The sequence below is a fragment of the Mycobacterium syngnathidarum genome, from assembly GCF_001942625.1.
In the GTDB taxonomy this organism is placed as follows: domain Bacteria; phylum Actinomycetota; class Actinomycetes; order Mycobacteriales; family Mycobacteriaceae; genus Mycobacterium; species Mycobacterium syngnathidarum.
Window position 1 is genome coordinate 1 of record NZ_MLCL01000083.1, and the last position, 50,333, is coordinate 50,333.

Sequence of the window (50,333 nt, forward strand, 5' to 3'; positions counted from 1 at the left end):
GAGGCCGAACGCGCCGGAACCTACCAGCACTGGCTGCATCACTACAATCACCACCGACCCCACACCGGCATCGGCGGAATGACACCAATCGAGCGCCTACGCGTTCACAACCTACCCGTGAAGAACACCTAGGGCTTCGGGCTGACTTCCACGCTCGGCGGCAACGGTGACGGCTCGGGCTGGGTGGAGCGTCGCACGATCGAGAACGTCACGGCCCCACCGGCCAGGACGGCCGCGGCGATCCCGGCGATCACCAGCCGGCGGCGCCGGCGGTTGGGCTGTGGCGCTGCGGCTGCCTCCTGCAGTACCTCGGGCAGCGCCGCCACGGTCTGGGCGGCTGCGGCAAGCTGGCGGCGCAGCTTGCCCGACTCGTAGCGCTTGCGCAGTCCGGCCGCTGCGGCGGACACGGTGTTGGCGCTGATGCCCACCACGCCCCGGGTCACGTCGACCGGGCCGACGGTGCTGTATTTCAAACCGCGGGCTAGGCGCTGACGGGGGGCCAACCGGGTTTGGACGTTCGCGGTCATCTGGCACCTTTCTGGGCACGGGCGGCGGGGGTGAGCTGTGGCCGGGGTTTGTCGGCTGAGATCCACATTGCCATCTCCGCGGGAGTCTGGGGGCGTTGGTGGGGTATCTGACCGTCGGCGGCGGCCGGGATGGCAGACTGAGTAGCCGTGACGAGCCCCATTCAGACCGCGACGGCGACATTGCACACCAACCGCGGCGACATCAAGATCGCACTGTTCGGAAACCACGCTCCCAAGACCGTGGCCAACTTCGTCGGCTTGGCGCAGGGCACCAAGGACTACAGCACCGAGAATGCCTCGGGTGGGACGTCCGGTCCGTTCTATGACGGCGTCATCTTCCACCGGGTGATCGACGGCTTCATGATCCAGGGCGGCGACCCGACCGGCACCGGCCGCGGCGGCCCGGGCTTCCAGTTCGCCGACGAGTTCCACCCCGAGCTGCAGTTCGACAAGCCCTACCTGCTGGCGATGGCCAACGCGGGCCCGGGCACCAACGGCTCCCAGTTCTTCATCACGGTCGGCCAGACCCCGCACCTCAACCGTCGCCACACGATCTTCGGCGAGGTTGTGGATCCGGAGTCCCAGAAGGTCGTCGACGCGATCGCGTCCACCCCGACCGATCGTTCGGACCGGCCGACTGATCCGGTCGTCGTCGAATCGGTCACCGTGTCATAACGGGCCCAACCCCGCACCTACAGATGCGCGACGCCCCCGAATCCGGGGGCGTCGCGTGTTGTGTGGGGCCCGATCATCCCGGGGCTGCGTAACCGGCCTCGGTGAGCGCGTCCAGGACGTCGAGCGGGTCGGTTCCGAGATCCCACCGCGTGAGGACCACCAGGTGGTCGTCGACGGTGTCGATCTCCAGCAGGCGGACCTTCCGGGCGATCCGGCGGAACTCCGTGATGCGGATTTTCCGGATCTCATTGCGGCGATATGTTCGGTTGCTCCACCAGCCGGCGACCGTGAGACCGTCTTGGTTAATTGCCAGTTTGGGTCGTGCCCGCCACGACAATGTTGCGAACGTGAGCAATCCCACCCCAGCTATGCCGGCAAGAACACGTCCGGGTGGGTCTGTGATCAGGGTCACAGCTGCGATAGCCATCATAAGTCCGCCTATGCCGCAACCTGCGACTCCGGCGGCCGGTGGCCCCCAATGAGTTTGCTGCACGGGTTCGTCACACCCTCTTACCGCGGGTAATGGAGTTATCCACAGGTGCTATCCCCAATGGGGATGAATCACAACGATGTGATTGAGCATCCGCGACGTTGCTGAACGGGTAACGCTGAAAACGTAAGATGAATTCATTATGAAGCCAGCTCGGGTCAACGCCAGCGCATCGTGAGCAACAGCCCACTGATCATGAAGGCAAAGGCGATCGCGTAGTTCCACGGACCCAGGTCAGCCATCCACTGAAGGAAAGACGGGGTGTCCACCGGGTTGGTCGCGGCGAGCTGGAAAACCAGCAGCCACAACAGGCCGAACAGCATGAGGCCGATGAACAGCGCGACGAACCACACACTCGACGGCCCGGCTTTCACCTTGACCGGGGTCCGGCTCACCGACTTGATGGTGAAATCGTTCTTCTTACGGACTTTGGACTTGGGCATGGGTACCTTCGCGGACAGTCGGCGTCACACGGTGCGACGATGAGGCAGGATGCCTCACGAGCCTAACGTAGCTGCACGTCCAGGAGAGACTGCGATGGACCAACCGGATCGATCCCCGTGGCGTTTCGGCGTCCCGGTCGTCTGCCTGGCCGCAGGCTTGCTCCTGGCCGCTACCCACGGGGTCTCCGGCGGTGACGAGATCCGCCGCAGCGATGCGCCCCGCCTGGTCGACCTGGTGCGTGAGGCTCAACAGTCGGTCGACCGGCTCACCGCCCAGCGCGATTCGCTGTCGACCGAGATCGACAGCCACCACGGCGGCTCCCCCGCATCACATGCGGCCCTCGGGGCGATCACCCGGCGCTCCGCGGAACTGGCCGTCGACGCGGGCACGGTCCCGATGCGCGGACCCGGACTGGTTGTCACACTCAACGACGCCCAGCGCGACGCTCAGGGCCGCTTTCCCCGCGACGCCTCCCCAGACGACCTGGTGGTGCACCAGCAGGACATCCAGGCCGTCTTGAACGCACTGTGGAGTGCCGGCGCCGAAGGCATCCAGATGCAGGACCAGCGCATCATCGCCACGTCGGCGCCGCGCTGCGTCGGCAACACCCTGCTGCTCAACGGCCGTACCTACAGCCCGCCCTACGTGATCACCGCGATCGGTGACGCGTCCGCCATGCAGGCCGCCCTGGCCGCCGCCCCCAACGTCACCCTCTACAAGCAATACGTGGTGCGGTTCGGCCTGGGCTATCTCGAAGAACCCCGCGCCGAGGTTCAGCTGACCGGGCACACCGAACCGTTGCGGATGCGCTACGCCAAGCCCGCGGGCCCTGTCGGCTATTAACGGTGGTTTTCGCGGCCGGTAGCCTGAGTCGATGCAGGTTCTGGTCGTCGACAACTATGACAGCTTCGTGTTCAACCTGGTCCAGTATCTGGGCCAGCTCGGGGTCGACGCGCAGGTGTGGCGTAACGACGACGACCGGCTGGCCACCGAAGCCGACCTCGCCAAGGTGGCCGCCGACTTCGACGGCGTCCTGCTGAGCCCCGGCCCGGGCACACCGGAACGGGCCGGCGCCACGATCCCGCTGGTGCGCGCGTGCGCCGCGGCCGGCACTCCCCTGCTCGGCGTCTGCCTCGGGCACCAGGCCATCGGGGTGGCGTTCGGCGGCACCGTCGACCGGGCACCCGAACTGCTGCACGGCAAGACCAGCGTCGTGCACCATGCCGATACCGGTGTGCTCAAGGGCCTGCCTGATCCGTTCACCGCGACCCGCTACCACTCCCTGACGATCCTCCCCGAGACCACGCCCGATGTGCTCGAGGTGATCGGGCAGACCGACGGCGGCGTGATCATGGCCGTGCGTCACCGGGAGCTGCCGATTCACGGCGTGCAGTTCCACCCGGAGTCGATCCTCACCGAGGGTGGGCACCGCATGCTGGCCAACTGGCTGGGCGTATGCGGTGCCGCCCCCGAGGAACATCTGGTGGCTGCCCTCGAAGCCGAGGTGGCTCGCGCCGTAGCGGCGGCTACGACGCGAAGCTCAGCGTGATATTCGCCCCGAAGTTCACCCCGGTGCCTGCCGGCGGGCTCTGGGTGACCACGGCGTTGGTGCGCTGACCGCTGTCGCGCACATCCGGGCCCTTGTCCAAGATTCCGGTCCAGCCCAGCGCGCTCAACCGCTGGTAGGCGTCATCCCAGAACTGGCCGACCAGGTTGGGCATCACGAACTGGTTGCCCTTCGAGATGTGGATCTGTACCGGGGTGTCCTTGGGTACCGACGTGCCCGAGGTCGGCTCGGTATCTACCACCTGGCCGGCGGGTGCGGTGTGGTCGACATCGATGACCACCGTGTTGGTGAACCCGGACGCGGTCAGGATCTCCTTACACACATCGGCGCTCTGGCCCTTGCAGTCGGGAACCGAGGTGTTCTCCGGGCCCGAGCCGACCACGAGCGTGACCTCGTAGATGATTCCCGCGGTCTGATTGGCCGGCGGGTTCGTGGCGAGCACGCGACCCTTCTGTTCGGGTGTCGACGGGCTCGCGCTCTCCTTGACCTTCTCGAACCCGGCGTCCTTGAGCTTCTGCCGGGCCTGTGACGGGGTCAGGCCGGCGACGTCGGGGATCTGGGCCTGTTCGGGCCCTTGGGAGACGTTCACGGTGATCTCGTCACCGGCGGCCACCATGCTGTTGGCCGCCGGATCGGTGCCGATCACGACACCCGGGGCCACCTTGTTGTCGGTCTTGGTGTCCGTGCGCGTCTTGAATCCCCGATTCTGCAGGGCGGCAACGGCATCGGCCGAACGCTGGCCGCTGACGTCCGGCACCTGCACGTCGCGGGGATTGCCGCCGAACATGTTGATCGCCACCGTGACCACCACGGTCAGCACCGCCAGCACCGCGACGGCGATCAGCCACCGGGCCACCGAGGTATTACGGTCGGCCGGCCGCGGCACCACCATGTTCTGGGTGGGCGCGCCGCCCCCCTGCGCCAGCATCGGGCCGGAGTTCATCATCGACGTCCGCTCGGCGTCGGTGAGCACCTTGGGCGCCTCCGGTGCCTCACCGCTGTGCACCCGGATCAGATCGGTGCGCATCTCGGCGGCTGTCTGGTAGCGATTGTCCGGGTTCTTGGCCAGGGCCTTGAGCACCACGGCGTCGAGCTCCGGGGAGATGCCGGTATGCCGGTGCGACGGCGGGATCGGATCCTCGCGGACATGCTGATAGGCCACCGCGACGGGGGAATCGCCGATGAAAGGTGGTTCCCCCGTGAGGATTTCGTAAAGCACACAGCCCAGCGAGTACACGTCGGAGCGGGCGTCGACGGTCTCACCGCGAGCCTGCTCGGGCGACAGGTACTGCGCGGTGCCGATCACCGCGGCGGTCTGGGTCACGCTGTTGCCGGTGTCGGCCAGGGCGCGCGCGATACCGAAGTCCATCACCTTCACAGCGTTGTTCTTGCTGATCATGATGTTGGCCGGCTTGACGTCGCGGTGCACGATGCCGTGCTGATGGCTGAAGTTCAGCGCCTGGCAGGCGTCGGCGATGATCTCGATGGCGCGCCGCGGCGGGATCGGACCCTCGCCGTGCACGATGTCGCGCAGCGTCACACCGTCGACGTACTCCATCACGATGTAGGGCAGTGGCCCGTTGGGCGTCTCGGCCTCGCCGGTGTCGTACACCGCCACGATGGCCGGATGGTTCAGCGCCGCCGCATTTTGCGCTTCGCGGCGGAAACGCAGGTAGAAGCTGGGGTCGCGGGCCAGATCGGCGCGCAGCACCTTGACCGCGACGTCACGGTGCAGCCGTGTGTCCCGTGCCAGATGGACTTCGGACATGCCACCGAAGCCGAGGATTTCACCGAGTTCGTATCGGTCAGAGAGATGCTGTGGCGTCGTCATCGCAGTATCTGTTCCGGTGCCCCTGATATGGCCGGAGCGTCACTTCCGGCTTCTCTGGGCATGATCACGTGGAGTGCCAGGTTCGGCAACGCTGCCGGGGTCTGGTAGGGCGTCGTCTGGGTCACCGTGTCGGTGACCGTGGGCGGTGGTGACTGCTGCTGATCCTTGCGGTCCTGCGCATTGAGCACGATCAGGATGGCGATCACGATGGCCAGCGCTCCGAGTACCCCGGCAGCCCACAGCAGGGCCCGCTGACCCGACGAGAACGTGCGCCGGGCGGGCGGGGCCGGACGATGGGCGGCGGCCGCGGTGGGCCGGGCCCGGGTCGCGGTCACCGGTGTGCGACCCGAGAGGTCCGCTGCGGCACGGGCCTGAGCGGCTGACGGTACCGCGGCCGGGGCGGCTCGACCCAGTGTCGGGGCCTGATTGGGACGCGGTGGACGGCGGCCGGAGCGCACCGCGGCGACCGCATCGGCGAACGGACCGCCTGACTTGTAGCGCATCCCCGGGTTCTTCACCAGGGTGATCTCGATCAGCTCGCGCACATTGGGCGGCAGATCCGCCGGCAGTGGCGGCGGTGTTTCCTTGATGTGCTTCATCGCCACCGTCAGCGCACCGTCGCCGGTGAACGGGCGCTTGCCCGAAACCGATTCGTAGCCAACGACTCCCAGTGAATAGACATCGCTGGCCGCGGTGGCGTCGTGGCCCAGGGCCTGCTCGGGCGCGATGTACTGGGCGGTGCCCATCACCATGCCGGTCTGGGTGACCGGGGCAGCGTCGACCGCCTTGGCGATACCGAAGTCGGTCAGCTTCACCTGGCCGGTCGGGGTGATCAGGATGTTGCCCGGTTTGACGTCACGGTGCACCAGGCCTGCGGTGTGGGCCACCTGCAGCGCCCGCCCGGTCTGCTCGAGCATGTCCAGCGCATGGCGCAGCGACAGCCGGCCGGTGCGCTTGAGCACCGAGTTCAACGGCTCGCCGTTGATCAGCTCCATCACCAGGTACGCGGTCCGGCCCTCACCGTCCAGCTCGGTCTCGCCGTAGTCGTACACGCTGGCGATACCAGGGTGGTTGAGCATGGCCACGGTGCGGGCCTCGGCGCGGAACCGCTCGACGAACTCGGCATCGGTGGAGAACTCGGCCTTGAGCACCTTGACCGCGACGCGCCGGCCCAGCCGTGAGTCGACGGCCTCCCAGACCTGACCCATGCCGCCGGTGGCGATCAGTCGCTGCAGCCGGTACCGCCCGGACAGCGTGACTCCAACGCGAGGGCTCACGGCTCGACTCCCAGTCGCTCCGGTCCTCGCTCGTCCCTCGCTGCGAGGGCCACGGTCCGTTTCCTCAACGCCACTCGTCCCTCGTGTTGCATCGTCAGCGGACGCCTCACTCCGGGTCGCCTTCGCGGACTCATGAATCCTCCCGTAGCGCCGCGGCAATCGTGGCGCGTCCGATCGGGGCGGCAAGTGCGCCGCCGGTGGCCGACAACCGGTCCCCGCCGTCCTCGATCAACACCGAGACCGCGACCTTCGGGTCCGAGGCCGGTGCGAATGCGATGTACCAGGCATGCGGCGGAGTGTTACGGGGATCCGTCCCGTGCTCTGCCGTACCGGTCTTCGAAGCGATCTGCACGCCGGCGATGGCTCCCTTCTGCTGAGTCACCTGCTCGGCGGCGACCATCAAGTCCGTAAGTGTAGCTGCGACCTGGGGTGACACCGCCCGGCGCTCTTCGGCGGGCGCGGTGGTGGCGATGGTGGTCAGGTCGGGTCCTTTTAGGCTATCCACAAGATACGGGCGCATGGCGATGCCGTCATTAGCGATGGTCGCGGCCACCTGCGCGTTCTGCAGTGGCGTCAGCGCGACATCGCGCTGCCCGATGCTGGACATGCCCAGGGCGGCCCCGTCGGCGATCGGGCCGGTGGTGGATTCGGCCACCTGCAGCGGGATGGTCGGCGGCGGCGAGTCCAGACCGAAGGCCTGGGCGGTGGACTTGAGCTTGTCGGCCCCGGTCTTGATCCCCAGCTGGACGAAAGCGGTGTTGCACGATTTGGCGAACGCCTCGCGCAACGTGGCCGTGGGACCGGGACCGCACGAGGCTCCTCCGAAATTCTCCAGCGTGGCGGTGCTGTCGGGCAGGGGGATCCGGGGTGCTGCGGTCAGCTCGGTGTCGGGGGTACTGCCGGACTGCAGCGCCGCGGCGGTGGTGATCACCTTGAACGTCGAGCCCGGCGGGTAGGTCTCGGCGATGGCCCGGTTCAGCAGCGGGGACTGTGCGTCGTCGCGCAGCTGCTGCCAGGCCTCGCTCTGGGCGTTCAGATCGTGGGTGGCGAGTCGGTTGGGGTCGTACGACGGGGACGACGCCATGGCCAGGATCTTGCCCGTCGACGGTTCCAGGGCCACCACCGATCCCTTGCAGGGGCCGTCACAACCGTGCTGCAGGGCGTTCCAGGCAGCCTGCTGGACCGGTGGCTTCAGCGTGGTGTCGACGTTGCCGCCGCGCGGGTCACGGCCGGTGAAGAAATCGGCCAGCCGGCGGCCGAACAGGCGTTCGTCGGAGCCGTTGAGGATCTGGTCCTCGGCGCGCTCCAACCCGGTGCTGGAGTACCCGAGCGAGTAGAAGCCGGTCACCGGGGCGTAGACCTCGGGATCGGGGTAGGTACGCAGGAACCGGAACCGGCCTTCGGTGGCCTCTGAATAGGCCAGCAGCTGACCGCCCGCGGTGATCTGGCCTCGCTGGCGCGAATACTCGTCGAGCAGGACCCGCTGGTTGCGCGGATCGGCGCGCAACCCGTCGGCGGTGAAGACCTGGGTGATCGTGGCGTTGGCCAACAACAGCACGATCAGCACCATGATCGTGACTGCAACCCGGCGCAGGGAGGTGTTCATACCTTCTCGATCACCTCGGTGCTGGCCGCGGCGATGGGAGTGGGGTTGGGGCCGGGGGTGGTGGTGATCGGCCGCCGTGCGGCGTGCGAGATGCGCACCAGGATGGCCAGCAGGATGTAGTTGGCCAGCAGCGAGGAACCGCCGTAGGACATCCACGGGGTGGTCAGGCCGGTCAGCGGGATCAGTTTGGTGACGCCGCCGACCACGATGAACAGCTGGATGGCCAGCGTCGAGGCCAGCCCGGCGGCCAGGAGCTTGCCGAAGCTGTCGCGCACGGCGATCGCGGTGCGCATGCCGCGGATGATCAGGATCGTGTAGAGCATGAGAACGCCTGCCAGGCCGACCAATCCGAGCTCTTCGCCGATCGCGGCGACGATGAAATCGGTGGCGGCGGCGGGCACGGTACCGGGCTGCCCGTTGCCCAGGCCGGTACCGAAGATGCCTCCGGTGGCGAAGCTGAACAGCGATTGCACCATCTGGTAGCCGGCGCCGTCAGGGTCGGCGAACGGGTCCAGCCAGGTTTCGACGCGGACCCGGACATGGCCGAAAACCTGATACGCCACAATGCTTCCCGCGGCGAACAGGGCCAGCCCGATGACCACCCAGCTGAGCCGCTCGGTGGCCACGTAGACCAGCACCAGAAACGACGAGTACAGCAGAAGTGAAGTGCCCAAATCTTTTTCGAAGACCATCACGCCCACCGAGGCGGCCCAGGCCAACAGCAGCGGAGCCAGGTCGCGCGGCCGCGGCAGGTCGAGGCCGAGGAAATGCTTACCCGCGCTGGTGAACAGGTCACGCTTGGCCACCAGCACCGCGGCGAAGAAGATGAGCAGCAGAATCTTGGAGAACTCGGCGGGCTGGATCGAGAAGCCGGGGAACTGGATCCAGATCTTGGCGCCGTACTGCTCGGAGTACTTCCTCGGCAACAACGCCGGAATGACAAGCAGCACAAGGCCGGTCAGCGCACAGATGTATCCGTATCGGGCGAGCATGCGGTGGTCGGTCAACAGGGCCACCACCACGGAGAACCCGATGACACCCACCAGCGTCCACATCATCTGCTGGTTGGCGGTGCCGCCGAGCCCATCGGAGGCCGTCTCGCCCTTGGCCAGGTCCAGCCGGTGGATCATCACCAGGCCCAGCCCGTTGAGCAGCGCGGCGACCGGCAGCAGCAAGGGGTCGGCGTAGGGGGCGAACCGGCGCACAGCCAGGTGCGCGGCGCCCATCAGGACGATGAACGCGACGACGTAGCGGATCAGGTCCCAGCTCAGTCCCTGTTCCTGATTGGCCTCCACGATCAGCAGCGCGACCGTGGTGATGAAGGCCGCAAACCCCAGAAGCAGCAGTTCCGCGTTGCGCCGATTGGGAAGCGGCGGCATGACGGTAACCGGCGACTGGGGTTGAGTCGTCATGACACAGCTCGGCAGTTCATCCCCGGTTCGGGCGGTGGGGGAGGCAGTGCGGTGACCGTGGGCGACGGCGTCGGTACGACGGGGGCCGGGACGGCGGGGGCCGGTGATTCGGGTGCGGGAGATTCGGGGGCCTGCGGCTCGGCACCCGGTGTCGGAGCCGGGGTGGCCCCGGGTGACGGCGACGGCGAGGGTGACGGTGACGGGCTGGGCGGCGGCGTGGGCTTGGTCGTCGTGGGCGCGGTGCGCGGTGCGCAGACTGGAAGGACCGAGCCGCGAGCCAGATCGTTGATCTGCTGGATGGCCTCGTCCTGGGTACCGCCGGGCAGGCCGGCCCGCACCGAGGCGCGGGCCGACGGACGCATGTCGTCGACCGCCATCAGCCGGCAGCCGAGTGCGCTGCGGTCCTGGTCGACGCTGATCAGCGACAGTTCGTTGCGGGCGTTGAGACAGCCCAGCCGATACGGCTCCTGCAGCGAGATGCCCAGAAACGTGCCCTGGACCCCGCGCATGATGGACACGGTGCCCTCATGTTCGGCGACGTAATAGTTGTTGCGGATGATCTCGCGGCCGATGGCGAGCCCGCCGACGAGCACCAGCACCAGCAGTATCGCGGCGATGAGGATGCGGCGGCGTGAGCGGGGCCGGCGATCCGGCTCGGCGGGCTGGGGGATCACCCGTTTCGGTTCGTTGCGGCGCGGGTTGAACGCCGAGGCCCGTCCGGCAGCCGTGTCCGGCGGCGCGCTCTGGTCGTCGTTCCCGGACACGGCGCCGGCCAGGATCGGCTGCGTCTGTCCGTAGTCGTAGTCGACGACGTCGGCGACCACCACGGTCACGTTGTCCGGTCCGCCGCCGCGCAGCGCCAATTCGATGAGCCGGTCGGCGCTTTCGGCGACATCCTCGATCTGCATGGCCTCGTGGATGGTCTCGTGGCTGACCGGATCGGACAGCCCGTCCGAACACAACAGATAGCGATCGCCGGCCTTGGCCTCGCGCATGATCAGGGTCGGCTCGACCTCGTGACCGGTCAGTGCCCGCATGATCAGCGAGCGCTGCGGATGGCTGTGGGCCTCCTCGGCGGTGATGCGGCCTTCGTCGACCAGCGTCTGGACGAAGGTGTCGTCCTTGGTGATCTGGGTCAGTTCACCGTCGCGCAGCAGGTAGCCGCGCGAATCGCCGATGTGGACCAGGCCCAGCCGGTTGCCCGCGAACAGGATCGCGGTGAGCGTCGTGCCCATGCCTTCGAGTTCGGGGTCGGCCTCTACATGGGCCGCGATCGCGGCATTTCCCTGGCTGACCGCGGTGTTGAGCTTGCTGAGCAGATCGCCGCCGGGCTCGTCGTCGTCGAGATGTGCCAGCGCCGCGATGACCAACTGCGAGGCCACTTCGCCTGCCGCATGGCCACCCATGCCGTCGGCCAGCGCCAGCAGCCGCGCCCCGGCGTACACCGAGTCCTCATTGTTGGCGCGAACCAGCCCGCGATCACTGCGCGCGGCGTATCGGAGAACGAGGGTCATAGTGTGTCTCGAGCTCCTCGCATGCGCGGCCTCACGGACGCAACTCGATTACCGTCTTACCGATTCGAACCGGTGTTCCGATCGAAACCCTTACCGCTGTTGTCACCTTCGCCCTGTCAAGGTATGTGCCGTTGGTCGATCCTAGGTCTTCGACGTACCACTCCGAACCTCGTGGCGAGAGACGGGCGTGGCGCGTCGAAGCGTAATCATCGGTGAGCACCAGGGTGGAGTCGTCGGCACGGCCGATCAGCACCGGCTGGGCACCCAACGTGATGCGGGTCCCGGCCAGCGCGCCCTCGGTGACCACCAATTGCCGCGCGATATGACGCCCGTCCCGGCTCGGAAGCAGGGAACCGCGGAGCGCCAATCCCCGGCGGACCATCACGGCGCCCGTCGGCGCGTAGATGTCGGTTCGCAAGATGCGCAGCACCGACCAGATGAACAGCCACAGCAGCAGGAGGAATCCGACGCGCGTCAGTTGCAGCACTAACCCCTGCATCTGACGTCCTCTCCGTATCCGCCCCACTGGTATCGCTCAGCTACCGTCGGCAACGTCACGATACTTGGACGCCGATCGCCGTGAGGGCGAAGCCGCGCGCTTGCCACTCAGGTGTGTCCGGTCTCGCAGGGCTTAGTGCACGCGCACGATGATCTCGGAGTGGCCGAGCCGGATGACGTCGCCGTCGGCCAGCTGCCACTCCTGCACCGGCGCGTTGTTCACCGTGGTGCCGTTGGTGGAGTTGAGGTCGGACAGCAACGCAACCTGTCCGTCCCACCGGATCTCGAGGTGCCGCCGCGACACCCCGGTGTCGGGGAGCCGGAACTGGGCATCCTGGCCGCGGCCGATGACATTGGCGCCCTCACGCAACTGGTACGTGCGGCCACTGCCGTCGTCGAGCTGAAGGGTGACCGCAGCGCCGCCGGCGGCGTAGTCGCCACCGCCGTATCCGCCGGGCTGGCCGCCGTAACCGGCCGGACCGCCCGGGGGCGCGCCGTACTCACCCCCGCCGTAGCCGGCGGGTTCGCCGTAGCCGGGCTCGCCGTAACCCTGCTCGGGGTAGCCGCCCTGCGCAGGCTCGGCGTAGCCGCGGCCGTAGTCCTGCGGCTGACCGTAATCCTGGCGTCCGTAGGGCGGCTGACCGCCGCCGTAGCCGCCCTGTTCGGGGTAGCCGCCGCCTTGGCGCGGGTCCGGACGTCCGTAGTCGTAGTCACCGCCGTATCCGGGTTGACCGCCGGGCGCTCCGGGCGCGGGCTGGCCGTAGCCACCGCCCGGCTGCCCACCGTAGCCACGGTCATAGCCGCCGCCTGGCGGGCCGCCGTACCCGGCGGGCGGGCGCTGCTGTTCGTAGGACTGCGGGGGGTAGCCACCCTGGTCCGGGTACCCACCTTGATCGGGGTATCCGCCCTGGTCCGGATAGCCGCCCTGATCGGGGTACCCACCTCGGTCGCCGCCGCCGTAGCCGCCGCGTGCCGGGGGATAGCCGCCCTGATCCTGCGGCGGGTAGCCGGGCTGATCCGGGGGGTATTGGCCGCCGCCGCGGGGATCGTCCTGCGGGTGCCCGTAGCGGTCGTCGTAGTAGTCGTCGCCGGGCCGCCCTTGTCCCTGGCCGCCGCGGTAATTCGGGTTATCGGTCATAGGTGGTTCTCCTGATTCTGCGGTGAACGCATGGTCGCCTTGGGCTCGCGCGGATTCGCCAGCGGTCGAATCGGGGTTGACCGCGCCGTGTGCGCGGAACTGTCCGGTGTGCAAGTTCGGTGATTGCTCGAATCTAACGACCACATCACCATACGTTTGCCACCCCTGATCACGAATGAATCCCCCCAGATGCTTGGCGAATGCGGTCGAGGTCAGGTCAGTATCGGCGCTTACTTTCTGATAGTCAGTGCCACTGAGCGTAATTACGTAGTCGTTCGGTGCCAAAACTTGTCCACCGGCCACCGTACGGGCTCGGGACTCGGCTTCTCGGCACAACGCCGTCTCTACTTCCCGGGGCACTATCGAGCCGCCGAAGACCCGGGCGAACGCATCGCCGACGGTCGACTCGAGTTTGCGTTCGATGCGGTCGACCAGACCCATGTCACCGCCCGCCTTTTCTCGTTGTCGTTCGTCGCCTCGTCACGGGGCCCGTGCTCCCGCGTGTCGCTCTGGCCACACTGCTCACAAGCATGGTATCGGCCAGGTGCGGTAAAGCGGGACCAACAGAACTCTGAGAATCCGATCGATGCTGGTCAGTGACCTGATCTAGATGAGGTTAAGGGTTCTCTGACAACCTGACGGCCGCTCGATCGGCCTGCTGATCGGCCGGTTTGGGAACGATGCGCTGACAGTGTTACGCTGCCTCGGTCATTCGGGCGAGTGGCGGAATGGCAGACGCGCTGGCTTCAGGTGCCAGTGTCCTTCGGGACGTGGGGGTTCAAGTCCCCCTTCGCCCACAGCAGCGGTTCTACGAACTGCGACGAAGGCCGCGGACTCAACAGAGTTCGCGGCCTTCTTGTTTGATAGGGCCAGATAGATACTGACGTCGTGGCTTCACAACTGAGAGCGTCGGACGGCAAGGTGGCTTGAGCTGGGCACCACTTCCAGAAGGTATGGACCGCCTGGCCGAGGCACTCCCGCACGCGCAGCGCGTCACCTGGCCCGACCAGTCCCATTTCGCGACCGACACGGCGCCGGAACGCGTGGCCGACGCTCTGGGGCGCTTCTTCGCCACGGTGTGACTGTCAACTCATCGCCTTCATGAACTTGGTCAGCACGATATTGGCGATCGTGGCTGTCCAACCTAGTTGGGGGACGAAGTGCGCGACGACGCCCTCCAGATCGACCCACATATAACCGTGGGCGGCACCGCTCGTCGTCTGGAACAGGTGATCGGTCAGTACGTCGATCACTCCGACCGGGTGCCCGGTCTGGGCGACTATCTCGGCCAGCGTCTCTGCTTTCAAGTTGCCCAGCAGACGCCCCTCTGTCATTTCGACACGGGGGAAGGGCATCGAGGCGAACACGGTGACGCTCGTGCCCGGTGCCGGATGCATGCCCGGCAGCTCTGATTGAGCCTGAAACTTGCGTATGTACTGCTTCACGGACCTGGCTTCCAGCGCCAGGATGGTGTCCATTCTCTCGCTACCGACCGCTGCGTCCGGAGCTGCCACGACGTAGGACAGGCGAGAGCTGGCCAAAAGCGATACGCGTAATGCGGACATGACGACCGGCACCGAGACCGTCCGACCCGGGGTCACGGTTTCGGTGACGTGCTTGAGGTTGAACAAGGAATGGTTCAAGTAACTTCGCAGGATCGCGGAGGGGAGCATCGGCAATGTTGCTCTCGCGTCGAGACCTGCGATGAGCGAGCGGGGAGCTGGATTCTCTATCCCGGCCAGCGCATCGAGCATCTGGTCGATCAATTCGCGGGTCCGGTTGAATTCTGCTGCGTCGGCGGCGCCGTCATTGGCGAAGTATGTTTCAAACAACCGGATCCCCCTTGTACCGGCTAGTGACTACTTGCGCTCCAACAGCTTCAGCAGATAATCGCCGTACCCGGATTTGGGCAGTTCCTTGGCGCGTGCGACCAGTTGATCGTCGTCGATGTAACCGGCCCGCCACGCGATCTCTTCGGGGACACCGATTTTCAGGCCCTGGCGGCGTTCGATGGTCCGGACGAAGTCACTGGCGTCGAGCAGGGAGTCGAAGGTGCCGGTGTCCAGCCACGCCGTCCCGCGGGCCAGCACCTCGACCGAGAGCCGGCCCTGGTTGAGATAGGTCTGGTTGATCTCGGTGATCTCGTACTCACCGCGGGCAGATTTCCGCAGTGAGCGCGCTATCTCGATGACGTCGTTGTCATAGAAGTACAGCCCCGGCACGGCGTACTGGGATTTGGGGACAACCGGTTTTTCCTCGAGGGACAGGGCGGTTCCGTCGGTGCCGAACTCGACCACGCCGTAGGCCGTCGGATTGGCCACCCAATACGCGAAAATCGCTCCGCCGCTGACATTCTGGAACCGGCGCAGGCTGGTACCCAAGCTCGGGCCGTAGAAAACGTTGTCGCCCAACACAAGTGCCACCGAATCGGTGCCGATGTGCTCGGCGCCGATCATGAACGCCTGGGCCAGGCCCTCGGGCTGCGGCTGCGCGGCGTAGCTCAGGTTCACACCGAATGCCGAGCCGTCACCCAACAGGCGGTGGAACGCCGGCGCGTCGGTAGGCGTGGTGATCACCAGGATGTCTCGGATGCCCGCCATGATCAGCGTGGACAACGGGTAGTAGACGAGTGGCTTGTCGTACACGGGCAGCAACTGCTTGCTGACACCCGTGGTGATCGGATGCAGCCGGGTGCCGGACCCGCCGGCCAGAAGGATTCCGCGCATGACGCCCGTCACCCTATCGCGCCGGGTCCGGCCTCCCGGCGGTAATCAAGTCAACGCAGCAGGTAGGACGTCATCGACAACGACCCGTAGGTGTAGCCGGTGACCAGAGTCTCGACCGAACCCGCTGCGGCACCGGCGAGCCCGGCGAAGTACAGCATCGGGATGAAGTGGTCCGGGGTGGGGACCGCAGCCGCATAGTCGGGATGGCTTTCCAGGGCGAGGACATCGGCGGGGGAGTGCAAGAGCTGCTCGCGGGCCGCGTCGTCGAAGCGTCTGGCCCAGGCGAAGCCGTCGTCAGGCCGGCTCGCATCCATGCCGGCGAGGTTGTGCACGATGTTGCCGCTGCCGAGGACCAGCACGCCGCGCTCGCGCAGCGGAGCCAGCTTCGCACCGAGCTGCAGGTGGTATTCGGCCGGTTCGTTGGCGTTGATCGCCAGTTGCACAACAGGTATGGACGCGTCGGGAAAGGCGTGTCGCAACACCGACCAGGTGCCGTGATCGATACCCCAGCTGTCCACGTCGGCACCCACCCAAGTGGGACGCACCACGTCGCTGACCTCCTCGGCCAACTCGGGCAGTCCCGGCGCGGGATACTGAACGGCGAACAGCTCGGGTGGGAATCCGTAGAAGTCGTGAATGGTGCGGGGGCGCGGCATCGCGGTCACCGCAGTGGCGTTGATGTACCAGTGCGCGCTGATCACCAGGATCGCGCGGGGCCGGGGCACTGCCTGCCCGAAACCGCGCCAGGCCGTGGTGAAGCGGTTGGATGCGAGCGCGTTCATCGGGCTGCCGTGGCCGATGAACGCCGCGGGCATCAGGGCAGATGCTGGACCCATGAATTCAGCCTAAAGCGCCGGACCATCCCAATGGTCCATGCAGACCAGCTCGGTGACCGGGCGGCGGCGCACCGGTCCGTGGGAACCACGCGGCCAGCCCACCACGACATGGCCGGCCAGCATCCAGTCCTCGGGCACCCCGACGGCCTCCCGCAGTAACGGTTCACCGGCGTAGGACGCCCAGCTGGTCAGGCAGGCGCCCAGCCCCTGGGCCCGGGCGGCCAGCAGGAAGTTCTGCATGGCCGGGAAGATCGACCCGCCGAGCAGCAGTTCCGAGGCAGTGGGGAAGCGCTGCTGGGTGAACAGCACCGAGGTGAACTCGCCTGCCCGGTCGTGCAATTCGTAGGTGGCGCGGTTGTTTCTGGCCCGCCGGCTGGTGTCGTCGTCGGCGGGCCGGGTCATGCCGTAGACGGGTTCGATGACGGCCAGCGCCTGGGCGGCTGCCTTGGCCACCACCGCGCGTTGCTCGGCCGAGCGCAGCACCACGAAGCGCCAGGCTTGTGCGTTGGCTCCTGATGGCGCCCACGCCGCGGCCTGCAGGCAGCGGGTCAGCGTCGCGTCGTCCACCGGTTCGCTGGTGAACCGCCGGATGGTCCGTGCTGTCGACATCACTTCCCACACGTCGTTGCTGGTGGAGCGGGTAGGGGACATGTCCCTCCTGGAGATCGCGAACGCTGCGGATGTGCCGACCATATGTGGTGGTGCACGACCCCTCGCGTCGGCGTGGCCCACCATGTGGCGGTGACCAGGCCGCTGCTGCGGTAGCGTTTCTGGGTGTGCAGGCCAGTGTCGGCCTGTGCACCTCAGGAGTTCGCGCTGTTCGAGCTGCCGGAGCACGTGACGCGCAGCGATCACGTCCGGCGGGGATTTGGTGTTCTGATGCCCGATCTGTATCCCGTCGACGATGCCGACGACGCGGATCCCAGGCTGGCACCACTGCTGGCCTGGCGTCAGCGACTGGTCGACTCCGGCGCGGTGGCGGCGCGCAGTTTCAAAGAGGCCCATCTGCGGCTCGTGCTCCGGTCCGGGCGCACCGATGTCGAGCAGATCCGGGAGATGCTGCCCGGATCGGTCGCCGAGCATGCCGACGAGATGGCCAGGCTGCTCGCCGAGCTCGAATCCGGGGCCCCGGTCAATGCGCCCGAGCCTCGGGAACCCGCGGCCGGTGAGGTGCGCGCCATCGCATTCCGCCACGATCCGGCCCGCCCCGGCGTCGTCGATCTCAGCTGGCCCGACTACCAGGCCAACGGGGGAGTGGTGCTGTACCGGGTGGTCAGCGGCGACGACCGGGAGCCCAAATCCCCGGAAAACGCTGACCTGGTCGCGGCCACACCGTTGTCGGCTGCCAGTGACGACCGGCCGTTGACCGGCCCGGTGCGCTACTACCAGGTGTGGGTCATCACCGGGACGTCTCGCTCCGACGCCCTGAGCACCCGGCCGGTGCTGTACGCCAGTGCGGTCATGGTTCCACCGGTCAGCGACGTAGCCGTTCGCGAGGACAACGGCCTGGTCATCGGAAAGTGGACGGCGCCCCCGACGTCGAGTTCGGTTCACGTGTACCGCATCCCGATGGACGACGCGGCCGATGTATCCGGGATCGACGAGGCGCAGTACCGCATCCTGGCCGACGGCGAGCACCGGACAGGTTTTGTCGATTCCGCAGTGACGCGGGGGGTCCGATACCGCTATCGGGTGCGCTGCGCCGTCGACCTCGACACAGGGGTGAAGCTCTCCGAGCCCGTCGACGCCGACGTCGAGGTGTCGGCGGTGCTGTCGGCGGTCACCGACATCACGGTCGATACCGGATTCGACGGCGAAACGTTCGACGTGTCGTGGGCTGCCCCGGGAGCTGAGGTGGCGGTCTACCTCAGCCAGACCGGTCCGAGCGCCGGAGGGGCGGCCACCGAGCTTCCGGAGAAAGCACTCGATCAGGTTGGGCTCACCCCGGACCTGCGGCTGCGCGGGCCGGTGACGGATCAGCCGCAACCCGACGGCACCCACCGCTCCCTGATGGCCGGGGTGGCCTGGCCACAGGGCTGGAGCCGGGCCTACCTCACGCCGGTGACGATCCTGGCCGGACACGCGGTGCTGGGCCGGACGGTGTCGGCGGTGCGCACCGGCACGATCCGTGACATCGAGCTCGTCGAGTACTGCAACAAGCAGGTGCTGACCTTCGAGTGGCCCGACGGCGCCGCCGGTGTGGTGGTGACCCTGGCGGCCAAGGGCCACGACCCCCGCGCCGGCCTGACCGGCCGGTCTTTCGAGATCTCGCTCGAGGATTACGAGAAGTACGGCGGTATGCACCTGACCGGTGCGCTCCCGGTGGGTGGCTGCTCGTTGCACCTGGCGCCGGTGGCGTTCTCCGGCGGCCGGCGAGTGACCGGTCCGGTGGCCAGCATCGAGTATCCCGGCATGCTGCGGCTGCAGTACGCGGTGCGAATTGGCCGCGACCCCAATGGTTTCCCCACCACCGCCACCGTCGCGGTGCGTTCCGAACACGACCTTCCGGGCTCGCCCTCGTTCGTGTTGGTCAACAATCCTCAGCGGATGCCGTTGAGTGTGCACGACGGCCAGCCGGTGGATGTGGCGCCGCTGGATGCGCAGGGACAGTTGGCCGACCAGCCGTCCAAGCAGTTGCGCTGGACGGCGCTGACCGCATCGGGCAGTGGCGAGCTGTGGGCCGCCAATGTCAGTGGCCTGCAGGGCTGGATTCGGCTGTTCCTGGACATCCCGGATCCCGTACAGCTGCGGACCGTTGCGCTGCTGGATCCGCCGGTGCAGACCCTGCAGCTCACCGCGACAGTCTTATGACCTCGCGCTACGGCCAGCTCGCCTACACGTCGTTCGATGCCGTCGGGAATGTCGGTGGCTGGCAGGTCAAGGAAACCAGCGGCGATCTGACGCCGGAGGAGACGCAGGCCTTGATCGCCGGGGTTCGCACGGTGTTCCGTCCGGTGGGGCAGATACCCGATTTCCCCACCCCTGAGCAGCTTGAGCAGGGCCCTCGCCGGCTGGCCTACCGCCATCTGGCCGAAGGCGCCGGCTACTGGCACACCTTCCCGGCCGGGTCGGACAGTATGGGCCGGCCGGGCAACGTATTCGCCCACGTGCTGTTGGATCGGGCACCCGACACGCACCCGCGTTGGCGGGCCATCGAACGGTGGCGGTCTGCGCACTGGCTGCAGCCTTACGGTGCCGCCGCGGTGGCCCGGGCCGTGCTTCCCGGGGTGCTGCCGGAGGTGGGCGGCGCGGTGACCAAGGACAGCGTGGTGGCGTTCGCGTTGGATACCGCCACGTGGCGGTTGGCGACGCTGTTCGCGTTGTTGGATGCGGTGGCCGCGGCGCTGGCCGGCGGGCCTCCGGTGGTGCTGGGCGTGCAGTCCCCGGACACGGCAGCGCAGTGGATCGGCCTGGTGAGTTTCCTGATGTCCCCGGGCACCGCTGCGGGCTTGAGCTTTTCCACGTTCGATCGCGCCGAGCAGGTCGCGCCGCACAACGGGCAGGTGCTGAGCGCGGTGCCGGTGGGGGATGTGGCCGCTATCGAGCCGGGCATGGTGGTGATCAGCGAGTCCGAGACGGTGTCGCTGGGTGAGCTCGGCGGTGATCCGCACCGTACCGCCGGTGGGCACCGCATCGAGGTGACGCGGTGGTCGGTGATGGCGCAGGTGGTGCTGCTCGATGCGGCGTCGGCCCGCCGCGTGCTCGACGACATCGACACGTTCTCCACCCAGGTGCGTGATGACGGGTTGCATCCGGCGTGGCCGATGGCGATGGCGGTGGCCCGGCACCCGGAGTTCGCCGACGCGCAGGCGGAGGCCCATGAGGTGATCGCCGCGCATTCGCCGCCGGGTGCGCTGGTCGGGTCCGAGGCCGCGCACACCATCGCCGACGTGCTCTCGGCCATGGTGGGCGCTACGACGGGCGACGCGTGGCGGGCCGTGCACGAGTTGCCGGACGGAGCGGGTGCGGCCTTCGCCGATGCCACCTACTTCGCCAGGGCGATTGCCGATGACGCGTGGTTGACCCAAGACGGCCCAATTCCTTTGGGGCCGAGAATGTTTCACGGGAAACCAACACCTTCGGCATTGCGGAAGGCGATCGGGCCGGCCATAGAGGATAGCAGGACACACGGGCCCGATCGATTGCTGCGGGTTGTCGACCTGTTGTTGCGGGCCGGAGTCGCCGACGACCGGTTGGTGACGGCGTTGACCGAGGGCGTGCTGCCGGCTCTGGCGGATCCGGGGGTGCGTGCGCGGATCGGTGCCGCGGACCGGCTGTCGCTGGCGGTGTGGTTGCTGCGCGACGGTGACACCGGGGGCAACGCCATCGCTGACGACGTGCTGGACTGGCTGGCCGAGGCGGCCGCTGTGCCCGAGCCCGCAGAGCTCGCCGAAGCGCAGCCGTGGGATCCGGTGTGGATCTGCGCCGCGCTGCGTGGGCTGCGGTCGCGGCGGCACGGGCCGCAACTGGCCGGCGATCTCGGTGCGCAGCTGTGGTGGCTGCGGATCACCGAGCCCGAGCACTTCGCTGCCGCGGCTGCGGCCTCGGTCTGGAGCCCGTCGGATCTGCTGCTGGCCATCGGAGCCGAGCCGCTGCCCAGGATGGCCGCACTGCGAACCCTGGTGGGGGCGGCGGATTCGGTCGCGTTGCGCCGGCTGGCCGGCAAGGTGATCGAGGACAACGGTGACAACGTGGCGGTGGCGTGCGCCGCGGTACGCCACGTCGAGCCGCAGGAGTGGCTGCACAAGGGCTATCTGCACACGCATCAGAGCTCCTATGTGCCGCTGTGGGATCACGTGCTGGCCGGATTGGAACCGGCGTCCGTGCACCCGGATTTCTCGGTGCGGCTGCTGGCGTTCGCGCTGCTGGGTGTGCTCACCGGTCAGCCGTATCCGCAGGCCTGCAACGATCTGGTCACCGAAAACGGTTGCGGCGCACAGGCGGTGGCCCGAGTGCTGCCGCTGGTCGACGGCGGCCGGCTGGCGCCGGTGACGGTGGTGGCGATCAGCCTACTGAGAAGCGCCGCGGCCGAGTCCGGCGCCTATGTGCTCGACCCGGTCGATGAGCTCGCCGGAACGCTGGCCGCCCAGGTGGCGGCCACCATGGGCGGCACCGACGCGGAATCCGTGGTGGGGTTGATGGCGCAGTTGTCGGGTGATGCCTCTGAGGGGACGATGCGCGGATACCGCAAAATGGTGAACAGACTGCTGACGCGCCGGGGCGAGCACCCGTCGCTGGCGGAGCGACTGAGGGGGAGCCGGGGCTGACATGAGCAAATGCCCGCGGTGCTTCACTCTGCTGAGCCCGAACAATCACCTGTGGACGCTGCCGGCCCAGGCCGGTGGCACCCGCTATCGCGACGACGTCGCCTCTGCATATGTCGGTGCGCCCGCCGACTGCGGCCCGCTCTACACCTGGACCCGCGCGCCGGGCTACAACGGCCCGCCGCCGCCGGGGTCGGAGGCCAGCCGGGCGTTGCAGGGGCACGCGGTGGAGATCTGCCCGACCTGCCACTTCACGCTTCCCGACGGTTTTCGGGAGGGGCATGCCATCTGCATCGCGCTCGCCGGCGCACGGGCGACCGGCAAGAGCCTCTATATCGCGGTGCTGGTCAAGCAGCTCGAGCTGTTGTGCGAGCGCTTCGGTGTGTTGATGGAACCGGTCACCCGGGCCACCGCGCAAAACTACGCCACCAACTACGAGGGACCGCTGTACGTACAGCGGGGCCTGCTGCCGCCCACTCCGACGGTGCACACCCAGGCCCCGAATCAGCGTGAGCCACTGGTGTTCTCGATCGGTGTCTGGCACGGTGTGCGTCGCTTCCTGGTGCTGCGGGATGTGGCGGGCGAGGACCTGGAGAACGGTGATCTGCGGGCCCCGCCCTTCCAGTTCTTCGCCCACGCCGACGCGGTGTTCTTCATGTTCGACCCGCTGCGGGTCAAAGCCATTCGCGATCAGCTGCAGGACCTACTACCGCCCCAGCCGTTCAGCGGCGGTGAGCCGCGATCGGTGTTGGCCAATCTGCTGATGGCGGTCAACCCGGGCCAGCCCAAGCTCGCGGTGATCTTGTCCAAATTCGATGTGCTGCGGGCGCTGCGTGACGTGCAGGGTTCGGAATGGGCCCTGGTCATGTCGAATGGGGGAGCGGCGTTCCTGCGCGACACCTCCGACGGCAAGCGCTACGACGACGTCGACGGTCAACTGCTCGACCAAGAGGTGCGCAGCCTTTTGGTCCGGCTGCACGGCGGCTCGATCGTGGCCGGCGTCGAAAATCCGTCCTCGGGTCCGCGGTTGGCCAGCCGGTATTTCGCGGTGTCGGCACTCGGCCATGCACCCACCGGAAACCGTCTGCACGCCAGGGGCATTGCCCCGTTCCGGTGTGTGGATCCGGTGCGTTGGGTGACCTCGCAGTTCGGTGTGCTCTAGGCCCGTGGCTATGGTGGGCTGAGGTGAGCAGAGAGGTGACAGGTGGGCAAGAACGAGCGCACGAAGATCGTCATGAGCGATGACGAGATCGCCGAATTCATCGAACGCAGCCGCACCGCCACGATGGCCACGGTGTTGCCCAACGGCCGACCTCACCTGGTCGCCATGTGGTACGCGGTGCTCGACGGTGAGATCTGGTTCGAGACCAAGGCCAAGTCGCAGAAGGCGGTCAACCTGCGTCGCGACCCGACGATCACGGTGATGATCGAGGACGGCGACACCTACAACACCCTGCGGGGGGTGTCGATCGACGGCACCGCCGAGATCGTCGACGATCCGGAGACCCTGCTGCGCGTGGGGATCAGTGTGTGGGAGCGCTACACCGGTCCCTACACGGAGGAGATGCGCCCGTTCGTCGACCAGATGATGAACAACCGTATCGCCGTGCGGGTGGTGCCCAACCGGCAGCGCAGCTGGGACCACCGCAAGCTCGGGCTGCCGGAGATGCCGGTCGGCGGCAACACGGCCCAGTATCTGAACGCCTAACCCGACGGCCGCGGACGCGGTTTGAGCCGCCCGTTGGGTAGCGGCGGTGCGGGTAGCCTTGCGATGTGGCCTTGGTAGCCGTGCACGTCTCCGAAGCGTGCGTCGCCGGCCTGCCACAGTTCGCGGTAGGTCACGATGTCGTCGTGGCTGCGGCCGACGAAGTTCCACCACATCACCAGCTCTTCGGTGAACGGCGGCCCGCCCAACAGGATCGCCCGGGCCGGGCCGTCGCCGCGGTTGGTCAACTGCAGCTGCGCGCGCCCGGGCGCCTGATAGCCCAGATCGGCGACGGCCAGGGTGGTGCCGCACACCTCGATCTCGCCCTGGTCCAACAGGACGCCGTGCTCGAAGGCCGGGTCGACATCCAGCGTCAGCACCGCGCCCGGATCCAGGTCGAGCTGCGCGCCCAACAGTGGCGTGAAGGTGTGTACCGGGGAGGCCGAGTCCGCCAGCTCACCGAGAAAAACGCGGATGGTGGCGTCGTCGATGGTTTGTGGGGGTGGCGCGTAGTGGGCGAAGTCGCGCCCGGTGTCGCGAGCGGAGTCCGGCAGGGCCACCCACAGCTGCACGCCGTGCAGCAGTGTCGTCTCGGGCGTCGAGACCTCCGAGTGGCATATCCCGGCACCCGCGGTCATCAGGTTGAGTTCGCCCGGGCGAACGATGGCATGCACTCCGGCGCTGTCGCGGTGTTCGATCAGGCCTTCGAAAAGCCAACTCACTGTTTGTAATCCGGTGTGAGGGTGGGGCGCCACGTCCATGCCCCGACCGGCGGCCCGGACGTCGTGGGGTCCGTAGTGGTCGGCGAAACACCACGCACCGATCATGGACCGGTCCCGCTGCGGCAGGGTGCGCCTGACCAGCATCGCCCGGGGCCCGCCCAGCGGTACCTCCCGCGGGTGCAGAACCCCGGTGAACTCCGAGTTGGCGCACGTGACTTCGGCAGGCGCCGTGTCGGTGTTGCTCATGAACCTCACGGTAACCACGTTCAGGCGAGCCGGACGCGATAGGCGGTTAACATGGCCCGCATGACCGGGGGATTGACAGCCGAAGACGTTCGCAACACCGAATTTTCGAAGCCGCCGATGGGCAAGCGCGGTTATGACAAGAAGTCGGTGGATGATTTTCTCGCACTGGTGGCCCGGAGGCTCGACGGACGCGGCCACCTCGATGCCGACGATGTCCGAAACATCGCGTTCCCCAAGCCGCCGCTTCTTCAGCGCGGCTACAACGAGGACGATGTGGACGCTCTGCTCGATGCGGTGGTCGCCACGCTCGAGCGGTAGTCGAAGGAGAAGTTGGGGACGGTGCCGTCACTGCGCCTCGCGGCGAGTGGTCGCTCGAAGCGACGATTCTGGTGTGGGGCCCGGGGCAATGCCCGACACCGTCCGCGGGTGTAACGACATACCCCGGGCCCCTATTCCTCCCCCAGTGGAAATGTGCCCTTGCCCTGCCGTCCCCTCGAATCGGCAGCGCAAGGGCCAGACAAAAATACTGGTGTGTTGCGCCGGCTTGGGCTCAGGCGGCTTCGGGAAAGACCAGGCCCAGCTTGCGCACCGGGTAGCCGTTGCGCTCGGCCAGTGAGCGGAGCTGCTTGAGCGCGAAGGTACGGCCGCGGCCCGCCTCGGGAACCATGATGCCGGCCCAAAGTCCCTCGGCGCGAGGAAGTTCGCAGGCCTCGCGGGCACAGAGCCAGCGCCGCGGGCATTCCCGGCAGATGACCTTCGCCTGATCGTCGGGGGTGGAGGTCCACCGCTCCGGGTCACTGGTGCACACGCCGAGCGGGATGCCATTGGCCATCAGTGCGTTCATGCTCTGCTCCTGTTAGGACTTTTGTTGCGGTATGTCCCGCGTTGGGAGGAACGCTATAGCAAGAACCGTAGCGATGCAACAGTTTGATCCGAACCGCAGCGGTGCAACGCTACGGAAATTTGCAAAGGTAACGATGCTCGATCACCAGCGAAAAGGGTCTTTGGATCTAAAACCGCACGTCAGAACGCTGATGGGTACCCCGTTGTACCCGTAGCGTGAGCGCGGTTTGAGCGCGAGGGAAGCCGTAGCGTCGTGGTTGTTTGCTACGAATGCGAAAAACCCAATGCGTAGCGGTGCTGCGGTCTGGGGTTAGGATTGAGGCGTCCCGGCAACCGCTTCAGCACCTGGCTGAGGCTGAGCACATTGGCGAGGAAACAGCCCCGTATGACCGACGCTGAGTACGACCTCGCCACGGGCGAGTTCGATGTCGGACTCATTCGCGCTGGTGCTGCAGCCGCGGCCAGACGCCGCGAACTCGACATCAGCCAACGCAGTCTCGCCGCCGACGGGATCATCAATGCCGGGGCACTCATCGCGTTCGAGAAGGGCCGCAGCTGGCCCCGCGAGCGCACCCGGCTCAAGCTCGAAGAGGTGTTGCGCTGGCCGCCTGGCACCATCGCCCGGCTGCGCCAGGGCGGGCCGGTACCGGATCCGGCGATGCCTGCACCGGCGGCCGTTGAACCCCCCACCGTCGTCACCGCGCAGCCGGCCTTGGCCACCACACCGCCTGCCAATGACGAGGTACCGCTGATCGCGCAGGCGGTCCTGACGGCGGTGAACACGCTGGAGTCGACGATCGCCACGCTGCCGGCAGTCGGAGAACCCGAGTTCACGCCGCGGGTCACGTCCGTGCTCGCCGACCTGCGACAGCTCGAGGCGGTGGCCGCCCGCGCCGCGCGGCTCAGCATGGTGACGCCCGCCCTGATCAAGGCGCTCAGCGCGGTCCGGCGCCAAATCGATGAACTGACCACCCGCGCCGCCACCGCGCCGGGAGCCACCCTCGGGCAGCGCCTGTATGCCGCGCGTCGCGCGGCCAACCTGACGCTCAGTGAAACCGCAACGGCGGCAGGAGTTTCCGAGGACACCGTGGCCCGCGCCGAGGCCGAATACCCGGTAGACGCCCCCGCCGTGCACGCCTTGGAGACCCTGATCGGCGCGATGCGCTGATCAGTTGCCCGGCTAGTTGTCCCGGCGCTCGTCCTGGGTCGGGAAATGCTCGGCCAGCGCCGCGGCGATCTCCAGGAACTTGCGCCGGGTCGCGGTCGACATCTCGCGCGGATCCACGACCCCGCCGGGCCGCAGATGCCCGTCGTAGGGCACCTCGATGACGCGCTGACCCTGACCCGAGAACTGTCCGGCCAAGACGGAGCGCATGCGTTTGTCGGCGTGGCCGTCGGAATCGTTGAGCACCACGACCGTCCGCTGCAACAGGCCCGTCATCTCGTGCGCGGCCAACCAGTCTAGCGTCTGACCGGCGGTGGCGGCGCCGTCGACCCACGGTGAGGAGACCACGATCAAGCCGTCGAGATCGCGCAGCACCTCCTGGGTGACGGGCGAGTCCATGGTGGAACTGCAGTCCACCACCGAGATCGAGAAGTGTTTGTCGAGCCGCGTGGTGGCCTCGCGGTAGATGGCCGCGTCGAGCACCCGGCGACGGGCCGGGGTGCCCTCGCCGGCCAGGACGAACAGGCCGGCAGCGTTGTTGCCGACGCGACTGCGCACATCGGCGAACGAGTCCAGGTGCTTGTCGTTGGCCAGTTCCCAGTACGAGCTCTGTGCGTGCGGATCGACGCGGCTGCCGAGCTTGCCGAAGGACGTATCGGCGTCGATGGCCACCACGCGATCGTCCTGACGCAGCTGGGCGAAGATCGAGCCGACGCTGGCCGAGACCGTGGTCTTGCCGACGCCGCCCTTGCCCATCACCCCGACCTTGTAGTGGCCGCGTAGGACACCCTTGATCGTGCTCTCCAACTCGGCCTGACGAAGGTCCTCGGGCGAAGGGCCGGGGTTGATCAGGCCGAACGTGGCGCGGTACACGAACAGTCGCCAACCGCTGCCCGGTGGCTGACGCTTCGGCGGCAGCAGCTCATTGACCCGGATGCGGTCGGCATAGGAACCGGTGGGCAGTGGCGGTACACCCGGCGAGATATTTGGATCCGGCGCGAACCCGCCTTCGGCGGGCCAGGGTTGGCCGGGTGGCGGGCCGTAGGGCTGCGGCGGCGGGCCACCGGATCCCGGTGGTCGCTGAGACGGAAGCTGCCAGCCCGGGGGATGTTGCTCCCACGGATCGGGCCGGCGTTCCGGATGGCCCTGGGTGGGCGGTGGCTGGTGCGGCGGCATCGGGTGGGCATCGTGCGGAGGAGCCTGCGCCGGAGGCGGGGGTGGTGGCGGTGGTGGCGCCTGCTGTTGCGGTGGAGTCGGCGGTGCGGGGGGCGCCTCCCGGAACGTGCTGCGCGCACGCTCGGCGTCCGGGTCGGTCGGTACGACTTGGGTTGCTCCCGGGTCGTCGGGATCGCTCGTGTTCTCCGGTGGCTTCGACGGCACGAAATTGACCGGCGGGCGCCCGGGTATCGACGGCGGCGCCGGCGGCTTGCGACGCGTGGGCCGGGTGTCCGGCTCGAAATCGGATTCCTCCGGACCCGTCCAGCCGAGCTCTCTACGCAAGGTGTCGTCGGGGTCGGGCACGCCTGAATCTCCTCACCGAACTCACACACGGGAACTTTGAACGTGCTCAAGTATCGACTACAACGCGTCCGGCTTGCATGATCCGTCCACAATCGGCCCGAAATTACGGTGCAGCAAATTTGTGTGGCAAACCTCCGCCCGCTCCGATCCCGCAGCCGAGGGTGCCCGCGCAGGTGTCGCCCGGGCCCCTGCACCTGCCCCATGGCGCGCGCCACGCAGTATTGCTTGCCGCCTGCCCTCAGCGGTCGGCGAAACGATCGCTCAACTGCGATAAATCGAGGTCGAAGGATGTCCCGGGAGGCTCGGTCCAGGTGGTCGGAAGGGTCGAAATTGGTGCGCTGACCGGGTCAGATGCGCTGGTAATCTCTGTTCCGGCGAAGGGGATACGGGGCATGGGACTGCTGGGCGATATTGCCGATTTCGGCAAAGGCGTGATCGAGAACAACGTGAAGTGGACCGAGCGCGCCGCCGAGGTCGGAGAGTTCATCGTCCGCAACACCGTGGGCGCCGAACTCGAGCAGGCCGGCAGGTTCGGCGGCCAGATCGTCGACCTCAGCCAGAAGGCCGCCAGTTTCTTCGCATCCCAGATCGGCCAGCGGCTGATCAGGGCCGCCCGTTCGCCCGTCCTGGCCGCCGGTCAGCAGACCATCGAGTCGATGAAGCACAGCACCGGAGTCGGCGAACCGGAGACCGGGCAGCGCTTCGGCGACGGGGCGGACAAGCTGGACGCGGCCGGGCAGGTGCTGGCGGCGGCGTTCCCCGACGACAGCTGGAACAGCGGAGGTGCCAGCGCCTACGCCGGCCGCAACACCGAGCAGGTCGGGCGCGTTCAGACCATGCTCGGGCTGGACAACACGGTGGCCGGAGTGCTTTCCGCCGAAGCCGATCAGATCGCGGCCACCCGCGACAGCCTCGACGGGCACTCCGACTGGTTGGGCGCGATGAGCCTGCTCACCACCACCACGGGCATCATTCCGGGTTTCGGGACGGCCGCTCAGATGTCAGCCGAGGTCGCGATGGTCGCCAAGGCGGTCAGCGATTCCAGCCGCGATCTCAAGACCTTGGGCGGCCAGATCGATCAGAACGCGGCCGTATTACGCACCGCGGCAGCGCAATACGAGACCCTTGCCGGTGGCGCCGCCCCTGTCGGCGCGGAGTTCGCGCCCCCGGTCGGTGACCCGCAGGCCCCCACCCGAGCGACAGACACAGAGGCAGATCCAGAGTCCGTGGCGCCCGCCTCCACGGGTGGCGGCGGCTCCCCTTCCGGTGGAGGTGGGCCGTCGGGCGGCAGTGCTGGTGCACCCGCCGGCTCGTCGGGGCCGGTTTCGGCTCCCGCGACGCCGTCGACCACGCCGGCGGCCGCGGCGCCTCCCTCCTCACCTGCGGCCTCCGAAGCAGCTGGTGCGCTCGGCGGGCTTCTGGGGTCATTGGTGAGCCCACTCGGCGGAATCCTGGGCGGCGTACTGCAGGCCGCCGGCCAGGCGGCGACCCAGGCGGCACAGATGGGCAGTCAGGCGGCCGGGCAGCTGGGGAGCCCCGCGGCCGGTGCGGCCCAGCTCGACAAAGCGTCGGACATCGCCGACGCCGCAACCGACGGCCACGACCGGGAGGACCGCGACGGCCGCGACAAAGACGACAAAGACGACCAAGACGAGAGGGACGACAAGACGGAAGGCGAAGGCACGGACGGCGAGCCCGAACAGGGTCGGCCCGACGGCTCGGCCGGGGCGGATTCGGCGGGTGGACCGGCTGATCCGCTGGGCGCGGGTGCCGATGAGGAGACCGCCAAGACACTTCCGCCCGACCTCGAAGCGGTGGCCGCCGGCCGTGGCCTCGCGGGCCAGGCTCCGGTGCATGTCGGGGCGGATTTCGAGCAGGGCCAGCTGCATATGGCAGCGGCGGCTACATTAGATCGCGGTGTACCCGGATCTGCGGCCGTGATCGACAGGTAAGAATCCGGGGACAGGGATCGAGGGGAATTTTCATGGCGGGTGATTTGCGGGTTGCCACCGCTCATTTGCACGAGCTATCGGCCAAGCAAGGCCAGGCGGCGACCAGCTTGGCCGCGGCCACCGGAGTTGTCGACGGGGTCGACGCTTCGGTGCGCGTCACACACGGGCCGATTTCGTCGTCGACGGCGGCGGCCGTGGCGGCCGCGCTGCACGCGCGTCGGGCTGCGGGTACCGGTATGGCCAGGGTGTCGCTGGACCTCGGGGAGAAGCTCACTCGCGCAGCGGGGGGCTACGACCACACGGATTCGACGACGGCCGGCGCCCTCCGCGGAACCGTTCGGTAGGGGAGCACTGATGACCAATTCCTTCAGCGCTGACGCCAACACCGCGGCGATCGACGATGTCGTCGGGGCCGAACTGACCATCGACGGAATCCTCGTCGTAGCCGACAAGCTGGGCCTGACCGATTTCCCGCCATCGATGGGAATCCGGTTGAACATCCCGCAACCCGACCTGCGCAAGGTCGTGTGGGAGCAGGTTGAGCGCGATCTCACGGCTCAGGGGGTGCTGGACGTCTTCGGCAACCCTCACCCGGAGGTGGCTGCAATGCTCGACACCTTGAGCCGGCCCGAACGCACGTTGGAGGGGCGCTGGTGGCGTCGCGACGCGGGCGGGAAGATGCTCCGGTTCGTGGTGTGCCGCAAGGGTGGTCGGCACGTGGTCGCCGCCCGCGACAACGACATGCTGGTGCTGCAGCGGGTGGCCGCGCAGGTGGGTCTGGCGGGCATGGTGACAACCGTGCTCGGTGAAGGCATGCCGGCCAGCGTCGAGCCGTTGACCGGCGTCGCCGAGACCCTGGCCAACTGCCGGACAGCCGACGAGCTCACCGGTTACGGCATTCCGCCGACCTCGGCACGGGTATACGCCAACATCATCTCCGAGCCGGAGAGCTGGGTGGAGCTCGTGGTGTCCGAGCGGAACCCGGGCGGCACCACCTCTCAGGTCGACGTGGCAGCGGGAGTGCTCGATTCCAAGCAGGGACGCATCGTGTCCATCCCGCGCCGGGTGAACGGGGAGCTCTACGGCAGCTTCCTGACCGGCACCAGGGACAATCTGCAGCGGGCCCTTGACGCGCTGGTCGAGTTCCTGCCCTCGGGCTCGTGGTTCGACAAGTCCGAGCCGGACAGCTCCTACCTGCACTGAAAGAGGCCGCCACGGTGGGTGACTTTCCGCCACATCATCCGGACGACGATGACGATTATCAGGATCTCTCGGCGCTGGACTTCGCGTCCTCGGACGACAACTCGGACGCAGCGGCTCTGGATGCGCTCGGAACGTACGACGACGACGGTGTCGTATTCGGCGACCCCGCGTCGGACGACACAGACAGCGGCGACGGTGGGGACTCGGAGGAATCTGTCGACGAGGACGAGAACCTTGCGGTGCCGCTGTTCACCGTCACCAACCCGCCAGAAACCGTCACGGTGACGGCTTTCATGGACGGTCGGGTCCAGCAGATCGAGCTGGCACCCAAAGTCACCAACCTGACCGAACGGGATCTCGCCGAGGAGATTCTCGTGATCGCGGGCCTGGCTGCTCAACAGGCCAAATCCGCGCAGTACTCGTTCATGCTCGCAGGCATGCGTGAGCATGGGCACGACGACGCGGCGACCCGCGACTTTCTGACCCGCGACCTGGATCTGCTCACCCCAGAGCAAGCCGATGATGCTCGGGCCCAGGTCTTTTCGACTCGCTATGGAGGCGATCATGGTTGACCACCTCGCTGGGATGTTCGGCTCGGCAGTCGGGATGCTGAGCAGTTCCCCGGCCCGTGCGCTCGAGATATTCACCGAGATCACCAATTACGACGAATCCGCGTGTGATGGGTGGGTCGGCCGGATCCGCTGCGGCGACAACGATCGCGTGACGCTGTTCCGGGCCTGGTATTCGCGCTCGAACTTCGGCCAGCTGGCCGGTTCGGCCGAGATCTCGATGAACAGTGTCGGTGCGAGGATCCCCATCGGTGGCATCTACGGCAAGGACATCTCCTACCCGATCAACTCACCGCTGTCGATCACCATGGGCTTCGCCGTGCAGGAGGCCGCAGAGGGCAACTATGCCGATGCGATGGAGGCGTTGGAAGACGCCCCGTCCGCCGGTTCCGATCATCTGGTGGCCTGGGTCAAGGCCGTGATCTACGGTGCGGCGCAACGCTGGACGGATGTCATCGACCAGGTGCGCGGCGCCGATCACTGGCCGGACAAGTTCCTTGCCGCCGCGGCCGGGGTGGCACACGGGGTGGCGGCGGCCAACCTGGGGCTGTTCACAGAGGCTGACCGTAGGCTCACCGAGGCCAATGACACACCGGCCGGCCAGGCGTGTGCACCGGCCATCGCGTGGTATCTGGCGATGGCCCGGCGCTACCAGGGCAACGAGGAGTCGGCCCAGGTGCTGCTGGAGTGGCTGCAGGCGAACTTCCCGGAGCCCAAAGTCACTGCCGCACTGCGTGATCCAGCTTACCGGCTGGAGACCATCACCCCCGAGAAGATCGCCGCCCGCACCGACCCCTGGGATCCTTCCAGCGTGGTGGCCGACACCTCCGGGCGGGACAGGCTGTTGGCCGAGGCGCAGGCGGAGCTGGACAAGCAGATCGGGCTGGGCCGGGTCAAGGAACAGATCGAGGCCTACCGGGCGGCCACCCAGATGGCCAGGATCCGTGCTGCGCGCGGTATGAAGGTGGCCCAGACCTCCAAGCACATGATCTTCGCCGGCCCGCCGGGTACCGGTAAGACGACGATCGCGCGGGTGGTGGCCAACATCCTGGCGGGTCTCGGGGTCATCGCCGAGCCGAAGCTGATCGAGACGTCGCGTAAGGATTTCGTCGCCGAGTACGAGGGTCAGTCGGCGGTGAAGACGGCCAAGACGATCGACCGGGCGCTGGGCGGTGTGCTGTTCATCGACGAGGCTTACACCTTGGTGCAGGAGCGCGACGGTCGCGCCGACCCGTTCGGCACCGAAGCACTGGATACCCTGCTGGCCCGGATGGAGAACGACCGCGACCGGTTGGTGGTCATCATCGCCGGGTACAGCAACGACATCGATCGCCTGCTGGAGACCAACGACGGCCTGCGGTCGCGGTTCGCCACCCGCATCGAGTTCGATTCGTACTCGCCCGATGACATCGTCGAGATCACGAAAGTCATTGCCAAGGCCAATGATTCACAGCTGGATGACGAGGCGGCCAAGCGGGTCCACGAGGCGGCGAGCCTGCTGAGCCAGCGCACACTCAACGGCAAGCCGGCGCTGGACATCGCCGGCAACGGGCGCTACGCCCGGCAGCTGGTGGAGGCCGGTGAGCAGAACCGTGACATGCGGTTGGCCCGGTCGCTGGACTTCGAGAACCTGGGCGTCGAACAGCTCAGTGAGGTCAACGGAGAAGACATGGCAGCGGCGATCGCGGGAGTTCATGCCCGCCTGAACATCGGCGGATAGCGATGGCAGGTTTCCGGCTCACCACCAAGGTCCAGGTCAGCGGCTGGCGTTTTCTGCTGCGACGCGTCGAGCACGCCATCGTGCGCCGGGACACCCGGATGTTCGACGATCCACTGCAGTTCTACAGCCGCGCGGTGTTCGCCGGCATCGTGGTCTCGATACTGATCTGCCTGGGCGCGGGCCTGATGGCGTATTTCAAGCCGCTGGGCAAGCGCGGCACCGACCAACTCGTGGTGGATCGCACCACCAACCAGCTCTACGTGATGCTGTCCGGCAGCAATGTGCTGCGGCCGGTGTACAACCTGACGTCGGCTCGGTTGGCCCTCGGCAATTCGGGCACCCCGTCGGCGGTGAAGTCCGAGGAGCTCAATCGGATGCCCAAGGGGCAGCCGATCGGTATTCCGGGTGCGCCGTATGCCACGCCGACGGGCGTGCCCGCGTCGCGCTGGACGCTGTGTGACACCGTCGCCAAGCCGGACAGCTCGGCGCCCAAGGTGGAGTCTTCGATCCTGATCCGTTCGCTGACAACGGATTCCGCCGTCGGCCCAATGGGTCCGAACCAGGGCATGCTGGTGTCCTTCGAGGGGGACAACTGGCTGGTTACCGCCGACGGCCGGCACAGCATCGACCTGTCCGACCGGGCGGTGAGCTCCGCGGTGGGCATCCCGGTCACCGCCAGGGCCACCCCGGTGTCCGAAGGCCTGTTCAACGCACTGTCGAACATGGGACCGTGGCAGCTGCCGATGATCCCGGCCGCCGGTGCGCCGAATACCGTTGGGCTGCCGGAGAATCTGGTGATCGGGTCGGTGTTCCAGACGGCCACCGAATCCGAACCGCAGCATTACGTGGTGCTGCCGGACGGGGTGGCCCGCGTCAACCCGACCACGGCTGCGGCCTTGCGCGCCACCAACTCTTACGGGTTGTTGCAGCCGCCGTCGGTCGAGGCCAGCGTGGTCGCCAAGATCACCGAGCGGGTGTACGGCTCGCCGCTGCCGGACAAGCCGCTCGAGGTGTTGCTGCGTCAGGACTCGCCGGTGCTGTGTTGGGCCTGGCAGCGGGAACCGGGCGATCAGGCACCGAAGACCAGCGTCATCGCGGGCCGTCGCCTGCCGCTCCCGTCGTCTGCGGTCGGCACCGGCATCGACCAGATCGGCGGTGACGCAACGGTGTACATCGAAGGCGGCCAGTTCGTCCGCCTGCAGTCACCGGATCCCCGGGTGGGCGAGAGCCTGTATTACATCGACCCGCAGGGAGTGCGGTACGGCGTGGCCAATGACGACGCCGCGAAAAATCTGGGCTTGTCGGGTGCGGTGAATGCACCGTGGCAGGTCGTGGGGCTGCTGGTGGAGGGCCCGGTGTTGTCGAAGGATGCAGCGCTGCTCGAGCACGACACGCTGCCCGCCGACCCGAATCCGCGCAAAGTCGAAAGCAAGCAAGGCTCATGACGACCAAGAAATTCACCCCGACCATCAAGCGGGGGCCGCGGCTGACACCGGGTGAGATCAACGTCGCCGCACCAGATGACCTCGGCATCGACATCCCGCCCTCGGGCATGCAGAAAGCCATGCCCTGGGTCATGGGTGGCTGCATGATCGGCATGATCGCGATCATGATCTTCACCGGTGTGCGTCAGCTGTCCCCGTACATGCTGATGATGCCGCTGATGATGATCATGGGCACGGTCGGTTTCATGTCCAGCGGTGGCGGCGGCGGCAAGAAGGTCCCCGAAATCAACGCCGACCGCAAGGAATACCTGCGATACCTGGCCGGCCTGCGCACCCGGGTGACCGCGTCGGCGTCGGCTCAGGTGGCGTTCTTCGGTTACCACGCACCGCATCCCGACGATCTGCTGTCGATCATCGGTACGCACCGGCAGTGGTCGCGGCAGGCCAACTCGGATTTCTACGCCGCAACCCGGATCGGTATCGGCGCCGAGATCGCGGTGGACCGGCTGCTCAAGCCGAACACCAGCGGGGAGCTGGCCGGTCCACAGGGTGCGCCACAGCCGCACCTGGAGCCCGTCAGCCACATGTGGGTGACCAAGTTCCTGCGCACCCACGGCCTGATCCAGGATTGCCCGAAACTTGTTCAGCTGCGGACATTTCCGACCATCGCCGTCGGCGGTGACATCCAGGGCGCGGCGGGGCTGCTGACCGCGATGATCTGTCATCTGGCGGTGTTCCATCCGCCAGACCTGCTGCAGATCCGGGTGCTCACCGACAACCCGGAGGACCCGAACTGGTCGTGGCTCAAGTGGTTGCCGCACGCGCAGCACCAGACCGACACCGACGCGGCCGGGCCCACCCGGCTGGTCTACACCCGGCCCGACGGCCTGAGCGATCTGACCGCACGCGGCCCGCACAGCGCCGACTCGGTGCCCGGCGGCCCGTATGTGATCGTGGTGGACCTGACCGGCGGCAAGGCCGGCTTCCCGGTCGACGGCCGGGCCGGCGTCACCGTGCTCACCCTGGGCAACCACCGCGGCTCGGCCTACCGGCTGCGGGTCGACGCGGACGGCACGGCCGACGACAAGCTGCCCAACCAGAACTACCGCGAGGTGACGCGAGTCGTCGACCGGATGACCCCGGCGCAGGCCGGCCGGGTGGCCCGCAAGCTTGCCGGCTGGTCGATCACCGGCACGATCATCGACAAGAACGTCCGGGTGCAGAAGAAGGTCTCCAAGGAATGGCACCACCTGGTCGGCGCCAAGTCGGTGGAAGAGGTGACCCCGGCGCGTTGGCGGATGTTCACCGACACCGACCGGGACCGGCTCAAGATCCCGTTCGGCCACGAGCTCAAGACCGGCGAGGTGATGAAGCTCGACATCAAGGAGGGCGCCGAGTTCGGTGCGGGCCCGCACGGCATGTTGATCGGGACCACCGGTTCGGGCAAGTCGGAATTCCTGCGCACCATGATCTTGTCGCTGGTGGCCACCCACCACCCCGACCAGATCAACCTGCTGCTCACCGACTTCAAGGGCGGTTCGACCTTCCTGGGTATGGAAAAGCTCCCGCACACCGCGGCTGTCGTGACCAACATGGAAGAGGAAGCCGAGCTGGTCGGCCGTATGGGCGAGGTGCTCACCGGTGAGCTCGACCGTCGTCAGCAGATCCTGCGTCAGGCCGGCATGCAGGTCGGTGCCGCCGGTGCGCTGTCGGGTGTGGCCGAGTACGAGAAGCACCGCGAGCGTGGTGCGGACCTCCCGCCGTTGCCGACGCTGTTCGTGGTGGTCGACGAGTTCGCCGAGCTGCTGCAGAACCATCCGGACTTCATCGGACTGTTCGACCGGATCTGCCGCGTGGGTCGCTCGCTGCGGGTGCACCTGCTGCTGGCCACCCAGTCGCTGAACACCGGCGGTGTCCGCATCGACAAGCTCGAGCCCAACCTGACGTACCGAATTGCGTTGCGTACCACCAGCTCTGCGGAGTCCAAGGCGGTGATCGGCACACCGGAGGCGCAGTACATCACCAACAAGGAGAGTGGTGTCGGGTTCCTTCGGGTGGGCATGGAAGACCCGGTGAAGTTCAGCACCCTCTACACCGGCGCCAACTACGTGCCCGAGGTGGAGGATTCCGGGGACGGTGAGGCCAGGCCTCGCGAGAAGCGCCAGACCCGTTTGCGCATCCACCAGTTCACGACGACCCCGATCTTCGATACGGCGGTGAGCTAGCCATGAGTACTGACGCCGAACCCAGGGTGTTGCGCGAGGTCGTCCTCGAGCAGCTGGGCACCGGTGAGAGCCGCGCCTACAAGATGTGGCTGCCGCCGCTGACCGACCCGACACCGGTCAATGAACTGATCGAGCGTGACTACCAGCGCGCGCCGTTGCGTTTCGCGCTGGGAATCATGGACGAGCCGCGCCGGCACCGGCAGGACATCTGGGGCGTCGACGTCTCGGCGGCCGGCGGCAACATCGCGATCGGCGGTGCGCCGCAGACCGGGAAATCGACGTTCCTGCAGACGCTGATGTTGTCGGCCGCGGCCACCCACACGCCGCGCCAGGTGCAGTTCTACTGCATCGATCTCGGCGGTGGTGGCTTGATGTACATGGAGGATCTGCCGCATGTGGGTGGCGTGGCCACCCGCGCCGAACCCGACCGGGTCAACCGGGTGGTGGCCGAGGTCAAAGCGGTGCTGAGGGCCCGCGAGCAGGTGTTCAAGCAGTACCGCGTCGGCTCGATAGCGTCCTACCGCGAGATGCGGGACGACCCGAACAACGCGGCCGCGCAGGATCCGTTCGGTGACGTGTTCTTGGTGATCGACGGCTGGCCGGCCTTCGTGGCCGAGTTCCCCGATCTGGAACCGGCTGTGCAGGATCTGGCCGGTCAGGGTTTGGCGTACGGCGTGCATGTCATCATCTCCACGCCGCGCTGGACGGAGCTCAAGTCACGTGTGCGCGATTACCTGGGCACCAAGGTGGAGTTCCGTCTGGGTGACGTGAACGAGACCCAGATCGACCGGATCACCCGCGATATCCCGGCCAATCGTCCGGGTCGTGCCGTCTCCCTCGAGAAGCATCACCTGATGATCGGGGTGCCCCGGTTGGACGGTGTGCACAGCGCCGCCAACATCGTCGACGCCATCTCGGCGGGCGTGCAGCAGGTGGCCGCGCGTCACACCGATCAGGCACCGCAGGTGCGGGTGCTCCCGGACCGGATCTACCTGCATCAGCTCGACCCGAACCCGCCGGGACCGGATTCGGATTACCGGACGCGCTGGCAGGTACCGCTGGGGCTGCGCGAGTCGGACCTCACGGTGGCCTACAACCAGATGAACTCGACGCCGCACCTGCTGATCTTCGGCGCTCCCAAGTCGGGCAAGACCACGATTGCGCATGCGGTGGCCAAGGCGATCTGCAGTCGCAACAGCCCCGATCAGGTCAGGTTCATGCTGGCCGACTACCGGTCGGGCCTGCTCGATGCGGTGCCCGAGTCGCATTTGCTGGCGGCCGGCGCGATCAACCGCAACAGCGCCTCGCTGGAGGAGGCGATCAAGGCGCTGGCGACCAACTTGAAGAAGCGGTTGCCGCCGCCGGACCTGACCACCGCGCAGCTGCGGGCGCGGTCATGGTGGAGCGGGCCCGACATCGTGCTGCTGGTCGACGACTGGCACATGATCACCGCCGCCGCCGGCATGATGTCGCCGATGGCGCCGCTCGGTCCGCTGCTTCCGGCAGCCGCCGATATCGGCTTGCACGTCATTGCGACATGCCAGATGAGCCTGGCGCACCGGGCAACGATGGACAAGTTCGTCGGCGCCGCCTACGGCGCCGGTTCGCCGACTTTGTTCCTGTCCGGCGAGAAGAACGACTTCCCGTCGCGGGAGATCATTGTCAAGAAAAGGCCGCCTGGCCAGGCATTTATGGTCGCGCCGGACGGCAAGGAGGTCATTCAGGCGTCCTATGTCGATCCGCCCGCCGAATAAGTGTTCTCAGCACTCCGAAACTGCAGTTAGTATTTACCCAACGCACTCAGCAACGCTGGCGGCGGCCCGCCAGCAAAGGGATCGGGGGACAGGTTCCTTGGCGACTTGGCAAACTCCATGCCAGGTCGGTCTTGAGTGCTTGTCCCTGGTTATTTGCAATCGAAACAGGGGAGCAAGCAAATGCAACCGATGATGCACAACCCGGGCGCCGAAGGTGTTGCGGCACAGGTGATCGCAAACGCGGCCCGTGGTCTGGCCGGCGGCACCACGGCTTCTGCGGCCGTCACCGCGCTGGTTCCGGCCGGCGCTGACGAGGTCTCGGCCATGGCGGCCATGGCCTTCGCCAGCGAGGGGGTCGAGGCCCTTACGGCGAACTCGTTCGCCCAGGAGGAGCTGACCCGCGCGGGTGCGGCGTTCCAGGAGATCGCGGGCATCTACAACGCGGTCGACGCGGCCCAGGCCACCACGCTTTAGCACGTCGTAGGCATATTCGTCTTCAGATAGGGTCATCGAGTCATGGTTGCGGCACCACCCGTCCCACCGACCTGGTTCGCGTTGCCTCCAGAGATCAACACCGCCCGCTTGATGGTCGGTGCTGGTCCGGCACCGATGCTCCAGGCGGCCACGGGTTGGGAGGGGCTGGCGATCCTGCTCGAGACCCAGGCTGACGAACTTGCCGGTGCGCTGAGCAACTTGACCGCGGTGTGGAGCGGCACGGCAAGTGAGCGTGCGGTCGCTGCGACCATGCCGATGATCATGTGGCTGCGAACCATGGCACTGCAGGCTCAGAAGCGGGCTCTGCAGGCCGGCGCCCAGGCGAGTTCGTACAGCCTGGCGTTGGCGACCACTCCGCCGATTCCGGAGATCGAGCAGAACCACGTCACTCACGCGGTCCTGGAAGCCACCAACTTCCTGGGCATCAATACGATGCCGATCGGGCTCAACGAGATGGACTACTTCGTCCGGATGTGGAACCAGGCGGCCGGGGCGATGGAGGCGTACCACGCCGAAACGACCGTCAACCTGCTGTTCGAGCCGATCATGCCGATGATGCCGATCGTGCTGCCCGGAATCGGAGAGACCACCGCGGCGGCGGCGCTCGCGTCGACCGCTCCGCGGACGGCAATGGGTGCGGCCCGCAACATGACGATCGAAGGCATCAGTGCCATATCGACGATGTCATCGATCAAGTTGGCCACCGGCAATGCCGCCGCGCAGGCCAATCATGCCGAGCAGCGGGCGATGGGCGCGGCGAGCAAGGGCGAGAACGCCGGGCAGCAGGAAAAGGATCCGTCTGAGAAGAACCCGATGCAGCAGGGCATGCAGATGGTCATGCAGATGGGGCAGCAGGGCGGGCAGCTCGCGGGGCAGATCCCGCAGATGCTCCAGTCCCAGATGCAGACCTTCACCCAGCCGCTGCAGCAGGTGACCCAGATGGTCAGCCAGTTCTCCGGCATGGGCGGCAGTCAGTCGGGCATGCAGTCCGGGCTGATGGGGGCGATGCCGTTCTCGAACCATCCGCTGGCCGGCGGCACCGGTGCGAGTTCGGGAGCGGGCCTGGTGCGCGCGGCGTCGCTGCCGGGTGCGCTCGGGTCCCCGCCGCGCACAGCGCTGTTGTCGAGCATGTTGGGCATCAGCGGGGAGGCCAAGCCGGCGATGTCGGCCATGGCCGCGGGTCCGACGGGCCCGATGGCGCCGGTGGGTGCCGGCGGCGGCGGTGGGGCCGGTGCACCGGTGCACGCCGCCAAGAAAGAAGAACAGAGTGGCGGCACGAAAGACGGATTGATCGCGCCGACCGCTCTCACATATGACCAAACAGATGACGCCGACGACGACTGGTAGGCGTCCACGTCAAGACTTTCCGGCCACCCGGCCGGAGGACTCGCCAAATTTCCATCTGGTGAGGACAAAGGGAAAATAAGGGGAATCCAACATGGCACAGATGAATACAGATGCCGCCGTCCTCGCCAAGGAGGCTGGTAATTTCGAGCGCATCTCCGGTGAGCTCAAGAGCGTCATCGCACAGGTCGAGTCGACCGGTGGCACCTTGGCCGCTCAGATGCAGGGTCAGGCCGGCACGGCCGCTCAGGCGGCGCTCGCCCGCTTCCACGAGGCTGCTGACAAGCAGATCCAGGAGCTGAACGAGATCTCGACCAACATCCACACCTCGGGTACTCAGTACACGAGCACCGACGACGATCAGGCCGGCAACCTGGCCTCGTCGATGAACATCTGACCTAACTGACCTCGAGAACGGAGACAAGACATGACAGAACAGGTTTGGAATTTCGCCGGTATCGAAGGTGGCGCCAGTGAGATCCAGGGCGCCGTCAGCACCACCGCCGGCCTGCTGGACGAAGGCAAGGGCTCGCTCGCTGCGCTCGCCTCGGCGTGGGGTGGCTCGGGTTCGGAGGCCTACCAGGCCGTTCAGACCCGTTGGGACAGCACCTCCAACGAGCTGAACCAGGCGCTGCAGAATCTCGCCCAGACCATCAGCGAGGCGGGACAGACCATGTCCCAGACCGAGGCCGGCGTCACGGGAATGTTTGCCTGACACTGCTCGGTATCAAGCATGCTTTTGGTGGGCGGGTACTCGGTCTATCTGGTGATAGCCGAACCCGCCCACCACTTGTGCTTGGGTGTAAAGATCTAACCACTTGTATTTGACTATCTGAGGGGTCCCCATGTCGGCCGACTATGACCGGCTCTTCCACTCGTCTGAACCGGGTAAACCGGTCGACGATGCCACCGCCATTGTGGACAGAGATGCCATTCTGAAGGCCGCCGCGGCCGCGCCGCCGCCACCGCCGGTTCAGGCCGGGGAAACCAGCTCCACGGATGTGCCCGTGGCCCCCACGGCATCCACCCAGACTCAGGCTGCCGCGCAGCCGCGGCACGCGGAGACCACACCGCAGATGCCTGCGCCGATGCCGCAGCCGCCGGCCACCGCGCCGCAGTGGCCGCAGAACTCGATGCTTCGCGCGCCGCAGCAGCAACAGCAGTTCGGCCAGGGCGCTCGTCACGAGCAGGCCCGGACGCTGCCCGGCCCGGCCCCGCGCGTTGCGCCCGGCCCGGCGCCGTCGCAGTTCGCCGACCTCGATCCTGAGGTCAGCGGCCAGTGGCGGGCAGGCCAGGCCATCCCGACTCCCGCGGCGCCCGGCCCCACGTCAGCGGCCTCGATGGGCAACCACCGCGCGATCGACGCGCTGTCGCACGTCGGGGTCAAGACCGGTGTGAAGATGCCGTCGCAGCGCGGATGGCGGCACTGGCTGTACCTCACCACGCGAATCAACCTTGGTCTGTCGCCCGACGAGATCTACGAACTCGAACTGCATAATCGCATTCGCCGCAACGCCCGCGACTCTTACCAGATCGGCGTGTTCGGTCTCAAGGGCGGCGTGGGCAAGACCGCCGTCACCGTGGCGCTCGGATCGGCGATGGCCAAGGTACGTGGCGACCGCATCCTGGCGATCGACGCCGACCCGGACGGCGGCAACCTGGCCGACCGGGCCGGGCGCCAGTCCGCGGCCACCATCTCCGATCTGCTGGCTGACCAGGAACTGACGCGCTACAACGACATTCGCGCCTACACGAGCATGAACGGCTCCAACCTCGAGGTGCTGTCCTCGGAGGATTACAGCGGCGCGCAGCGCGAGTTCGACGACGAGGACTGGAAGGGCGCCACCTCCGTGGTGTCGCGCTACTACAACCTCGTACTGGCCGATTGCGGCGCCGGCCTTTTCCAGAAGGCTTCTCGCGGCGTGCTTTCCACGGTGTCCGGCATGGTGATCGTGGCCAGCGCCTCGATCGACGGGGCTCGGCAGGCCGCGATCACGATGGACTGGCTGCGCCAGAACGGGTATCAGGATCTGCTCGGCCGGTCCTGCGTCGTCATCAACCACGTCACACCCGGCAAGCCCAACGTCGACATCGACGATCTGGTGCAGCAGTTCGAGCGCCACGTGCCTCCGGGCCGGGTCATCGTGCTGCCGTGGGACAAGCACATCGCCGCGGGCACCGAGATTCAGCTCGACCTGCTCGGCGACACGTTCCAGCGTCGCATCACCGAGCTGGCCGCTGCCCTGTCCGACGATTTCGACAGGCTTGAACGGCGTTGACCGCGACCGCAGCCGCAGCAGGCACATCGAGCACGACGCCCAGTAGGCCGTCCACCACCAGGGTCACGATCCTGACCGGCAAACGGATGACCGATCTGGTGTTGCCGGCCACCGCGCCGATCGAGACCTACATCGACGAAACCGTGAATGTCCTGGGCGAATTGCTCGAGGACACCCCGAAGGACACCCTCGCCGGCTTCGACTTCGCCGAACAGGGCATGTGGGCGTTCGCCCGGCCGGGTGCGCCGCCGTTGAAGGCCGACGAATCTCTGGACGACGCCGGAGTGGTCGACGGTTCGCTGCTGACGCTCGTCTCGGTCAGCCGCACCGAACGGTATCGCCCGCTGGTCGAGGACGTGATCGACGCGATCGCCGTGCTCGACGAATCACCGATATTCGACCGGACTGCACTGAACCGCTTTGTCGGCGTGGCGATCCCGCTGGTGGCCACGGCCGTCACGGTGATGTCACTGCTGTCCTGGAGCGGTGCCGGGCAGGGCTGGTGGTGGGCGCTGGCGCTCGGGTTGTTCGGTCTGGGCCTGCTGGGCGGCAGCTTCGCCGCGCAGACCCGCTACCAGAACCTGGACCTGGCCGAGAGCTTGCTGATGGCCGCGACCATCGTGCTGGCCGGTGCCGCCGCATTGGCCGTGCCATTGCCGTACGACGCGGATTCCCTTGGCGCACCGCAAGTTGCCGGTGCCGGGGCGGTGGTGCTGTTGTTGACACTGGCGACCCGTGGCGGGCCGCGGCGCCGGGCCGATGTGGCCTCGTTCGTCGCGGTGCTGGCGATCGCCATCACCGGTGCGGCGATCGCGATCGGCTACGGTGCCGGTACCTGGGTGCCGGCCGGCGCCATCGCGTTCGGATTGATCGTGGTGACCAACGCCGCCAAACTCACTGTCGCTGTTGCCCGTATCGCCCTGCCGCCGATCCCGGCGCCCGGTGAGTCGGTCTCCAACGACGAGCTGCTCGACCCGGTCATCACACCGGACGAGGTCGACGAAGCGTCACCCACGTGGAAGGCGATCATCGCCTCAGTGCCGGAATCGGCCGCCCGACTGCAAGAACGCAGCTTGCTGACCCGCCAGCTGCTGATCGGATTCCTGTCCGCCGGTTCACTGGTGCTGGCGGTCGGTGCCATTGCCGTTGTGGTGCAAGGACACTTCTTCGTGCACAGCATGATCGTGGCCACGCTCGTCGCCGTGATCTGTGGCTTCCGGTCACGGTTGTACGCCGAACGCTGGTGCTCCTGGTCCCTGCTCGCGGCGGCCATCGCCGTGCCGACGGGCGTGATGGTGCGCCTGTGCCTGTGGTACCCGGGCAGCGCCTGGATGGTGCTGTTGGTCTACACGGCCCTGGGCCTGGTTGCCGTGATCGCCGTCGGTGCCACCGATGGCGTGCGCCGGGTGTCGCCGGTGACGAAACGGATCCTGGAGTTGAGCGACGGCCTGGCCATCGCCGCAGTGATCCCGCTGCTGCTGTGGATCGCGGGCGTGTACGACCTGCTGCGGAACCTGCGGTTGCACTGAGGTTTATCGGTTATGGGTCGGTGAGGAACTGCCGGTCGATCCTGAGGTGCTGAAGCCTGTCGTTGCGTAGTTCGTGGTGGCAGGCGGGGCCGATAAGGGAGCCGGTAGAGAGGCGTCGTGCAGCGGGAGTGGACTGCGATGGGATATGACTTACACATGACGCCCCACGGCTCCGACGGTTGGGACGATGACGACGCCGCCGACAATGGACTCGACGCGCTCGATTTTGACACTCCGGTGTTTGACGACGGTGTATCAGGACTCGACTCCCTGCCGGACTACTCGGTGGGCGACGCTGCCCACGGCACGGCGCACGAGGGCGGCCTCGACGCAGTCCACGACTACACCGGCCAAGAAGTCGAGGACGCTGAGATCGACGACTTCGGCGCCTTCGATGCCGAGGTCGAACCCGAAGACGAAGAGCAGATTCCGGTAGTCCAGGCCATCAACCCACCGGGCACCGTCACTGTCACGGCCTACCTCAACGGTTCGGTCGCCCAGGTGGACCTGGATCCGAAGGTGACCACCCTGACCGAAGCGCAACTGGCTGATGAGATCCGGGTCGTGGCCGGCGTCGCCGCCAAGCGTGCGACAGCGGTGGTGCACATCGGTGTGGTGAACATGATGGTCGAGCAGGGGATGGACCTCCAGGAAGTGCGGGACTTCGTCACAACGAACATGCCGTTCGCCACCCCGGAACAAGCCGGCGAGGCTGAACTCGCACTCATCGCCCGGCACTCTGACCGGGGCACTGATCACTGACGCCCAGCCGGCTACCGTTGCAGTGAGATAACGGGTTCGATGCCGAGGTAGACGACGAACCGATGGACTAGGCGAGATGCGCGTCCCGAGAACCAGATAAGGCCGCCTCGGTGCGGGTAGTTCTGGAACTCGTGGCTGCAATTGGACAGTGCAGGTGCGGGCCGGATTCTGGAACAGCCGCGGATGGTCTGGCGGGCTGAAAACGTAGAGAAAGCGTGCGGCAATGGGCCGAGGCCGAGCTCTAGAAGTTGTGCGTTCAGCGTGTCTTGAGCTCGGGTAGCATTTTGCTCAACCACTGGTAGAGGGGACTGTCAACGGTCACCGCTGGAATGTTGCGATCGGCGGCCGCAGCGGCGCCGTCGCGTCCGGGGTCCCGGCGCTAGAGGTCGACCTGGCCGTCGGTCTCCTCGTGACTAGTTGATGGGGGTATGTGGTGACTGGCGAGTTGCGGGTCAATGTTGCAGAGCTGCGGGCGGGTGCCTCGGGCTTCAAAGATGCGGCCGACGCACTTCCGGATCCACCGAGTGCGTTTCCTTCGTTGGGTACAGATCCGCTGGCCCAGGCGTTGACGAGCCGCACCAATGAGGTGGAGTCGTCGTTGCACGACACGATGCCGACGACCAGAAGCGATGCGCGCACGACGGCAACCAACATTGGGACGGCCGCTGACAGGTATGAGAAGACCGATCAGCAGGCCCATTCTGATGTCAACGCCCGGTTGGCGGAGTTCGATTCGAAATTCGGTTCGTCGAGCGGCGGAGGTGGGGGCATGGATGCGATGGGCCAATTCGGTCAGCTCATGCAGGTGCCCATGCAAATGGCGCAACAACTGGGCCAGGTGCCGATGCAGATGGCTCAACAGCTGGGTCAGGTTCCGCAGACGATCATGCAGAGCGTGCAGCAGCTCGGTCAGATGGGCAGCGGGCTCGGACAAGGCGGCGCGGGCGCCGAAGGCTCCGGTGCAGGTGGCCCCGGCGGACCGGCGTCTGCAGTGAAGCAAGAAGGCTCGGCCGACGATGAGGGCCGGGACGTCCAGAGTGATCAGAAGGACGAAGGGGAGCAGCGTGACGGCGCCGCGGCGCCCGATAGCGGTGCCCAACAGGCCCCGGTGGCTGGCCCATCGGACGGGACTGCCCCGTTTGCGCCAAAGGTCGAGCCGGCGCCGGCCCAGCCGCCGCGCCAACCGCCGCCGCTCGATCCGTCAGTGTTGTTGTGACTAACAGATTGTTCTCTTACGCGAAGGTGTGGTGATGACTGTTCCTCCCCAGGGGCCGTATGGTGCGCAACCCGTCGGGGGTGGTGGGCAGCAGTGGGGCGGGCCGCCTCCGCAAGGCCCGGGCGCACAGCCGCCATACGGACCTCCCGGCGGTCCGTGGTCGCAACAGCCGCAATGGGGCGCTCCGCCGCCTCCGAACAAGGGCGGTAAGGGCAAGTGGATCCTGGTAGGTCTCGCGCTTGTCGCGATCATTGCCGTCAGCATCGTCGGCACGGTTCTCGTGTTGCGCCCAGACTCCGGGGGCAGCAACGGCCAGCAGTCCAACACCGCCAACGGCGGGTCAGAATTCGCGAGTGCTAACGACACTGGGCCTGCCAACATCATCACTGAAGATCCGACATGTGAAGCGTGGGTAAAGATTGCGCACGATATGGATACGGCGGCCCCTGATTGGAATAAACAGGATTATGCGATACCGGCGACAGAATGGACGCCCGAGCAGAAGTCGGTATTTGAGAAGAAGAGTGTCGCGTTGGCAGACGCAATCGAGAAATCGACAAACCTGGCGAAACAGACTCCACACCGGGTAATGCGTGAGCTGTACGGTCAATACATTGCCTACGCTCAAGCGGTTATTGATTCGATTCCAACGTACTCGACGGGAGACGATAATGCCGTTGGCGCCTCCAATCAATTCTTTAGCACGCTGAACAGAGTATGCGACGCCATCCACTACCGTGCGGCCCAGCAGACCGCTCCCCTCGTACCGGTTCCGTCGCCGCCGTCGGATGTCAAAACGTTGAATCAGGAGCTGACCACCGTACCGGGAAGGTTCCTTGGCGCCAGTAACGGCGTATGTGCTGACTGGATAACTGCGGCTGAGCGTTTCGACAATGACACGAAGGACTGGCGCGGTATTGATTCAAAGATATCGGCGACAGAATGGACGCCAGACCAGAAAGCGGTTATGGATGCGGTAGTGCCGGTGATGACCGCTTATGCCGATGAAATGGAACGCTTGGGCCGAAAGAGTGAGAACGCAGTCTGGGAAGACTTCTCAGTGGTCACGGCGCAGTACTTGCGCGCGTACATTGAGGCGATACCCACGTATTCGGTAAACTCTAGCTATCTGGCGTCAGCGTCGACCCGTCTAGCGAATGCGATCTATTGGGCTTGTAAAGCTGAGTCCTCATGAGCACGGTTGCTCGTCCTGCGCTCACTGGACCAGTGATGCTGGATGATATTACGGATCTTGTTTCCCTGCTAGGTGGACAAATTGCAAAGCCAGGCGGCGACGAGTACCTGGATACCATGGCAGGTTCGGGCGCTTGGCCGGAGTTCGACGAGGCAGTGTTCGATCAGCGCAAGGAAATGCTCAGCGGTATCAAATCGACGGTTAGTCAAGCCCGTGCGGATTGGGATGCCGTCCACGCGGCAATTTTCAATGGGCTGTTCGTATGGGCTGGTGGTAGCGCATCGGCCGCGTCGGCGAAAGCCGAGCAACACAGCAAGGCAATGGAAGAGATCGAGAAACAACTGGCCGCCGCCATTGAATGGTGTGCTAAGGCGTGGTCGACAACTAGGAATGCGAAAAAAGCGATCGCCGATTTTATCTGGCTCACGCACAGTGCAATCAAGGAGCTATTAAGTAAAGACTACGAAAAGGAAACGGACAAGAAAGACGCCGAGAACGCCGCCAAGGAGATGGCCAAGCAGGCATACCTCGCCAACAAGCGGTTCCTCGACAGCCTCGCGGAGAGCCTGAGCGGAAATACCGAAGAGAACGCCTCTCCGCCATCTGGGGCCCATGCCGCCGTACCCCTTGACAACAGCAGCGAAGGATCTGGATCGGCACCATCCGCTGGGAGCACCTCCGGTTCAGGTGGTACAGCGTCTGCGTCGCCGGCGAGCGGCCCAACTCAAGGGAAATCCGGGTCTGAGGAGGGCGCGCCAGCCGCTGAGGATGCTGATCCCGGGTCGGAAAAGGCGAGTTTGTTCTCCAAAGCTGAGACGCCTCCTGAGACGCCTGCAGTTGCTAAGGATGTGGCGCCGGGGGCGGCGCAGGTTGGTTTGCCTGCTAAGGCTGAGACGCCTCCTGAGACGCCTGCAATTGCCGAGGATGTGGCGCCGGGGGCGGCGCAGGTTGGTTTGCCTGCTAAGGCTGAGACGCCCTCTGACGCACCCGCAGCTGTCGTGCCAACTCCCGGCCAGCCCACTCCCGCTCGGCAATCACCCACGAACCCAGTGGCTCCCTCTTTCCCGTCGGCGCCGAGCGCCCCAAGCGCGCCCTCCTCTTCCAGCGCCGCCAGCGCGGCGAGCAGCTTGTCGAGTAGCGGATCTCCGGCTTCCTCGGCAGCCAGCGCAGGGGCCGGGCTGGACCCATCAAAGGCGGCAGGCCAAGCGCCGGTCGGTGCTGCGTCGACAGATCCGTTGCAGGCCTTCTCGAAAGGCTTCGCCGATTCGGCCGGTACGCCCGTGCATGCCGCTTCGTCGTCTGGTGGTGCTCCCCCACCGTTGGCTCCATCGCCTGCGGTTCCGGCCAGCGATGCGATGACGCCTGCCAGCACAACGTCGGCGCCAGTATCGCAAGCAGGTGCACAACCACCTGCTTCCCCGGTGCAGGCTCCGGCGTCGGGTGGGTTGATGGGAAGCGGCACGGGCATGGGCGGTATGCCACTGGGCCCGCCGCCGACTCCGCCCCCTGCGGCACCGGTCGCGCCGCCTGCGACGGCCCCACCGCCCGCAGCCGGTCCACCGGCAAACATCGCCGGCGGTGCTCAAGTCGCGCCCATCCCGGTGTCGGCAGCGCGCGCTGAGCGGGATGCGGCCCAGAGTGCTGCGAAGCGGTCAGGTTCGGACCCGTTGGAGTTGGCGCGCAGGTTGGCAGCGGCACTCAATGCGCCCGGCATGACGAATAGTGCTGATTACAAGTTCTTCTGGGTCACCGGACTTACTGTGGACGGCAAGATCGTGGTGGCCAACAATTATGGGCTGGCGTATATCCCTGAACAGGTTCACCTGCCCGAGCCGGTGAACATGGCCTCCGCCGACGACTCGATTCCACCCGCCGAACGCGCCAGTTGGGTGAATGAGCCGGTGGTTGCGGTGCAGCGCTGGGCGCGACACCACGACACAGAATTGCGAGCGGTAATCGCGACCGAAGATCAGCTCCAGAACTCGGACGCCGGCGTGCACCATGAGGTACTGAGCCCCGACGACATCCCTGCCAGCGGCAAGATGGCAGGACGCGATCGTCTGCAGGTAATTGCCCCGCAGGCGAGCTCACAACTGGCCCGAATCAGTGATGTCGATCTGGTGAAGGTATTGCCCCCTGCACCGACCGATGTCAATCCGCCAGAAGATCGACGGACCGAGTTGTGGGACAAAGTGTGGAAGCCGTTGGCCAGCCGTGCCTCCAACCGGGGGGAGCGGCATCTACGGGCGTTTGTGGATTATGCGGCGCACGCCCAAGAGCAAGCGGTATACGCCGCGCACACCGCCGCCGAGTCCGAAGATCAGCGGCGAGCCGTCTGTGACTTCATTTACTGGCAGCACGTGGGTCAGTTGATTGCTGATGCTATCGCTGAGTAATAACGGTGACCGGCTGATTGTGGGCAGACGGTCACCTGGGGCGGCCCAAAAAGGCGGATCGCGTGCCCCCAGCGGGCCCTTATGATTACCCACGGAACTCGGTGGGCAGGTTCGAACCTGAGTTAGGACATTTGGCTTAGTGCCCCGGTTTTGGGATGCCGAGGGTGGTCAGGATTTCTTGTTGGGCTGCCAGGATTTGCGGTGGGAAGGTCTGGGTGGCGCCGTTGATGGCGATGGTCGCC

46 protein-coding genes and 1 tRNA gene are annotated in these 50,333 nt (G+C 66.7%); 30 read left to right on the plus strand and 17 right to left on the minus strand.

Going from position 1 to position 50,333, the window contains the following annotated elements:
* A partial coding sequence (locus BKG60_RS23380) for an integrase core domain-containing protein (protein ID WP_138746402.1) occupies positions 1-132 on the plus strand: 132 nt, incomplete at its 5' end.
* On the opposite strand, the gene cwsA is transcribed toward BKG60_RS23380, so the two are convergent.
* Positions 129-527 (minus strand): cell wall synthesis protein CwsA, encoded by a 399-nt coding sequence (gene cwsA / locus BKG60_RS23385; protein ID WP_075910072.1) that lies wholly within the window; start codon positions 525-527, stop codon positions 129-131. The genes BKG60_RS23380 and cwsA overlap by 4 nt on opposite strands.
* 147 nt (positions 528-674) lie before the next feature.
* Between cwsA and BKG60_RS23390 the strand changes: the two genes are divergently transcribed.
* Positions 675-1,202, plus strand: coding sequence for a peptidylprolyl isomerase (locus tag BKG60_RS23390; RefSeq protein WP_075910073.1), 528 nt, complete (start codon positions 675-677; stop codon positions 1,200-1,202).
* Positions 1,203-1,275: 73 nt separating this feature from the next.
* Here BKG60_RS23390 and BKG60_RS23395 read toward each other — a convergent pair whose 3' ends face one another.
* Together BKG60_RS23395 and crgA are read right to left on the minus strand one after the other, a co-directional pair.
* Complete coding sequence (locus BKG60_RS23395) at positions 1,276-1,695, minus strand: PH domain-containing protein (RefSeq protein WP_070946658.1); 420 nt, start codon at positions 1,693-1,695, stop codon at positions 1,276-1,278.
* Positions 1,696-1,850: 155 nt separating this feature from the next.
* Positions 1,851-2,135 (minus strand): cell division protein CrgA, encoded by a 285-nt coding sequence (gene crgA, locus BKG60_RS23400; protein WP_070185390.1) that lies wholly within the window; start codon positions 2,133-2,135, stop codon positions 1,851-1,853.
* 94 nt (positions 2,136-2,229) lie between these two features.
* On the opposite strand from crgA, the gene BKG60_RS23405 reads away from it, so the two are divergent.
* Positions 2,230-2,979: a DUF881 domain-containing protein gene (locus BKG60_RS23405; protein ID WP_070185389.1), complete on the plus strand. Its 750-nt coding sequence runs from the start codon at positions 2,230-2,232 to the stop codon at positions 2,977-2,979.
* Positions 2,980-3,010: 31 nt separating this feature from the next.
* Positions 3,011-3,685: an aminodeoxychorismate/anthranilate synthase component II gene (locus BKG60_RS23410; RefSeq protein WP_070185388.1), complete on the plus strand. Its 675-nt coding sequence runs from the start codon at positions 3,011-3,013 to the stop codon at positions 3,683-3,685.
* Here the strand turns inward: BKG60_RS23410 and pknB are convergent.
* The 7 genes from pknB to BKG60_RS23445 form a co-directional block, all read right to left on the minus strand.
* Positions 3,663-5,534, minus strand: a complete 1,872-nt coding sequence (gene pknB, locus BKG60_RS23415; RefSeq protein ID WP_075910074.1) for a Stk1 family PASTA domain-containing Ser/Thr kinase — start codon at positions 5,532-5,534, stop codon at positions 3,663-3,665. The two genes, BKG60_RS23410 and pknB, sit on opposite strands and share 23 nt — an antisense overlap.
* Positions 5,531-6,811 (minus strand): serine/threonine-protein kinase, encoded by a 1,281-nt coding sequence (locus tag BKG60_RS23420; protein ID WP_070185386.1) that lies wholly within the window; start codon positions 6,809-6,811, stop codon positions 5,531-5,533. Before BKG60_RS23420 ends, pknB begins: the two co-directional genes overlap by 4 nt.
* A 130-nt stretch (positions 6,812-6,941) precedes the next feature.
* Entirely contained in the window at positions 6,942-8,417 is a 1,476-nt protein-coding gene (gene pbpA, locus BKG60_RS23425; protein WP_075910075.1) for a D,D-transpeptidase PbpA, read from the minus strand.
* Entirely contained in the window at positions 8,414-9,829 is a 1,416-nt protein-coding gene (locus tag BKG60_RS23430) for an FtsW/RodA/SpoVE family cell cycle protein (protein ID WP_070946661.1), read from the minus strand. The genes pbpA and BKG60_RS23430 overlap by 4 nt, the downstream gene beginning before the upstream one ends.
* Positions 9,826-11,343, minus strand: a complete 1,518-nt coding sequence (locus BKG60_RS23435; protein ID WP_075910076.1) for a PP2C family protein-serine/threonine phosphatase — start codon at positions 11,341-11,343, stop codon at positions 9,826-9,828. The genes BKG60_RS23430 and BKG60_RS23435 overlap by 4 nt, the downstream gene beginning before the upstream one ends.
* Positions 11,344-11,374: 31 nt before the next feature.
* Positions 11,375-11,842 (minus strand): FHA domain-containing protein FhaB/FipA, encoded by a 468-nt coding sequence (locus BKG60_RS23440; protein ID WP_055119261.1) that lies wholly within the window; start codon positions 11,840-11,842, stop codon positions 11,375-11,377.
* Between the two features lie 132 nt (positions 11,843-11,974).
* Complete coding sequence (locus BKG60_RS23445) at positions 11,975-13,420, minus strand: DUF3662 and FHA domain-containing protein (RefSeq protein ID WP_075910077.1); 1,446 nt, start codon at positions 13,418-13,420, stop codon at positions 11,975-11,977.
* 273 nt (positions 13,421-13,693) lie between these two features.
* Here BKG60_RS23445 and BKG60_RS23450 point away from each other — a divergent pair.
* Together BKG60_RS23450 and BKG60_RS23455 are read left to right on the plus strand one after the other, a co-directional pair.
* Positions 13,694-13,776: transfer RNA gene (locus BKG60_RS23450), tRNA-Leu, on the plus strand.
* A 129-nt stretch (positions 13,777-13,905) separates the two neighbouring features.
* The gene (locus BKG60_RS23455) at positions 13,906-14,061 is read left to right on the plus strand and encodes an alpha/beta fold hydrolase (RefSeq protein ID WP_207553898.1); all 156 of its coding nucleotides are present in this window, start codon (positions 13,906-13,908) and stop codon (positions 14,059-14,061) included.
* A 3-nt stretch (positions 14,062-14,064) separates the two neighbouring features.
* On the opposite strand, the gene BKG60_RS23460 is transcribed toward BKG60_RS23455, so the two are convergent.
* Genes BKG60_RS23460 through BKG60_RS23475 form a run of 4 tightly spaced genes read right to left on the minus strand, consistent with a single transcriptional unit; the run spans position 14,065 to position 17,192 of the window.
* Positions 14,065-14,811 carry a hypothetical protein gene (locus tag BKG60_RS23460; RefSeq protein ID WP_075910078.1) on the minus strand — a complete coding sequence of 249 codons (747 nt, stop codon included), beginning with the start codon at positions 14,809-14,811 and terminating at the stop codon, positions 14,065-14,067.
* A gap of 27 nt (positions 14,812-14,838) precedes the next feature.
* On the minus strand, positions 14,839-15,705 hold the full coding sequence (gene rfbA, locus BKG60_RS23465) for a glucose-1-phosphate thymidylyltransferase RfbA (protein ID WP_070185347.1): 867 nt from the start codon (positions 15,703-15,705) through the stop codon (positions 14,839-14,841).
* A 50-nt stretch (positions 15,706-15,755) separates the two neighbouring features.
* A complete protein-coding gene (gene ygiD / locus BKG60_RS23470) occupies positions 15,756-16,520 on the minus strand; it encodes a 4,5-DOPA-extradiol-dioxygenase (RefSeq protein ID WP_075910079.1) in 765 nt (254 codons plus the stop codon).
* 30 nt (positions 16,521-16,550) lie between these two features.
* Complete coding sequence (locus tag BKG60_RS23475; protein WP_075910080.1) at positions 16,551-17,192, minus strand: nitroreductase family protein; 642 nt, start codon at positions 17,190-17,192, stop codon at positions 16,551-16,553.
* A 123-nt stretch (positions 17,193-17,315) separates the two neighbouring features.
* Between BKG60_RS23475 and BKG60_RS23480 the strand changes: the two genes are divergently transcribed.
* Genes BKG60_RS23480 through BKG60_RS23495 form a run of 4 tightly spaced genes read left to right on the plus strand, consistent with a single transcriptional unit; the run spans position 17,316 to position 23,513 of the window.
* Positions 17,316-19,352, plus strand: coding sequence for a SaeA-related protein (locus tag BKG60_RS23480; protein WP_479724690.1), 2,037 nt, complete (start codon positions 17,316-17,318; stop codon positions 19,350-19,352).
* Positions 19,349-21,808, plus strand: coding sequence for a GAP1-N2 domain-containing protein (locus BKG60_RS23485; protein ID WP_075910081.1), 2,460 nt, complete (start codon positions 19,349-19,351; stop codon positions 21,806-21,808). The genes BKG60_RS23480 and BKG60_RS23485 overlap by 4 nt, the downstream gene beginning before the upstream one ends.
* A gap of 1 nt (position 21,809) precedes the next feature.
* On the plus strand, positions 21,810-22,967 hold the full coding sequence (locus BKG60_RS23490; protein WP_075910082.1) for a hypothetical protein: 1,158 nt from the start codon (positions 21,810-21,812) through the stop codon (positions 22,965-22,967).
* Positions 22,968-23,009: 42 nt separating this feature from the next.
* Positions 23,010-23,513, plus strand: coding sequence for a pyridoxamine 5'-phosphate oxidase family protein (locus BKG60_RS23495; RefSeq protein ID WP_070185342.1), 504 nt, complete (start codon positions 23,010-23,012; stop codon positions 23,511-23,513).
* On the opposite strand, the gene BKG60_RS23500 is transcribed toward BKG60_RS23495, so the two are convergent.
* The gene (locus BKG60_RS23500; RefSeq protein ID WP_075910083.1) at positions 23,510-24,478 is read right to left on the minus strand and encodes a pirin family protein; all 969 of its coding nucleotides are present in this window, start codon (positions 24,476-24,478) and stop codon (positions 23,510-23,512) included. The two genes, BKG60_RS23495 and BKG60_RS23500, sit on opposite strands and share 4 nt — an antisense overlap.
* A 51-nt stretch (positions 24,479-24,529) precedes the next feature.
* Between BKG60_RS23500 and BKG60_RS23505 the strand changes: the two genes are divergently transcribed.
* The gene (locus BKG60_RS23505) at positions 24,530-24,796 is read left to right on the plus strand and encodes a DivIVA domain-containing protein (protein WP_075910084.1); all 267 of its coding nucleotides are present in this window, start codon (positions 24,530-24,532) and stop codon (positions 24,794-24,796) included.
* Between the two features lie 232 nt (positions 24,797-25,028).
* Here BKG60_RS23505 and BKG60_RS23510 read toward each other — a convergent pair whose 3' ends face one another.
* Entirely contained in the window at positions 25,029-25,322 is a 294-nt protein-coding gene (locus tag BKG60_RS23510) for a WhiB family transcriptional regulator (protein ID WP_019344794.1), read from the minus strand.
* 384 nt (positions 25,323-25,706) lie between these two features.
* Here BKG60_RS23510 and BKG60_RS23515 point away from each other — a divergent pair, with 384 nt between their 5' ends.
* Positions 25,707-26,489, plus strand: a complete 783-nt coding sequence (locus tag BKG60_RS23515; RefSeq protein WP_070185339.1) for a helix-turn-helix domain-containing protein — start codon at positions 25,707-25,709, stop codon at positions 26,487-26,489.
* 12 nt (positions 26,490-26,501) lie between these two features.
* Here the strand turns inward: BKG60_RS23515 and BKG60_RS23520 are convergent, their stop codons facing one another.
* A complete protein-coding gene (locus BKG60_RS23520; protein ID WP_075910085.1) occupies positions 26,502-28,007 on the minus strand; it encodes a MinD/ParA family ATP-binding protein in 1,506 nt (501 codons plus the stop codon).
* Positions 28,008-28,399: 392 nt separating this feature from the next.
* Here BKG60_RS23520 and BKG60_RS23525 point away from each other — a divergent pair, with 392 nt between their 5' ends.
* The 18 genes from BKG60_RS23525 to BKG60_RS32585 all read left to right on the plus strand — a co-directional run bounded on the left by BKG60_RS23525 (position 28,400) and on the right by BKG60_RS32585 (position 50,091).
* Complete coding sequence (locus tag BKG60_RS23525) at positions 28,400-29,959, plus strand: EspA/EspE family type VII secretion system effector (RefSeq protein ID WP_070185150.1); 1,560 nt, start codon at positions 28,400-28,402, stop codon at positions 29,957-29,959.
* A gap of 32 nt (positions 29,960-29,991) precedes the next feature.
* Complete coding sequence (locus BKG60_RS23530; protein WP_070185149.1) at positions 29,992-30,303, plus strand: type VII secretion target; 312 nt, start codon at positions 29,992-29,994, stop codon at positions 30,301-30,303.
* Positions 30,304-30,313: 10 nt separating this feature from the next.
* Entirely contained in the window at positions 30,314-31,162 is an 849-nt protein-coding gene (locus BKG60_RS23535) for an ESX secretion-associated protein EspG (protein WP_070185148.1), read from the plus strand.
* A gap of 14 nt (positions 31,163-31,176) precedes the next feature.
* The gene (locus tag BKG60_RS23540; protein WP_070185147.1) at positions 31,177-31,734 is read left to right on the plus strand and encodes a secretion protein EspD; all 558 of its coding nucleotides are present in this window, start codon (positions 31,177-31,179) and stop codon (positions 31,732-31,734) included.
* Positions 31,727-33,451: a type VII secretion AAA-ATPase EccA gene (gene eccA, locus BKG60_RS23545; protein ID WP_075910090.1), complete on the plus strand. Its 1,725-nt coding sequence runs from the start codon at positions 31,727-31,729 to the stop codon at positions 33,449-33,451. Before BKG60_RS23540 ends, eccA begins: the two co-directional genes overlap by 8 nt.
* Before the next feature lie 2 nt (positions 33,452-33,453).
* A complete protein-coding gene (eccB, locus tag BKG60_RS23550; protein WP_070185146.1) occupies positions 33,454-34,896 on the plus strand; it encodes a type VII secretion protein EccB in 1,443 nt (480 codons plus the stop codon).
* A complete protein-coding gene (gene eccCa / locus BKG60_RS23555; protein WP_070185145.1) occupies positions 34,893-37,121 on the plus strand; it encodes a type VII secretion protein EccCa in 2,229 nt (742 codons plus the stop codon). The genes eccB and eccCa overlap by 4 nt, the downstream gene beginning before the upstream one ends.
* A gap of 2 nt (positions 37,122-37,123) precedes the next feature.
* Complete coding sequence (gene eccCb / locus BKG60_RS23560; RefSeq protein WP_070185144.1) at positions 37,124-38,875, plus strand: type VII secretion protein EccCb; 1,752 nt, start codon at positions 37,124-37,126, stop codon at positions 38,873-38,875.
* A 180-nt stretch (positions 38,876-39,055) separates the two neighbouring features.
* Complete coding sequence (locus BKG60_RS23565; RefSeq protein WP_070185143.1) at positions 39,056-39,349, plus strand: PE family protein; 294 nt, start codon at positions 39,056-39,058, stop codon at positions 39,347-39,349.
* Positions 39,350-39,391: 42 nt separating this feature from the next.
* Complete coding sequence (locus BKG60_RS23570) at positions 39,392-40,717, plus strand: PPE family protein (protein WP_075910086.1); 1,326 nt, start codon at positions 39,392-39,394, stop codon at positions 40,715-40,717.
* Positions 40,718-40,808: 91 nt separating this feature from the next.
* Entirely contained in the window at positions 40,809-41,111 is a 303-nt protein-coding gene (locus tag BKG60_RS23575; RefSeq protein WP_070185141.1) for a WXG100 family type VII secretion target, read from the plus strand.
* Between the two features lie 30 nt (positions 41,112-41,141).
* Positions 41,142-41,429, plus strand: a complete 288-nt coding sequence (locus tag BKG60_RS23580; protein WP_070185140.1) for a WXG100 family type VII secretion target — start codon at positions 41,142-41,144, stop codon at positions 41,427-41,429.
* 130 nt (positions 41,430-41,559) lie between these two features.
* A complete protein-coding gene (locus tag BKG60_RS23585; protein WP_070947108.1) occupies positions 41,560-42,993 on the plus strand; it encodes a MinD/ParA family ATP-binding protein in 1,434 nt (477 codons plus the stop codon).
* The gene (gene eccD / locus BKG60_RS23590) at positions 42,990-44,522 is read left to right on the plus strand and encodes a type VII secretion integral membrane protein EccD (RefSeq protein WP_075910087.1); all 1,533 of its coding nucleotides are present in this window, start codon (positions 42,990-42,992) and stop codon (positions 44,520-44,522) included. Before BKG60_RS23585 ends, eccD begins: the two co-directional genes overlap by 4 nt.
* A 156-nt stretch (positions 44,523-44,678) precedes the next feature.
* Entirely contained in the window at positions 44,679-45,284 is a 606-nt protein-coding gene (locus tag BKG60_RS32580) for a hypothetical protein (protein ID WP_239252622.1), read from the plus strand.
* A 433-nt stretch (positions 45,285-45,717) separates the two neighbouring features.
* Positions 45,718-46,500, plus strand: coding sequence for a type VII secretion target (locus BKG60_RS23600; protein WP_075910088.1), 783 nt, complete (start codon positions 45,718-45,720; stop codon positions 46,498-46,500).
* A gap of 34 nt (positions 46,501-46,534) precedes the next feature.
* The gene (locus BKG60_RS23605; protein WP_075910092.1) at positions 46,535-47,695 is read left to right on the plus strand and encodes a hypothetical protein; all 1,161 of its coding nucleotides are present in this window, start codon (positions 46,535-46,537) and stop codon (positions 47,693-47,695) included.
* Positions 47,692-50,091 carry a hypothetical protein gene (locus BKG60_RS32585; RefSeq protein WP_239252624.1) on the plus strand — a complete coding sequence of 800 codons (2,400 nt, stop codon included), beginning with the start codon at positions 47,692-47,694 and terminating at the stop codon, positions 50,089-50,091. Before BKG60_RS23605 ends, BKG60_RS32585 begins: the two co-directional genes overlap by 4 nt.
* Positions 50,092-50,333 lie beyond the last annotated feature (242 nt).

Bases quoted from the DNA above. Each gene is read 5' to 3' on its own strand.
- BKG60_RS32585 (WP_239252624.1), top strand. From the start codon at position 47,692: ATGAGCACGGTTGCTCGTCCTGCGCTCACTGGACCAGTGATGCTGGAT.
- BKG60_RS23525 (WP_070185150.1), top strand. From the start codon at position 28,400: ATGGGACTGCTGGGCGATATTGCCGATTTCGGCAAAGGCGTGATCGAG.
- eccA (WP_075910090.1), top strand. From the start codon at position 31,727: ATGGTTGACCACCTCGCTGGGATGTTCGGCTCGGCAGTCGGGATGCTG.
- eccCa (WP_070185145.1), top strand. From the start codon at position 34,893: ATGACGACCAAGAAATTCACCCCGACCATCAAGCGGGGGCCGCGGCTG.
- BKG60_RS23535 (WP_070185148.1), top strand. From the start codon at position 30,314: ATGACCAATTCCTTCAGCGCTGACGCCAACACCGCGGCGATCGACGAT.
- BKG60_RS23405 (WP_070185389.1), top strand. From the start codon at position 2,230: ATGGACCAACCGGATCGATCCCCGTGGCGTTTCGGCGTCCCGGTCGTC.
- BKG60_RS23580 (WP_070185140.1), top strand. From the start codon at position 41,142: ATGACAGAACAGGTTTGGAATTTCGCCGGTATCGAAGGTGGCGCCAGT.
- BKG60_RS23440 (WP_055119261.1), bottom strand. From the start codon at position 11,842: ATGCAGGGGTTAGTGCTGCAACTGACGCGCGTCGGATTCCTCCTGCTG.
- BKG60_RS23565 (WP_070185143.1), top strand. From the start codon at position 39,056: ATGCAACCGATGATGCACAACCCGGGCGCCGAAGGTGTTGCGGCACAG.
- crgA (WP_070185390.1), bottom strand. From the start codon at position 2,135: ATGCCCAAGTCCAAAGTCCGTAAGAAGAACGATTTCACCATCAAGTCG.
- BKG60_RS23585 (WP_070947108.1), top strand. From the start codon at position 41,560: ATGTCGGCCGACTATGACCGGCTCTTCCACTCGTCTGAACCGGGTAAA.
- BKG60_RS23445 (WP_075910077.1), bottom strand. From the start codon at position 13,420: ATGGGTCTGGTCGACCGCATCGAACGCAAACTCGAGTCGACCGTCGGC.
- BKG60_RS23605 (WP_075910092.1), top strand. From the start codon at position 46,535: ATGACTGTTCCTCCCCAGGGGCCGTATGGTGCGCAACCCGTCGGGGGT.
- BKG60_RS23575 (WP_070185141.1), top strand. From the start codon at position 40,809: ATGGCACAGATGAATACAGATGCCGCCGTCCTCGCCAAGGAGGCTGGT.
- BKG60_RS23490 (WP_075910082.1), top strand. From the start codon at position 21,810: ATGAGCAAATGCCCGCGGTGCTTCACTCTGCTGAGCCCGAACAATCAC.
- BKG60_RS23485 (WP_075910081.1), top strand. From the start codon at position 19,349: ATGACCTCGCGCTACGGCCAGCTCGCCTACACGTCGTTCGATGCCGTC.
- BKG60_RS23510 (WP_019344794.1), bottom strand. From the start codon at position 25,322: ATGAACGCACTGATGGCCAATGGCATCCCGCTCGGCGTGTGCACCAGT.
- BKG60_RS23435 (WP_075910076.1), bottom strand. From the start codon at position 11,343: ATGACCCTCGTTCTCCGATACGCCGCGCGCAGTGATCGCGGGCTGGTT.
- BKG60_RS23570 (WP_075910086.1), top strand. From the start codon at position 39,392: ATGGTTGCGGCACCACCCGTCCCACCGACCTGGTTCGCGTTGCCTCCA.
- pbpA (WP_075910075.1), bottom strand. From the start codon at position 8,417: ATGAACACCTCCCTGCGCCGGGTTGCAGTCACGATCATGGTGCTGATC.
- BKG60_RS23505 (WP_075910084.1), top strand. From the start codon at position 24,530: ATGGCCCGCATGACCGGGGGATTGACAGCCGAAGACGTTCGCAACACC.
- eccB (WP_070185146.1), top strand. From the start codon at position 33,454: ATGGCAGGTTTCCGGCTCACCACCAAGGTCCAGGTCAGCGGCTGGCGT.
- ygiD (WP_075910079.1), bottom strand. From the start codon at position 16,520: ATGCCCGCGGCGTTCATCGGCCACGGCAGCCCGATGAACGCGCTCGCA.
- BKG60_RS23410 (WP_070185388.1), top strand. From the start codon at position 3,011: ATGCAGGTTCTGGTCGTCGACAACTATGACAGCTTCGTGTTCAACCTG.
- BKG60_RS23515 (WP_070185339.1), top strand. From the start codon at position 25,707: ATGACCGACGCTGAGTACGACCTCGCCACGGGCGAGTTCGATGTCGGA.
- BKG60_RS23500 (WP_075910083.1), bottom strand. From the start codon at position 24,478: ATGAGCAACACCGACACGGCGCCTGCCGAAGTCACGTGCGCCAACTCG.
- rfbA (WP_070185347.1), bottom strand. From the start codon at position 15,705: ATGCGCGGAATCCTTCTGGCCGGCGGGTCCGGCACCCGGCTGCATCCG.
- BKG60_RS23430 (WP_070946661.1), bottom strand. From the start codon at position 9,829: ATGACGACTCAACCCCAGTCGCCGGTTACCGTCATGCCGCCGCTTCCC.
- cwsA (WP_075910072.1), bottom strand. From the start codon at position 527: ATGACCGCGAACGTCCAAACCCGGTTGGCCCCCCGTCAGCGCCTAGCC.
- BKG60_RS23530 (WP_070185149.1), top strand. From the start codon at position 29,992: ATGGCGGGTGATTTGCGGGTTGCCACCGCTCATTTGCACGAGCTATCG.
- eccCb (WP_070185144.1), top strand. From the start codon at position 37,124: ATGAGTACTGACGCCGAACCCAGGGTGTTGCGCGAGGTCGTCCTCGAG.
- BKG60_RS32580 (WP_239252622.1), top strand. From the start codon at position 44,679: ATGACGCCCCACGGCTCCGACGGTTGGGACGATGACGACGCCGCCGAC.
- pknB (WP_075910074.1), bottom strand. From the start codon at position 5,534: ATGACGACGCCACAGCATCTCTCTGACCGATACGAACTCGGTGAAATC.
- BKG60_RS23475 (WP_075910080.1), bottom strand. From the start codon at position 17,192: ATGTCCCCTACCCGCTCCACCAGCAACGACGTGTGGGAAGTGATGTCG.